The following is a 55,938-nucleotide window of genomic DNA, read 5'->3' on the forward strand; positions in this document are numbered from 1 at the left end:
CTCTCTTCAAGTTCTCACTGTTCTATCTCATGCTGATTTTCGCAGGGTTGCTCGCTGAGAACATGATTGGTCCGGTCTAACGCACAACAGGAAAGAGAAGAAAATGAGCAAGCAAAAAGCAGTTCTTTCTGAAGAGCAAATCAAGACCCGTCGCGGCCGTTCTGTGGCGCTTGCAGTCACTCTGGCTGTACTGGTTGCTATGTTTTACGTCGTCACCATCGTAAAGCTCGGCCCGGGCATCATTGATCGCCCGCTGTAAGAGACGCTGATGACTGATCAAAACTCAGAAACTGCAGAACAGGTAAAGGCGAAACGCAGCAACGCAACCGTTGCCGTGATTTGCGCTGGTGTGTTCTTCGGAATGGTTGGTCTGTCCTTCGCTGCTGTCCCGCTTTATCAGCTCTTCTGTCAGGTGACGGGCTATGGCGGAACCACCCAGCGTGCGGAAGAGGCATCCGAAACAATTCTCGATCGTGAGATCATCGTGAGCTTTGACGCTAACGTCGCTCCGGGTCTGGATTGGGACTTCAAACCGAAACAGAAGAAGGTTCGCGTGAAGCTCGGTCAGATGACTGAGATCATGTACGAAGCCAAAAGCCTTGCGCAGCAGGTTTCAACCGGAACCTCCACCTTCAATGTGGCCCCTTTTGAAGTAGGGGGCTACTTCAACAAAATTGATTGCTTCTGCTTTACCGAGCAACCGCTCCAGTCAGGAGAGTCAATCGATATGCCGGTCGTGTTTTTCATCGATCCGGAATTGGACAAGGACGAAAGCCTGAAAAACATCAAGGAAATCACCTTGTCCTACACCTTTTTTGAATTGCCGAAAGACGGCGAGGAAGAAACAGCTGCAGTGGCTTCTCCAAGCGACGCGGCCACTGACAAGCTTTAGGTCGCGAGACGGATCTGCTTTAGCAGAAGCGACCTTTTTGAAATGGGGAGAAAGATATGGCTGGTGCGAAGAACCACGATTATCACATTATCGAGCCAAGCCCATGGCCCTTTATCGGGTCTGTTGGAGCGTTGGTTATGGCAATTGGTGCCATTGCGTTTATGCGGATGGGCGAAGGCGGTATCAACTTTTCGTTAGACCTTTCCTACTGGAAAGGCTGGACTGACTTTCAGCCTATCGGTTTCACATTAAGCGGTTGGGCGCTGTTTGCCATTGGTCTGGCAATTGTTCTCTACACCATGTTTATGTGGTGGCGTGACACTGTGCGCGAGTCCCGCGAGGGTCATCACACCCGCGTTGTGTCTCTGCACCTGCGTTACGGCATGCTGCTGTTCATCCTGTCCGAAGTTATGTTCTTCGTGGCGTGGTTCTGGGCGTTCTTTGATGCATCCCTGTTCGCAGGCGAAGCAGCACAGTTTGGCCGTGTTGAGCACACTGGTGGCGTATGGCCTCCACAGGGCATCGAGACCTTCGACCCATGGCACTTGCCTCTGCTGAACACCCTGATCCTGCTGCTGTCCGGTACAACAGTGACCTGGGCGCACCACGCTCTGGTTCATGGTGATCGCGAGGGTCTCAAGTGGGGTCTGATTGCAACCGTAGTCCTCGGTGTAATTTTCACCATTTGTCAGGCCTACGAATACTCCCACGCAGCCTTCGGTTTCTCTGAGAACATCTACGGCGCAACCTTCTTCATGGCGACCGGGTTCCATGGCTTCCACGTGATCGTGGGCACCATCTTCCTCGCTGTGTGTATGTTCCGCGCTCTGGCTGGCCACTTCACCACCACCAAGCACTTCGGCTTTGAAGCTGCTGCCTGGTACTGGCACTTCGTGGATGTGGTCTGGCTGTTCCTGTTTGCAGCAGTTTACATCTGGGGCGGCTAAGCAGCCGGCATTAGCCAGGAGTAGGTCTGGATCTCAGGCCAAAAAAATCGAAAAAGATAAGGGCGGCGCAAGCCGCCTTTTCTATATGTATATGACCTAGGTGTCTGCTGTGCGTTCTCACGGGCACCCTTGGATCCGAGGCTCCACATGAGTGAGAGGAAAAAGACAAAGGCCTTTCAAGGCCTTCCCGCCAATCCATTGTCCGCCGGTCTACGCGGAAAGTGTCCACGATGCGGGGAGGGGCCATTGTTTCAGGGCCTGCTGAAACTACGGGCGTCCTGTTCCAGATGCGGTCTGACCTATGACTTTGCAGATTCTGGAGATGGACCAGCAGTCTTTGCCATTCTCATTCTGGGGTTTATTCTTGTTGGTGGTGTGCTGTTTGTCGAGTTTGCGTATCAACCACCATTATGGCTGCATATGATCATATGGGCACCCGTCACCGTGGTGTTGAGCGTAACGCTTCTGCGTGTTCTCAAGGGCCTGTTGATCGCATTGCAGTACAAGAACAATGCAGCGGAAGGAAAACTTGATGATCGCTGAGAGGGAGGTTGGCGATGTATCACCTGATGCAAAGCCTGCGCGCAAAAACGATGTCGAATGGCATGAGGAACCTGAGCCGGTTCCGGAAAACCCATCACAACACACAAAAAAAAATAAAGATAACGCCGTGACTGATGATCAATTAGAACATGACGATGAAGAGGCTGGAAATGCTGACGCGAGCAAGTCCAGACTCATACCGTTTCTGAAGCGCTACTGGATCCTGCACCTGTGCGCTGCAATCGGCCTTGCCATTCTGGCAAATCTGAGCTTGTGGCAGTTTGATAGGCTAGACCAAAAGGTCGCGTTGATCGAACGTGCTGAGGTGCGTGCAAAAGAAGCGCCTGTCGCCGCACCCGGACCAGGCTCTTGGGCAGAGCTGTCCAGCGACGAGATCGACTACATGCCAGTCGAAGTCTCAGGACAATTCATCATTGGTGAGCTGTTCTACTTCGATACATTGACTAAGCCGAAAGGCCGCTGGGAGGACAGGGGTATTTCGTCTACGCACCGTTCATCACCAATGATGGATGGACTGTGCTGGTCAATCGCGGCTTCGTCCCGATTGATCGCAAGGACTTCAGCACCCGTCTGGGCTCTGCTCCACCGCGGGGTCAGATGACCATCACAGGTCTCGCACGCCGTGCTGAAGTGGCTAGTATGTTCTCAGCTGAGCCAAACCTGAGCACCAATGAATGGTATGTTCGCGAGCCAAAGGCCATGGCAGAAGCCATGGGCATGCTGGCTGATCAGACTGCGCCATACACCATTGACCTGCAGGAGACAGTTAGCGTCGCCGGTGATCTGCCGCAGGCGGGTGAAACGCGCATGACGTTCTCCAACAACCACCTGCAATACGCGTTCACGTGGGCAGGGCTGGCTCTCACCTTGGTGGGCGTCTATTTCGCATTCCTGATCAAGGCTTGGTTCAATCAGGATAAGCCGGTTGTGAAAGACGATGATGAGGATGAAGACGACGACTACGACGCGGAAGAAGAGAAGCGAAAAGCGGATCGTTACAAGATGATCTCGGATGCTGCTCGTCGACCTCGCAGGTAGCTTTAAGTTCTTCGGAAGAGCAACAAAAAAGGGGAGCATGGCTCCCCTTAAACGTTTTTGGGCTGAGACCCTTAAAGCTGAGAGAAAATATTCTCAGCAGAAGAAATTGTTGCTTCGCCTGGAGCCTCTTCGATGTTGAGGGAAGACAGCACGCCATCCTTCACAATCATGGAGTAGCGCTTGGAGCGGATGCCCATGCCAAATGCTGATGCATCCAACTCAAGGCCGATTGCCTTTGTGAAGTCCGCACTACCATCTGCAAGGAACAGAATCTTGTCATCTGCACGAGTGTCACGTGCCCATGCGCTCATCACAAAAGCGTCGTTCACGGAAACCACAGCGATGGTCTCAACACCCTTGGCCTTAATGGCTTCTGCATTGTCGATGAAGCCTGGCAGGTGGTTCAGGTGACAGGTTGGTGTAAATGCACCCGGAACTGCAAACAGCACCACAGTTTTACCGCCAAACAGCTCTTCACTGGTGACATCAACTGGACCATCTGCACTCATGGTTTTGAAAGTTACAGCTGGCAGCTTATCGCCCACTTGAATGACCATGGAAAACTCCCCAATTTGCTCGCTTGAGGCGTACCTTTGAAAGTGCTTGGGCTTTCAGATCAGATACGCTCAGGACTCTGGATGACAACATAGCAGACCCTTCAACTTAAGGTCTGCATCTGAAAAGAAACGGGCTCTAGTTGTAGCCGCGAGCTCTTCGTTTCGCAAATACAACTAAAGCCCTTAGAAAAGCTTAGTTTGAAGCTGTGGTTTGAGGAACAGAGACATTCTGCGTTTCCTCGAAGGCTCCGTCTTTGGTCACAAGCGTCAGGCGCAGCTCAAGCTCACTCACATCTTCGGGCAGACCAATGTAAGGCAGCGTCCAATGGGCCTTGCCCTTCTTCACAGAAGTCAGCTTTGGCACACCATGGTAGGAGCCGGCAGGGCCCTCAACAAAAAGCTCTGGGGCTTTTTCTTTGGCAGGCACTTTCGCGCTGATTTCAATCTGGCGCTCTTTGCCTTCACCAACAACCTTGATCTCAGGAAACTGGCTTGGCAGATCACCTTGTGCAATTGGCACCTGCGCAAACGCATCGTTGACCAGCTTGTCGGCAACTTCATCTTTCATGGTTGCTGCTGGAAAAACGAGAGAAACCTCAGCTTGCCCAGGAATGCAGATATCCTTACAGATGCCAAAGGTCAGGTTCGCATTCAAAATGGCCGGACGTGCATCGTCCATCCGTTTGAGCAGCACAGGCAGCACTACTTTCTCTGAATAGATCAGAGATGTGGAAAATCCGTCAGAGTAAGCCTTGGGCGCCGGGAACATCAGCTCCGCGCTAGCTATATTGACTGAATTAACAAAGCTGGCTTCTGTCGGGATACCGGCTTCACCCGGGTATCTCCAGTAGGTATGCCAGCCTTCTTCAAGGCGAAATTCAATCCCGCCGCGATACAGGCCATCAGGTGTTGGCTCGCTCGCACGAATAAGACGGACAGCACCACCTTGAACAATTACCCATTCAGACACACTTGATGACAAGGCGCTTAAAACAGAGGCGGACAGCACCGCAGCAGCGATGAGGGTCGATTTGAAGAATCTAGAAATCATAGAGTCTATTTAAACGGTCCCTTTTCGAATTCCCATTAAGATTGCCTCTCAGACAATCAATGATCCGTGAACAATCCCATGTTTTTCTCACTGATCATTGATCACCGGAAAAATCCGTGAGTACCTATAATATAATTGCCTCTACACTCAAGTAAGAGGCAATCCGTTCGAAGCATGAGGAGAGCGCCCCCAACATGTCTGGTGAAAAACCGGGTTACATTGACGGACAATATCTCATTGCCATGCCCACAATGGAGGATGGCCGTTTTGCCCATTCCGTCATCTACGTGTGCGCTCACTCTGAAGAGGGTGCGATGGGGATTGTGCTCAACCAGCCGGCCCCTAACATCACATTTGGGCAACTTTTAGGTCAGTTGAACATCATTGATGAGGAAGACGATGACCAACTGGCGATCGACATTGCTGACCGCAAAGTGTACCGCGGTGGCCCGGTTGATGCTGGTCGTGGTTTTGTTCTTCATTCCGATGATTACTTCCTGGAAGAAACCAGCCTCAAGATTGAAGAGGGGGTTGTCCTGACAGCCACCGTAGAGGTGTTGCGTGCCATCGCAGCAGGTAAAGGCCCCAAGAAGTCCCTTCTGGCACTTGGCTATGCAGGCTGGGCGCCCGGTCAGCTTGAGGCAGAGTTGCAGGCCAATGGTTGGCTCACCTGCCAAACAGATCCTTCACTGATCTTTGAAGGTGAAGGCGATCAGAAGTGGCACAATGCTCTTGAAATTCTTGGTATCGATCCGGGAATGCTGTCCAGCGACATTGGTCACGCATGATCTTACGTGCCTAAACGAGATTTCGCCGTGCAACTTCTTAAAATTTCTGCTATTTCCCTGTGCGCACTTGAAACACAAATGCGACTGATTTGGGAATCTGTGTTTGGGTTCCAGCTGAAAACCTGAAGAATACCAATAGGGTACGGCACGAAACTACTCTGATTCAGGTTAAGCGAGAAGGGATGTAACGGTGAGATATGTAAGTACGCGCGGCGATGCACCAGAACTCGATTTTTCTGAGGTGCTGCTCACGGGATTGGCACGCGACGGCGGTTTGTATCTACCAAAAGAGTTCCCTCAATTATCTACTGAGGAAATTTCAGGATTTGCTGGAAAGCCTTACAGCGAGGTTGCGCTCAAGGTGATCGCGCCATTCGTTGGCGACTCCATTCCGCACGATGATCTGAAGCAGATGATTGACGAAGCCTACGCCAGCTTTGCGCATAAGGCAGTTACACCTCTCGTCCAGACAGCTCCAAACACATACGTTCTCGAACTCTTCCACGGCCCGACGCTTGCATTCAAAGACGTTGCAATGCAGCTGCTTGGTCGCCTGATGGATTATGTTCTTGCGCAGAAAGGCGCTCGCGCAACCATTGTTGGCGCAACTTCCGGCGACACCGGTGGTGCAGCGATTGAAGCATTCCGCGGCCGCGAGCGCACCGACGTCTTCATTCTTTTCCCGGAGGGCCGTGTCTCTCCTGTTCAGCAGCGTCAGATGACCACTGCGAAGGAAGACAACATCCACGCACTGGCAATCAAAGGCAACTTTGATGACTGTCAGGGCATCCTGAAGGATCTGTTCAACAACTTCTCCTTCCGCGAGCGTGTTGGCCTGTCTGGTGTAAACTCCATCAACTGGGCGCGTATCGTTGCGCAGGTGGTCTATTACTTCACCTCCGCAGTATCTCTGGGCGCACCGCACCGCAAAGTGTCCTTCACCGTTCCAACCGGCAACTTTGGTGATGTGTTCGCTGGCTACGTGGCACAGCAGATGGGTCTGCCAATTGAAAAGCTGGTGATCGCGACCAACACCAACGACATTCTGGCTCGTACGCTGGAAACCGGTCGCTATGAGACACGCGGCGTGGTGGCAACCACTGCACCTTCCATGGACATTCAGGTGTCTTCCAACTTCGAGCGCCTGCTGTTTGCGGCGAACGACAAGGACAGCGCCACTGTGAAGAGCCAGATGGACAGCCTCAAGCAGTCCGGCGGCTTCACTCTCTCCGAAAAAGCCCTAGGTTTTATCAAGGAGAAGTTTTCTGCTGGTCGTGCAAGTGAAGAAGACACTGCACAGACCATCACTGATACGCTCAAAGAAAGCGGTTACTTGCTTGACCCGCACACAGCGGTCGCAATCCATGTAGCCAAAGAGCACAATGACGGCGTAACTCCGATGATCGTGCTGTCAACAGCGCATCCGGCAAAGTTCCCGGCGGCAGTAGAAAGTGCATCAGGTATCCATCCTGACCTGCCAGCCCACCTGTCTGATCTGATGGAACGCGAAGAGAAATTCTCTGTTCTTCCGGCAGATGCTCTGGAAGTTGCGAAATTCGTTGAAGGCAGTGCACGTGCCGTGAAAGCAGGCGTTTAATGGCGGTCAAACTAACAAAACTAGAAAATGGCCTGACTGTAGTTACTGATCAAATGGAGTACCTCAAGACAACGGCTCTTGGGGTATGGGTGAAAGCTGGCTCCCGCTCAGAAGGCGAGCAGGAGAACGGCATCACACACCTGCTTGAACACATGGCATTCAAAGGCACCACCAAGCGGAATGCCCGCGAGATTGCCGAGGAAATCGAAGCCGTTGGCGGCGAGATGAATGCCTCCACAAGTGTTGAGCATACAAATTATTACGTGCGTACACTGGCCGATGATGTGCCTCTGGGGCTGGATATTCTCTCCGATATCCTGCAGGACTCCATCATCGATGCTGATGAGCTCGCCCGCGAAAAACACGTTATCCTTCAGGAGATTGGCGCCGCACAGGACACACCTGATGATCAGGTCTTTGATGTTCTGCTGGAAACCGCATGGCCAAATCAGCCGCTTGGTCGCCCGATCCTTGGAACTCCGGAAACCGTAAACGGCTTCTCCGCTGATGCCATCCGCCAGTACGTTGAACGCAAGTACACCGCGTCCGACATGGTACTCGCCGCAGCAGGTGCTGTAGAACATGAAGCGCTAGTAGATCTGGCAAGAGCCAACTTCTCCAAGCTTTCCAACTCTGCACCGGATGAAGACAATCTGGCTCAGTATGTGGGCGGGGAAGGCGCGATTGAGCGCGACCTGCAGGAATTGCAGATCATCCTCGGTTTCGAAGGCCTGCCTTACGAGCACGAAGATTATTACGCCGTTCAGGTGCTGGCTTCCATCCTTGGCGGTGGCATGTCCTCACGCCTCTTCCAGGAAGTGCGCGAAAAGCGTGGCCTTTGCTACTCTGTCTATGCCTTCCATTGGGCCTTCGCGGATACCGGCTTCTTCGGCGTGCATGCAGCAACCGGTCCGGAAGATGCGGCTGAACTGACAGAAGTGCTCGTGGATCAGCTGAAAGAGATTGCAAAAGGTGTTTCTGAGAAGGAAGTGTCTCGTGCAAAGGCACAGCTGCGTTCCGGCTTGCTGATGGCTCTGGAAAGCCCGGCAGCTCGTGCTGGACAGCTGGCGCGTCAGGTGATGATCTACGGTCATCCGGTTGCGATCGAAGAGCTGGAGAAGCGCCTTAACGCTGTTACTGCGGATCGATTACAGGTGCTGGCTGAAAAGCTGTTTGCCACTGACAATCCAACATTTGTGAAGGTTGGGCCGAAGGCACCTATGCTAAATTATGCTGAACTAAAAGAGCGTTTGGCTGGCATCAAGGCATAAGCCTGTTGCATTTCAGGCTGCGCTTTCTGCATAATGGAGCTCTAATTTAGAGGGGAGAGAAGCTGTGTCATTTTTTAAAACAAGCACATCTCCCCAGTCCCTTGCGACACTGACCACCCAACGCCTCTATCTTCGCGCACCATCTATGGCTGACTTTGCCCAATGGGCTGATCTTCGCGCACGCAGCAGAGATTTTCTGCAGCCGTGGGAACCGACATGGCCAGCGGATGACTTGACCAAGGCATCCTTTCGCAAACGCATTCGCCGCTACAATCGCAACATCCGCGAGGGTTCTCATTATCCGTTCTTCCTGTTTAATCGGGATACGGATGAGCTGCTGGGTGGCCTGAACCTCTCCAATGTCCGCCGCGGTGTCGCACAGGCAGCCTCATTGGGCTACTGGATGGGCGCCCAGTTTGCGGGCAGTGGGTACATGAAAGAGGCGGTCACACGGGTCTGCTGCTTCTGCTTCAATGATCTGCATCTGCACCGCATAGAAGCAGCCTGCTTGCCTTCCAATGAAGTCTCCAGAGCACTTTTAACAAAGGTCGGATTCTCTGAATTGGGTTACGCACCTTCCTATTTGTTCATCAACGGAATGTGGCAAGACCATATTTTGTTTGGCAAAATCCGGGATTCTGCGCCTTTACCAGCCAAAGTGCTGCCACAATCAGAGGCAGATGGGGATAAATTGCCTGTAACACATGCTTGAACCATGAAACTGGCGCCTTGACGATGTAATGATCTTGGCAAGGAATTCAGTTAATTTTTCGTTATCGTGGAGAAGCCGGTGTCAGGGACTTATTGTCAGCGCATGCAGAACGTTATTCAGGCTGTTCTGTTAAGCGCTCTCCTGCTCATTGTGGTTGCATCACAAGCTTTAGCTTTGGAGGCGATTGTCGTCCCGAAGGACGTTGATGCACTCGATCTGACCGGCTCTGTCGATATTTATCCAAACACCAGTAAAAGCATTCAGGTCTCCACCGCTCCGGATTCTGATGGCATCGTCCGCCGCATTGAGGTGCGCTCCGTTGATGATACCGCCAGCTCCTGGGCTGTGTTCGCGCTCTCCAATCCTGGTGAGGAGCAGATCGATCGCTTGCTTGTTGCGCCGTACTACAAAATGACCGGCGGTGGTGTGCTTGTGCCGGACCTTGGTCAGCGCCGCATCGTTTCCCTGACACCAAGTCAGGGCATCCCGCCAATCCGCGAGCGCAGCACCGAAGCCGACATCTACCGCATCACGCTGGATCCGGGCGCCAACGTAACTTTCATCGCTGAAGTGAACACCCCAAGCCTGCCGGAAATCCGACTTTGGAAGCCTGAGGCCTACAAGGACAACATCAACGCATACACGCTTTACCGTGGTATTGTGCTTGGTATTGCAGGCCTGTTGGCTCTGTTCCTCACCATCCTGTTTGTGGTGAAGGGAACCGTCCTGTTCCCGGCAACTGCAGCGCTTGCGTGGGCTGTTCTGGTCTACTTGTGTATCGACTTCGGCTTTTGGAACTTGGTCTTCGGGCGAACGCTGGGGGATGACCAGCTTTATCGAGCGGTCGCGGAGATCAGTCTGACAGCCGCCCTTGTGGTCTTCCTTTACGCCTATCTCGGCCTTAACCGCTGGCACATTCATTACACGCACCTCGCAATTGGCCTGTTCATCACCGTGATCAGCCTGTTTGGTCTGGCTCTTTGGGATCCAACCATCGCTGCGGGTATCTCTCGTATCCTAATGGGCGGTGTCGCGATCTCCGGCTTCGGCGTCATTCTGATGCTCACCGTTCGCGGGTTTGAGCGCGCGATTATGCTGCTGCCAACATGGTTCCTGTTCCTCGCTTGGCTGTTTGCAGCATGGATGGCAACAACTGGCATGCTGCAGAGCGATCTGGTGCAGCCAGCTCTGGCAGGGGGTCTCGTTCTCTTCGTTCTGTTGCTTGGTTTCACAGTCATGCAGCACGCCTTTGCTGGCTCCGGTCTCTCCCACTCCGTGGTGAGCGATGTTGAGCGCCGTGCTCTGGCTCTGACAGGCTCCGGCGACATCATTTGGGACTGGGATGTAGATCGCGACAAGATCCACACCAGCGGCGGCCTTGAAGAAGCTCTTGGCATCAAGCCGGGCCTTCTGGATGGGCCTGCGCGCCTTTGGCTCGAAATCCTGCACCCGCAGGATCGTGATCTGTTCCGTGGCACTCTGGATGCTGTGATCGACCACCGCCGTGGCCGCGTCAATCAAGCATTCCGCCTGCGTGGAGAAGACGGCCATTATCGCTGGTTCAAAATGCGCGCCCGTCCGGTACTCGGCTCTGATGGTGAAGTGATCCGCTGCGTTGGTACGCTGCTCGACATCACCTCGCAGAAGACCGCTGAAGAGCGCCTCATGCACGATGCCGTGCACGACAATCTCACCGGCCTGCCTAACCGCGAACTGTTCATGGATCGCCTCGTTGCTGCGCTGGCTCGCTCCAGAGCAGAAGGCAGCGGCAACCCAACTGTGATCCTGATCGATCTCGACCGCTTTAAGCAGGTCAATGACAGCATTGGCCAGACCGCGGGTGACTCCATGCTGCTCACCGCAGCGCGTCGCCTGTCTCGTCTGATCAAGCCGCAGGACTCCCTGTCTCGCATCTCCGCAGACACCTTTGCGGTGCTCATGATCTCCGAGCAGGACGCAACCCGCATTGCTTCCTTCGCAGATGAGCTGCGCAAGTCTCTGCGCACACCGGTCACCTTTGGCGATCAGGAAGTGTTCCTGACAGCCTCCATCGGCGCTTCCATCTTTGATGGTGGCCCTGAAAAGGCAACGGATCTGATGCGCGATGCTGAGATTGCTCTCAACCACGCCAAGCGCCTCGGCGGTGACCGTATCGAGATCTTCCGCCCAACGCTGAAGCCAGTAGCAAGCAATACGCTGGCTCTGGACAACGACCTGCGCTCTGCTCTTGAGAAAGACGAGATTAAGGTTGTCTTCCAGCCAATCGTGCGTCTGTCTGATAAGACCACAGCAGGCTTCGAAGCATTGGCGCGCTGGGAACACCCAAGCCGCGGCCTGATCCCGCCGTCCGAGTTTATTCCAGTTGCTGAACAAAGTGGCCTGATCAACGAGCTCGGCCTGCGCGTGATGGAAAAAGGCGCACGTCAGCTGGCACAATGGCAACGCGAGTTCAAACACGCTCTTCCGCTGTTTGTTTCCGTAAACATCTCAAGTCGCCAGCTGCTGAAACCTGATCTGATCAACGATGTGAAGGCCGTTCTGGCACGCACCGCGCTCACACCTGGCTCTCTGAAGCTGGAACTGACTGAGTCTCTGGTCATGCAGAACCCGGAATTCTCTGTGCAGGTTCTGGAGCGCCTGAAAGGTCTGGGTGCTGGTCTGTCTCTGGATGATTTCGGCACCGGCTACTCATCTCTGAGCTACCTGCAGCGCTTCCAGTTCGACACCATCAAGATCGACCAGTCCTTCGTCCGTCCAAACGGCCAGAGCGCGCGCCCTGTCATCCTGCGCACCATCGTGGCACTGGGCCATGACCTTGGCATGGAAGTGGTTGCTGAAGGCGCTGAAACTGAGTCCGATGCGCTGGAGCTCTTCCAGCTGGGCTGCGAGTACGTGCAGGGCTTCCACTTCGGTCAGCCAATGCGCGCTGCTGAAGCTGGCCGCATGCTGAAAGAGCAATTCGCTCAGCAGGACCGTAGCAATCAAAGCTAACACGCGCAGTCAAACCCAAAAGACTCCGAGTGGTTACAAGGGAAATTTGTGATCACTCGGCAACAGCAGCATTGCTGGAGAAATTTTGATCATTCACCTCTGTGTATTCTCTGAATAACTCTGGCAGTGACACACTCGAGGCAATTTTTTCACGGCATCTGGTCCGGCTCTCTTTTCCCTATCTGAGTTTAATAGCTGCATGTTTTATTTTGGTAATGCGTGTCGAAAAGTGCACGCCGCTCTGGGCCTGATCCTGATTTCATATGGTAGCCTCGCGCCCGCAAGTGCCACACCATCCTTGCTGTTGAATCTGGATACGCAGAGTGTGCTCTATGCGGAAGATGCTGGTGATCCGTGGTATCCGGCCTCAACAACCAAGCTGATGACAGCGCTTGTAACCTTCGAAGCCCTCGCCAAACGAGAAGTTGATCTCGAAACGTCTGTGGTGATGTCTCCATGGGCGATGAGGCAGGCCTCTTTGAAGTCGGGCCTGAAGGTCGGAAGCGTCATGACTTTGCAAGATGCCATTTACGCGGTTCTTGTCGGGTCAGCCAATGATGTTGCCGTTGCACTTGCAGAAAGCGTTGCCGGCAGTGAAGAGGCTTTTGTGCAGCGGATGAACGCTACAGCACGGCGCCTTGGCATGACGGCCAGCCACTTTGCCAACGCCAATGGATTGTTCGATGCCACCCAGCAAACATCTGCGCGTGATCTGGCTGTACTGGGGCGAGAAATCTACCTAGGTTACCCGCAGTACCACGACGTGTTCGCCACATCAAAAGTGACCATTGATGGCAAGGCAATCACATCCTTCAATGAGTTGCTCACAAGGCTTCCGGGAACCGTTGGTATGAAGACTGGCTTCGTCTGTTCTTCGGGCCGCAACATTGTTGCACTGACAGATCGGGGAGGGCAGCGCTACATGGCCGTCGTACTCGGAGCAACGACCGGGCGGGAACGTAGCGAACGGGCTGCCAAGCTGCTGACAGAAGCAATGACTGGAGAGTTGGGGCCAAATGGTCAGCAACTCAGGGATATTGCGAACGACCTGCAACAGCAACCTGAAGACATGCGCAAACGGCTTTGCACCAGTCAAAGCAAGGCCTACGAAGTGCAGCAGAACAAACGCTACCCAATGGGGATCGGCAAGAACAAGAGCTACCTGAACACACGCTCAGAGCACAAAAGCTACAGCGTCCGTACATGGAAGGTTGCGATCGGCTTCGGCAGTCCTCTGCCAACGCCTAAACCACAGTAACTCATCCAGCTTCGCTCACAGACGAGCAGGTTTGGACGTGAACTTGATGCCTGCTTCTTCGCAATGAAGCCAGACAATCTTGCCCGTGAACGAAAGCTTGCGGGCTGGCACCTGAATCTTCACGGTAGACCCTGAAGTCAGCTTGCCCGTGTTGACCAGCAAACGGCATCCGCCATTGCTGATATCCTCAATCACACAGGATCGGTTGAAGTTGTCTGTAAACAACACTGCAGGCCAGTGGCAGGAATGCCGTTTATGGCCTCTGTTTTCTATCTCTAAAAGTTTCGGTCGAGGCAACATCATGAGACCGCCGGCCTTTACGTCAAAAATGCAATAACTAGAATCGTTAGTTTGGAAACTTACATACGCACTATCAACTATATATTGCGTAGATGTTAACGCGTGACCAGGTAGCGTACATTGCTTAAGCTACTCATTTCACGAGCTAAATTGGAAAAGTTTCAACTCTAAAATATGTAAGGGTGACGTGCAGGTTATAACCTGCGGGAAGCACTACGTAAATTTGAGGTTGTAGCCATCAAAGGAAGCGCAGAAGGGAAAGACTGTTCTAGTTTCCGCAGATCACAGTCAGTTCACAATCGCCGACAGAAACTTCAAGCGGTGTCCCGCCAAATGGCTCCCCATCGATCTGAACAGCCGCAGCACGATAGGCCTCAATGCGAGCTGTTTTAATGGTCCGGCACTCAACATTGCGCGATTTTACCACGCTGCCAGTAAGTAAGCGGCATGCGTATTTGAAGAGCGCCCAGGCACCATCCTCTTTGAAGGTGAGCAAGTGCAACTGCTTCTCTAAAATAGAAGCCTCAGGCACCACCAAGTGTTTTCCGGCGTAGTAGCGGCCATTGATGATCAATGCCATGGCACATTGCAGCTCTTCACCATCCGCCCGCACCTTAAAGCTGCCTTTGCGGCGAGAGAACGCCAGCTGCGCAGCAATGAAGAGAGATGCAAAGCGACCATAACGACGCTTCAGGCGCAATGGCACGACATGCACCACTTCTGCATCAAAACCCGTGGACGTCGACAGAAAAAACGGTCGCCCATTGGCATAACCGTTGTGCAGTTTCTGCGTCTTACCGGCAATGATGGCCTTGGCGATCTCTTTCGGCGCGCTCGGCACGCCCAGTTCATGCGCCAGCACATTGGCTGTCCCAAAGGGAATGATCGCCAGATGCGGCTTCATTCCCCGTCCCAGCATGGCAGAAGCCGCCTCACTGACAGACGCATCACCACCAGCAATCGCCAGAATATCCGTGTTCAGGTCTGGATCAGTGCAGGTCTCGGTAATCTCACTGGCACGGTTGGTTAGCTTCAGCTCCACCTTCATCCCAGCCTCTTCCAGACACTTCACGATCTCCGTGATACGCTGAAAGCGGAAGGACGTGGCCGTTGGATTTGCAAGAATAAGCACCCGCTTGGCTTTGCGAGGCTTCTTCTCGGGTTTATCCAGCCGGGAGTGAGGAAGCGGGCTTTCCATGCGTGCGTCCGAACCTTCCCGACTTACTTGGATTTCTGAAAGGGCTTCATACCCTTCCGTGCCAGCTCATCAGCACGCTCGTTCTCTTCGTGTCCGGCATGACCTTTCACCCAGTGCCAGGAAACATCATGACGCTGTGCAGCCGAATCTAGCTGCTGCCAGAGATCTGCGTTTTTGACCGGAGAGTTGGAGGCCGTCCGCCAACCTTTACGTTTCCAGTTGTGCATCCACTGCGTGATGCCGTTCTTCACGTAAGAGCTGTCGGTATACAAATCCACCGCACAAGGCCGCTTCAGGGTTTCCAGTGCCTGAATAGCCGCCATCAGTTCCATACGGTTGTTGGTCGTGGCTGGCTCGCCGCCGCACAGCTCTTTCTCATGTTCGCCAAAGCGAAGCAGCACGCCCCAGCCTCCAGGCCCGGGGTTGCCGGAGCACGCTCCGTCCGTCCACGTCTCAACACGTTTGGTATCGCTCATTTATCCAGCCCGTATGCACTCGCATTGGATACGCCACGATGGAACCTGAGTTTGCGCAGGTATTCAAGTGGATCTTTTGGAACAACCAGCGCACCTTCCGGCACAGACAGCCAGTCATAAAGACGTGTCAGCAGGAAGCGCAGCGCAGCACCGCGGCACAGCAATGGCAGATTGTCGAACTCCAGCTCGCTGAACGGACGCACACTTCGGTAACCTTCCAACAGCGCACGCGCTTTCGTCACGTTGAACATGCCATCCGGTTCAAAGCACCACGCATTGATGCAGATCGCCACGTCATAAGCAAAGGCATCATTACAGGCAAAGTAGAAGTCGATCAGGCCAGAAAGTTCCTTGCCAGATAGAACACGTTGTCCGGGAACAGATCCGCGTGAATCACACCGCTCGGCAGATCTTTCGGCCACAGCGCCTGCAACTCATCCAGCTCAGCCGTCAACTCTTCAGCAAGGCCCGCCTTCACCTCATGTGCACGGTCGCGGCTTGCATCCAGCAAAGGCGCCCAGCCGTCAACGCTCAGGGAGTTCGGACGCTTGATCTCAAAATCAGCGCCAGCCAGATGCATCCGCGCCATGCCTTTGCCCAGCTCAGAGCAATGCACCAGCTGCGGCTTGCGTACCCACATACCATCAAGGAATGTGACCATGGCAGCAGGACGTCCTGCCAGCTCACCCAGCATCTGCCATCGCGATCAATCAGCGGGGTAGGGCAGTTGAGGCCTTTACCGGCGAGATGCTGCATCAGGCCCAGAAAAAACGGCAAATCATCAGGATTAACGCGTTTTTCGTAGAGCGTCAGGATGTAATAGCCCGTCTCCGTATGAACCAGATAGTTGGAGTTCTCAACGCCTTCGGCAATGCCCTTGTAGGAGAGCAGAGTGCCAATGTTGAAACGGTCGATGAAGGCGCCCAGCTCTTCATCGGAAACATCGGTATATACAGCCATAACTATTCTGCCGCGCTTGTTCCGCTAGGTGAAGGAGCAGCCCGTAACTCTTTCGGTAGATTGAATGAAATGTCTTCTTCAGCAGTTGTAACGGTTTCCAGTGTCACATCAAAATGCTCACGGAAGGCTTCAACAATTTCTTCAACGAGGATCTCAGGAGCAGACGCACCGGCAGTGATGCCAATGGTCTTCACGCCTTCAAAGTCACCCCAGAAAATCTCGGAGGCGCGCTGGATCAGGAATGCTTTGTCACAACCAGCTCGCTCTCCAACTTCGCGCAGACGCTTGGAGTTGGAGGAGTTCGGTGCGCCCACAACAATCATCGCATCGCATTTCGGCGCAATTTCCTTCACCGCATGCTGGCGATTGGTGGTCGCATAACAAATGTCATCCTTGTGCGGCTTTGCAATAGTCGGGAAACGCTCTTCAAGGATTTCGACGATCTCTTTCGTGTCATCAACAGAAAGTGTGGTCTGTGAAATCCAGGCCAGCTGACGATCTGTTTTTGGCTCAAATGTGCGTGCATCTTCAGCAGTCTCAATCAGAGAGACACGTCCGCGCGGCAACTGACCCATAGTGCCGACAACTTCCGGATGGCCTTTGTGGCCGATCAGAAGAATTTCACGCTCACGTCTGTCATGCAAAATTGCTTCTTTATGTACCTTGGAAACCAGCGGACAGGTCGCATCAAGGAAGAAAAGATTACGCAGGCGCGCAGCCTCGGGAACGGACTTCGGCACGCCGTGAGCAGAGAAAATTACAGGTCGGTCATCAACCGGAATCTCATCCAATTCCTCAACAAAAACAGCACCTTTGTTGCGCAGACCCTCAACAACATACTTGTTGTGAACGATCTCGTGGCGCACATAAACAGGAGCGCCGTACTTCTCCAGCGCGAGGTCCACGATCTGAATCGCGCGGTCAACACCGGCACAAAAGCCGCGTGGAGCGCAAAGTAAAATTTTGACCGGTGCCTTCGGGGAGGGCGTAACCTGCATGATGTATTCCTGAATTTTGACTTTGAGCAATTGAAGGATGTTGGCTGTCTCTGTCAAGAAAAAGAGTTTTTAATCGGGCATCAAGCGCTGATTTTCTCCAATATTCAGCCTGTCAGCTTCCTCCAATGTGTTTCAGGTGACTGATGTATCTCGCCATTTGCGTTTGCGGCTGATATAGAAACAAAAACTGCAGATAAATTTGGGATTCGTATGGTGGGCAATTTATTGGCAAAATCACTGCTCAAAAACACAGGACGGGCAATTCTTCTGGCAGCAATCGGTGCATCTCTAGCAGGCTGCGGAAGCTTCATGTCATCAGATGCTGAGCTGGAATCTTCTTCAGCAAATCCGCCTGCAACTGAGAAGACTTTTGATCTGTCCGTGCTACAGGCACCTGCCTTATGTCCCGCCTTGCAGGAACTTTCAGGAACAACCATCCTGACCAAATACCCACGCGGCAAAGAGAAGACACCTGAGAATCTCAGCTATCAGGCAATCATCACCGATTGGGCACGCACCTGTAAAAAATCCGGCCAGAACTCAGCAATGAAACTGGGTATCGCGGGTACAATTACACCCGGTCCAACGTGGAAAGGGGGCGAAGTTCTGCTTCCTGTGCGTGTAGCAGTCACACAAGATGTGGATGGCGGAGAAAAAACAATCTACTCCAAACTCTTCAGCGTTCCTGTCACTTTAGGGGCCGGATCGCCGTCTGCGACATGGGCATTTGTGGAAGAAAATATTATTCTTCCGAATGAACCGGGACAAAATGTCGTCTTTGGATTCGACGAAAAGTAAAAAATAGGTTAGTAAGGGTTCACAGCTTGGCGTCATAGTGTCGCGCCAGCCTTTCTCAGGGGCACGTTGCAGCCGCTGAGGAGGAATACATTCGCCGGTTCTGAGAGGAGGGCTGGCGAGTGCAGAGCTGTGCGGGAGAGAATAAGCCACCCATTGGGTTATCGCCGAAGGAGCAACCGCCCCGGAAACTCTCAGGCAAAAGGACCGCATAGTAAGCAACACTCTGGAAAGCAGTGCCGAGCGCGCTATCCGTATGGATCGCACGTTAAGGCTCTCACCGAAGGAGTAATCGCTCTGGTTTTTGTAGCTGCCAGTGCGGGAAATCTCTCAGGTTCTCGAGACAGAGGGGGCGTACTTGATCATTCCAAAGGGAATGGTCTTTGACGTGTACGCCACTGTCTGAGGGGACCATATGGCTGAAGCTACAGACCTGCTGAAAACACCGCTTTTCGATCTACACACCGAGCTTGGCGCTAAAATGGTGCCGTTCGCTGGCTATGATATGCCGGTACAATACCCGCTCGGCGTTATGAAAGAACACCTCTTCACCCGTGAAAGCGCAGGCCTCTTTGACGTGTCCCATATGGGGCAGGCTTGGCTCGTAGGCCCTGACCACGCAACCACTGCAGCTGCATTGGAAACGCTCGTTCCATCCAACATGAAGGAACTGAAGCCGGGTAAGCAGCGCTACACGGTTCTGCTCAACGACAACGGTTGCATCATCGATGACCTCATGGTGTCTCGCCCGCTTGCGGCTGAAGATGATGGTCGCCTGATGCTTGTTGTCAATGCAGCTTGTAAAGACAACGACTACAAAATCATCGCAGCTGCTCTGCCGGACAACGTGAAGCTTGAGATCGTTGAAGACCGCGCACTCATCGCAATTCAGGGTCCAAAAGCTGCTGAAGTGATGGCTCTGCATGCACCGGAAGCCGCTGAGATGGGCTTCATGGAAGCGCGTCCACTTGAGTTTGACGGCATCTCCGTGATCGCGTCCCGTTCCGGTTACACCGGTGAAGATGGTTACGAAATTTCCATTCCTGCTGGCGCAGCTGAAGCTGTCGCAAAGGCGCTGCTCGCTGATGAGCGTGTAGAACCAATCGGCCTTGGTGCACGCGACAGCCTGCGCCTTGAAGCTGGCCTTTGCCTCTATGGTCACGACATCGACGAAAACACCACACCTGTTGAAGGCAACATCACCTTCTGCATGCAGAAGCGCCGCAAAGAAGCAGGCGACTTCCCAGGTGGTGAGCGTGTGCTCAAGCAGTTGGCTGAAGGTACCGAAAATCTCCGCGTAGGTCTGCTGCTTGATGGCCGTGCTCCGGCACGTGAAGGAGCAGAAATCCGCGTACCGGGTTCAGAAGAAGTTATTGGCCGCGTCACATCAGGTGGTTTTGGCCCAACACTTGGCGCGCCGGTGGCAATGGGCTATGTCCCATCCAAACTGGCAGAAATTGGCACAGAAGTTGAGCTTGTGGTCCGTGGCCGCGCACTCAAAGCCAAGGTAGCTGAGATGCCGTTTGTAGCACAGCGCTACTACCGCAAACCAAAATAATTCCGGTGAGGGCAGCGGGCTGCCCCAATCACATTTCAATCGACAAACGACAGTGTAGGGAACGCTTAAATGAGCACATATTTCACAAAAGACCACGAATGGCTGAAGGTTGAGGGAGACGTAGCAACCGTCGGCATCACTGAGTTCGCACAGAGCCAGCTGGGCGATGTTGTGTTCGTCGAACTTCCAGAGAACGGCAAAACCGTTGCTCAGGATGATGAAGTAGCCGTCGTAGAATCCGTGAAAGCTGCATCCGAAGTTTACGCACCGCTGGATGGCGAGATCACAGAAGGCAACGAGCTTCTTGTTGATGAGCCTGCAAAGGTAAATGAAGACCCAGAGGGCGCTGCATGGTTCTTCAAAATGAAGCTCGGGAATGCTGCACAGCTTGAAGCCCTGATGAGCGAAGCTGATTACAAAGCATTTGTAGAAACGCTTTAAGGCAAAGCGTACTCCCGAAAAGCCCGACCGGTTTTCGGAATAAGAATACGCAATAAGCCAAAAGCCGTTCAGCCCCTGCCATGTCGGGCAACCTCATGGCAGGAAATGGCAGAAGCCCTATTTGCTTTTGCTGCAATGTGCATCAGACAATCTGATGGAGAGGGAACATGCGGTATCTTCCGCTTTCAGACAACGACCGCGCCGACATGCTGGCGCGTATCGGTGTAGACTCAATCGATGAGCTATTTGCCGATATTCCAGAGGCCGTTCGCCTTGAAGAACTGACAACCTTGCCACGTCGCAAGACCGAGATGCAGGTGGAGCGTCAGCTCTCTGCAATGGCAAACAAGAATGTCAGTGCCGGATCACTCCCGTTCTTCGTCGGGGCAGGGGCGTACAAACACCACATTCCTGCTACCGTTGATCACCTGATCCAGCGTTCCGAATTTCTGACCAGCTACACCCCGTATCAGCCAGAAATTACACAAGGTACGCTTCAGGCACTCTTTGAGTTCCAGACCCAGGTCGCAAACCTGACCGGAATGGATGTTGCTAACGCGTCCATGTATGACGGTTCCACCGGCACCGCAGAAGCAGTGTTGATGGCTCACCGCGTGACCCGCAAGAAAAAAGCGGTTCTCTCCGGCGGTCTGCACCCACAGTACCGTGAAGTGGTTGAAGGCGTTTCCGCTAAGCTTCCGGGCGCATCCGTTGTTGCGCTGCCTGCTGACCCAATGGGCACAGAAGACATTCTGGCTCAGATCGATGATGAAACCTCCTGTGTGGTGGTTCAGTCTCCATCCTTCTACGGCCAGCTGATTGATCTGAAGCCGATTGCAGAAAAAGCACATGCCCACAAAGCGCTGCTGATTGCTGTGTTCACTGAAGTTGTCTCCCTTGGCCTTCTGGAAAGCCCAGGCGCTCAGGGTGCAGACATCGTGGTTGGCGAAGGCCAGTCCATCGGTAACCCACTGACATTCGGTGGCCCTTACGTTGGTCTGTTCGCAACCCGTCAGAAGTACATCCGCAACATGCCGGGTCGTGTTTGTGGTGAGACCGTGGATGCGGAAGGCAAGCGCGGTTTCGTGCTGACCCTTTCCACGCGTGAGCAGCACATCCGCCGTGACAAAGCGACCTCCAACATCTGCACCAACTCCGGTCTGTGTTCTCTGGCATTCACCATCCACATGACCTTGCTGGGCGGTAAAGGCCTCGCACGTCTTGCACGCATCAACCACATGAGCGCAGTCGCTCTGGCAGATGCTCTTGGCGCGATCGATGGTGTTGAAGTGCTGAACTCCTCATTCTTCAACGAGTTCACCATCCGCACACCAAAGAACGCACACGAAGTGATCGAAGCACTGGCTGCAAAAGGCGTTCTGGGCGGTGTACCTGTCTGTCGTCTGGACAAGTCCGGCGGTGACATCGACAATCTGATCGTTGTTGCAAGCACTGAAGTGAACACCGATGAGGACCGTGCAGCCTATGCGCAAGCTCTGAAGGAGGTGCTGGCATGACTATGAACCATCAGGGACGCCCGACACGCGCAGGTGAAGCTGGCCCTCCAATGCCGCACCAGACCTTTACTGGTAACCGTGCACTGGACATGGAAGAGCCGCTCATCTTTGAAATCGGCCACATGGACAACTGTGGTGTGGATCTGGACGAGCCAATGGACTTCGTTCCACGCCTCGGCAACCACATGCGCAGCGAGCCTGTAGACCTTCCAGCTTTGTCCGAGCCGGAAACCATGCGCCACTATGTTCGCATGTCCCGCAACAACTATGCGATTGACTCAGGTCTGTACCCTCTGGGCTCCTGTACCATGAAGCATAACCCGCGCCTCAACGAAAAGATGGCGCGCCTGCCGGGCTTTGCAGACATCCACCCACTGCAGCCAATCTCAACCGTTCCGGGCGCTTTCGAGCTGATCTCTGAACTGGCAGACTGGCTGATGGAACTCACCGGCACCAACGCTGTGGCCATGAGCCCGAAAGCGGGTGCTCATGGTGAGCAGTGCGGTATGATGGCCATCAAGCATGCAATCGCTGCCAAAGGTGAAGAGCGCTCCATCGTTCTGGTTCCGGAAAGTGCCCACGGCACCAACCCGGCAACTGCCGCGCTCGTTGGCTACAAGGTTGTATCCATCCCGGCACGTGAAGACGGCACAGTGGCTGTTGAAGCTGTGATCGAGAAGATCGAAGCACACGCAGGTCAGGTGGCAGCTCTCATGCTCACCAACCGAACACCTGTGGTCTGTTCGAGCCAGAAGTGATTGAGATTGCAAACGCAATTCATGAAGCTGGTGGCTACTTCTACTGTGACGGTGCAAACTTCAACGCGATTGTTGGCAAGGCCAAGCCGGGTGACCTCGGCATCGACGCCATGCACATCAACCTGCACAAAACCTTCTCCACGCCACACGGTGGTGGTGGCCCAGGTTCTGGTCCGGTTGTGCTGTCTGATCGTCTGGCACCTTACGCTCCACTTCCATTCATCCGTAAGAATGGTGAGGAACTGGAAGTCGTAGAAACCAACGACCAGCTGAACGAAGGCGAACAGCCATTTGGCCGTATGACCGCTTTCTTCGGTCAGATGGGCATGTATGTACGTGCACTTTCCTACATGCAGTCTCACGGTTCTGATGGCTTGAAACAGGCATCTGAAGATGCAGTGCTGAACGCAAACTACGTGCGCGTTGGCCTGCAGGACCTGATGACCCTGCCATACGGCGTCAAACCTTGCATGCACGAAGTCCTCTTCGACGACAGCTTCCTCAAAGACACCGGCGTTTCCACGCTGGACTTTGCAAAAGCAATGATCGACGAAGGCTACCACCCAATGACCATGTACTTCCCACTGGTCGTAAGTGGTGCAATGCTCATCGAGCCAACCGAAAGCGAAAGCCGCGCGTCGCTGGACCTGTTCGTCGCAACCATGCGCGATCTGGTGATGAGTGCGAAAGCTGGCGAAAAAGACCGCTTCGAAGGTGCTCCGTTCCTGGCTCCGCGCCGCCGCCTGGATGAAACCGGCGCTGCGCGTAAACCAATCCTAAAATGGGTGGCTCCAGAACCAACCAAGGTGGAACCAGAACTCGCGTAACAACGCGTTTTCTGTAAAACTTACAGCCCGGCTCTTGCAAAAGACGCCGGGCATTTTCTTTGCCAGAATTCCAATGGCATCTCCTGGACCACATCCTCAAAAATTGATAGATCAGAATACGTGGATATTGAGCACTCCCCGGTCAGTATACGGTCTTGCATACTCCGCAAAGAATGGGTGAGGTGGGTATGCGTAAAGCACCAAAATGGCGCAGTTGGATGCCAACAAGCAGGCAGCTCAGATTCAAACTACAATCAACCCTCGCCAGAACCTTCCCCGCCATCGGCGACCGCTACAACTATTTTCCAGATAATGCCGCACCGGGGCTCCCTCCGCATAAGCACCTGCTCACCATGGATGAGCGCAGCTCTCGCGATCTACCTCAGCAAGTGCAGGCATTCTTCACGGAATATGGGGCGCTTGAACAAAGCCGCTATCCTTTACCAATCACACCATCAGGCCACACCCAGCTCCGACTGCATAAACTGACTGATACGCTAGTTCTCGGCAGCACAGGCGCTACAGTCTTGAAAAGCCAACACCGCCAGATAGAAGCCGCCGCACCCAACACAATGCGGTTTGCCCACCTCAAAGATCGAACGATCCAAAGCGCCGCGATCAACATGCTCGGCATGGCAACAGGGTATCGCCATTACTACCACTTCCTCTGTGATGTAGCGTTTCCGCTGTTGTTCCTGTTGGAGCATCTGGAACCACGCACTTTCCCGCTCAAAATCCTGCTGAGAGAAGACCTGCCGGAGTTTCAGAGAGAGTTCTACGAGTTCCTGGCTCAGGATACACCGCTCCTCACATTGGAGGAGTGCAGAGCAAACGAACGCATACACTGCAAAACCCTCTACCATTGCTCTCCCGCTATGAACTGCGAGTTCCGAGCGCCCGCAAGCGAGCAGGCGGCCTCCATGGTCGCGACGCACTATCTCGCAGCCTACGGGCTCGATATGCACAAGGTGCCCACGCAAAAGCTCTACATCGCACGCAATGACGCAAAAACACGGCGTATCCTCAACGAGACAACACTCATCGAGCAATTGGAAGCGCGTGGCTTTCAAATCGTGGTGCCCGGCAAGCTAACACACAGAGAACAGGTGAAGCTCTTCAACAGCGCCAAGATCATCGTGGGAACGCACGGGGCAGGCCTCACAAACCTGCTCTTTACGCAGGCAGGTGGCAAGCTCGTGGAGATCTTTCCAGCCGACTACATCCAAAGTGCTTATGCATGGCTCTCGCATATCAGAGGTTTGGAATACGCCCCCGTAATCGGCGAGATGAGCGGAGCCCATCAGCACTTTACCCTGCCGCAAACTGCGATCGGGCAGATTCTGCATGAAGTTGATGCCTTGGAGTTCGCTTAGCGATCTTACAGAGACTTAGACCTCACAACCGTTGCCAATGCGGCGGAACAATCAAGCTGTCATCCAGATTTGGGTTCTTGAACCACTTGAGCGGTGCAATCACATGCTTGTCTTCATTCCCATTCAGGAACGCCGCCCACCAGCTGAACGTGCTGTTTGCCGTCACGATATGATCGCATGAAGACATAACCATCAGATCTTCATGATCTTTTCCATCCTGCATCGGATCAGCAAAGTAGACGTTCTCTTGCTGAGGAACCACCTCTCGCGCCCGCTCAGGACTGTCTGAAAAAACATAAAATGTCAGCCCAGGCACGCGCTCAGTCAAAAAATCCATCGCGCCTTTGTAGTACCCGGCAGAGCACAAGCCGAAGTTCTGCAAGTTATGCGCCTGACTGTAATCACCATACCGCACATGCAGCGCAGCTGAGGGGCCGGACTTGATCCGCTGCAACAGCTTCAAGCGCTCCAGAACCATAGGCTTCTTCAGGGTGATCTCGTCGCGCAGCTGTTCCATGATCGAAAATGGAATCTCCCAGGTCTGCCAGTACCCATCTAGATAGGCACTTTGCTTCAGCACTGGTGTTTCGTTGTCTTGCAACAACTCATCCTCACGGATGTAACGCCGCTGATAGAACGGATAGAACTTGCGGCACAGCTTAACCGTCTGCCCGAAGGACTGCGCAGGCCAGAGGACCGCTGACATCTCGGATTCCGTGGCTGATAAGCCCTGCGTCTTGAACAGGTTAAGGCAATAGGAGCGATTGAAGTACTGGTCGTACTCACTGCGATCGAAGCGCAATTTCATCCCTGTTTCAAGCGCGATTTTTCGCCCAAGAGCATACTGAAAAAGCTGATTTCCAATGCCCCCACGGATACGGACAATCAATGTTGGCTTGAGCTTGCGTCGCCGCGCAGCTCCGGATCTTCGCACCTGAGAAGCAACTGACATACGTCCCCCGCTACACAAATCAGCTTGTTTACCTGTCAGCCTAGCGGAGCTTTGGCAAAGGCTCACTACTAGGTTTTTGGGAGTAAATCTCTGAGGGGTACCCGTTTACCAACCTGGCCTGCAGGGATAAGTTGCAATACCAAATCATGTCACCATCAAAACGCCACGCTTGCTGGCAACACTGCACCCGATATAACCAACTGGATTTGTTTATGAACTACGATTTGCTCATTTGGGATTGCGATGGCTGTCTGATCGACAGCGAATGGATTGGGTGTCAGGTTGAGGCAGAAGGCTTCACCAAAGCCGGATACCCCATCAGCACAGAAGACATGATCGCGCGTTTCTGCGGTGTGTCCGCCAACGAAGTTTTCAGTCAGGTAGAAGCTGAGATTGGCCGGGATATCCGAAACCATGAAGCGCTCATAAATCAGGATGCTGCTCTCAAAGCAGCCTTTGAGAAAGACCTTCAACCAATCAAAGGCATCCACGAAGCATTGCATGAGTTGGACAAACTGTTCCCGAACATGAAGATGTGCATTGCCTCAGGCAGCTCCATGGAACGACTGGAGCACACGCTCAAACTGACTAATCTTCATGAGCGTTTTGAACACAGATACTTCTCGGCAGATCTAGTTGCAAAAGGCAAACCGGCACCAGATGTGTTCCTAAAAGCAGCCAGTGAGATGGGCGTTACTCCTGCCAAGTGCCTCGTCATCGAAGACAGCCATCTGGGTCTGAAGGCAGCCAACGCCGCTGGCATGGACGCCCTCGGCTTCACCGGCGCCACCCACGGCACCCCAAATTTACACAGCCGACTAGACCAACAAAACCCTCTGGCAATCTTCAATGATATGAGAGAGTTAGCGGGTTTGATGCTAAAGCTGAATCTGCTCAAAAACACGGTCTGAGAGTACTTGCTCAGCACAATCTGCCAAAACTTTCTTGACAGCAGCGGTAGGTTGCGGTCATACACTTGGGCATGAGCAAGAACCTGACCATCATTTCTGCAGTTTATTATTATGCGACCGACATATCGGCGGCCGCGTTCCTATAAACTCATGTAAAATTGAGGTCAGAACCAAAAGCCGCCGCGTAGGCGGCTTTCGTGTTTTAGCTCTCCTGCGCGGCGTAGGAGAGAATTATGAAACACACTGTTGTCGATACCACCCGTTGCTTCCGCCCTAAATCTGAAGCTCTTCAGCTGCTGATCGATCGTGGCTTCCTGCATCAATGTACGGACCTTGAGGCGCTGGATGAAAAGCTGCAGGCAGGCCCTATCACCGCATACGCTGGATTTGATGCGACAGCAGACAGCCTGCATGTCGGTCACCTACTGCCATTGATGGCCATGCGCTGGCTGCAGAAAACCGGCCACAAACCTATCCTGCTGATTGGCGGTGGTACCACCCGCGTGGGCGATCCAAGCTTCCGCAGTGAAAGCCGTCCGCTGCTCGATGATGCGCAAATCTCCCACAACCTTGCTGGCATCCGTGCGACCGTAGAGCGTCTCTTTGATCTTTCAGAGGAGCAGGGGCAGATCGTAAACAACGCAGAATGGCTGGACGAGTTCCGCTTCCTTGAGTTCCTGCGCGACTTCGGTACCCACTTCACAGTCAACCGCATGATGACCTTCGACAGCGTGCGCTCCCGTCTTGAAGCGCAGCAGCCACTATCGGTCCTTGAGTTCTGCTACATGATGCTACAAGCGGTTGATTTCGTTGAGCTCAACCAACGCTTCGGCTGCACATTGCAGATCGGCGGCTCCGATCAATGGGGCAACATTGTCAACGGCGTAGACCTTGGTCGCCGCTCCGGCAGCCAGCTCTTCGGCTTCACATTGCCACTGCTGACAACAGCGTCGGGCAGCAAAATGGGCAAAACTGCAGAAGGGGCGGTATGGCTCAACCCATCCCGCCTATCCAGCTTCGGCTTCTGGCAATTCTGGCGCAATGTCGATGATGCGGACGTGCCACGCTTCCTGAAACTCTTCACCGATTTGCCATTGGGCGAGATTGACCGACTGTCCTCTCTCAAAGGTCAGGAATTGAATGAGGCCAAGAAGATACTGGCAACCCAAGTCACCGGCATTGTCCACGGTCTGGCCGCAGCAGAAGCCGCTCTTCAGCAAGGCGAGGCACTGTTCAACGGTCAGGAAGACCTGACCCAACCAACCCACGAGTTGCCTCTGGCTCTGCTCGCCAAACCGCTCGGCCTGCTGGACCTACTGGTAAAACTCGGCTTCGCCACCACCAACAGCGAAGCCCGCCGCCTCATCCGCGGCGGCGGCGTCCGCCTGAACACATCTATCGTGCTGGAAGAAACCCGCCAGATCTCCGAGGGAGACCTAAAGCCAGGTGAGAGGCTGACCCTAGCGGTTGGTAAGCGCCGTAAGGCTCTGGTGGAGTTTGTATAAGTACATTGGGAGCGGTCAGCCTTGAGCTGGCCGCTGTGCCAAGGCCTACAGCTCTTCTCCATTCACCATCGACCAATGATGAGGTTGCAGTTCTCGCAGACTCTTGAAGATCAACTGATTGTCCGTGTTGGAAATGGCTGCGAGAACGTCTCCACCCCAATGGACAAGCCGTTCCTGACAAATCCCGCAAGGTGTCAAAACAACAAAGGGGTTATTCTCGTCTTCGCGGTAGATGCAAAGAGAATGAGTAACGGTCTCATTCAGCTTATGAGCCTCCAAAATAGCGCCAACTTCCATACAAAGAGACAGCCCGTCGTTTTTGGTGTCCGGCGCTATACTGGTGAGGATCTTTCCACTGTCAGTCCTGACAGATGCCGCTCCACCCCAACCAGTAGGATAACGCCGCTCAATCAGCAGCCTGGCTTCATCAAATAATGATTGCTCAATGGTCATTTGTAAGATTTTTGGCAGGTTAGAAGTTCAGAGAGGCTACAAAGTATATGTGACATAGGGAGTGCTTGAGACCATAATTCGTAGACTGATATAATCTTGATTCTCAAATGATTTTTTATTGGGGCTCCTGTGAGTAAATTTTTAACTTTTCTTCCCCTTGCTGAACCAGTTCATTTATCTGAAGCCAAACTTTTTAGTGGTGCGACTGGGACCTACTTAGGTCAGCCATTTCTTCTTGAAAGTGTTTCTTCTGATGACCCGAACAAAGAGGCCCGACTTGTGAAAGTAAATGGCTTCATGTTCGTCATCATGAATATGGGTTTTCCGCTCCCTTTTGAATCTTACGAGGAAGCTGTTCAAATTGATAACCTTTGGCCAGAAGCAAAGACGATAATTGACACCAACAAATCACATATAATCCTGAGTGTTTTTGAGAAACCTACATCACCTAGTGACTTGTTAAATGCAGCTAAAGCAATGGCTCTCTTCGCAGCATATTTGTGCGATCTTCTTCCAATTCAAGCCAAATTAACCGCAGATGCCAAAACCGTTGCTTCACCTAAGCAGGTAAGATTAGAAGCCGAGTACCTAGGTCAGGATAATCTGCCGATTTCTTGGACATCCTTTCAATATTTCAATGGAGGTTTGTCACATAAGGGGGATCAAAAGATTGTAACTGTTTCGAACGGTCTGAAGCCCTTTATTGGAAGAGAACTCGAAACTCCAGCAATGGAAGGTGTTACGGAGAAAACATCTGCGTTTCTATTTGACCTTGCCATTTACTTAATCAAAAACGGTTTGGTTGTTAAGCACGGTGATACAGTTGGCCAAACAGAAGGGCAGATGATTAAGGTATTTCATAAGCCTTCTGGGTTACGAGAAGATACTCCAATTCTTCTTGTGGAGTTTTCTTCAACGGAAGAAGAGGCCTTTAAGACTGTAGCAGCACAAGAACAAGCGCAACCAGCGCCACTTGTACGTAGACCTCGAAGACCATTTGGTAAACGTAACAGATAGCTCAAAAAAAGCCCCCGCCGGTGAGGGCAGGGGCCAAGTCATATGGATATGAAGCAGGATCAATGATGAACCCTGTAAAACAGCCAGACCGTTTGCCTGACTGAAAGAGCTGCAGCGTTAGCGAGGCATCTGAGAACGAACCACCTGACGCAGAGCGTCCACTGGTTCAAGAGCCTTACCACGCTTGACGTGCCAGAATGTCCAGCCATTACAGGCTTGCTGGCCTTGGACGAGCGCACCCACTTTGTGGATCGATCCTGAATGCTCGCCACAAATCAAAGAACCATCAGCGCGAACTGTGGCTTTGAAACGTCCCCGGGCATCAGTCAGTTCCGCGCCCGGTGTCAACAATCCGGTTTCCAACAGGTTGCCAAACGGAACTCGTGGAAGAGAACGTTTGCCTTGTGTCATCGCCAGAAAATCGTCGTTGGCTGGTGTTACCCGGTCAATCCGCTCAGAAGCTGCCTTGATATAGGCATCTTCACGCTCGCAGCCCACAAAGTGGCGGCCAAGCTTTTTGGCAACAGCACCGGTGGTGCCGGTTCCAAAGAACGGATCAAGGATCACATCACCCTGATTGGAAGTGGAAAGCAGCACACGGTAGAGCAGGCTTTCCGGCTTCTGTGTTGGATGCACTTTGTCGCCGTTGTCGTCCTTCAAACGCTCATGACCGGTGCAGATAGGTAGCACCCAGTCAGACCGCATCTGAAGGTCGTCATTAAACGTCTTCATTGCATCATAGTTAAAGGTCGGCTTGCTCTCCTGTGAAGGGCAGGCCCAGATGAGCGTCTCATGAGCATTCGTAAAACGCTTGCCACGGAAGTTCGGCATCGGGTTTGTTTTCAGCCAAACCACATCATTGTTGATCCAGAACCCAAGGTCCTGCATCACCGCACCAACGCGGAAAATGTTGTGATAGGAACCGATAACCCAGATGGACCCGTTTGGCTTCAGCACGCGGCGAACCGCAGTGAGCCATGCACGAGTGAACTCATCGTAAGCTTTAAAGCTGGAGAACTGATCCCAATGATCATCGCAGGCATCTACCTTTGAATGATCAGGTCTGTGCAGGTCTCCGCCCAGCTGTAGGTTGTAAGGGGGATCGGCAAAAACCACATCCACGCTGTTGTCTGGAAGCTTGTTCAAAGCCTCGACACAGTCACCCTTAATAATCGTATCAAGCCACTCTGGCTTGGTGGAAGTATGGGGTGTCATCAGGGACACCCCTTCTTTACGCTTTACTCTCATTGCGACGCAGCACCTCACGCAATTTCTGAGTGCTATGGTTACCGGATATGGTAAACCACTGGTTAACGGTGGATATCTTTTATTCTTTTAGAATCAACGCTTTATTTACAGATTCGAATATTCGTCTCGAAGTTAACTCCCATTAATATTCGGTCGCGGATTCCCTTGGGGTAGAGGTTTATGAGGAGTTAAAATGGCGAAAATGGAGAGCTAAAATATTTTTTTGAGAGTCAAGCTTTTTTGCTGGCTAAAACGAACAAGGTAAACGCACTGCGGGGACAGCGGGCAAATCGGTTAATCAGTGTGGCAAAGCTCCCGTAACGGACAGCGCAAAAAGAAAGCGCGCCATAATAGACGCGCTTCCCAAATTGCAAATCAGTGCGAGGAGAGGAGCTTACTCAATCCCCATACAGTTGGCATAGAAGGTAACTGTTGCTGGCCAGTCAGAGAACACGCCGCTCACCTTTACATCCTGCGCCAAAACATCCAGCAGCTCGTAAACGCTGCCTTCGCTGGTGATCGCATCATTGATGCTGCGGTAGTACCAGCCACCTTTGTTATGGGAGATGAGGCCAGAGCGCTCCAGCGTCCAGGCGAAGATCTTGATACCAGCCTCGTTGGCAGCCTTCGCATAAGCAGAAGGAACGATCTTGCTGTCTTCCAGCGTGACGAGCATCCACAGAGGAGGGGAGATGTAGTTGACGCCCATCTCCTTCAGCTCAGCCATGGATGGCTTGAAGCTGGTCGGATCGGACGTATCAAAGCCCTGCATGCGGAAGCGCCCATCAAGGAACACAGCCTGCTTGCCAAACTCTGGCTCATTCTTGATCCAGTAAAGCACATCATCAAGGAAGAACGACTGCGGATAAACATCAGAAGCCGGAACACCAGCGGCTTTGTACTCATCAATCAGCTTCTGGGCGTAATCTTCCTGACTAAACCCATCAAATGGCATCTCGACACTTGGACGCTTCAACTCTGGTGTAAACTTGGCACCTTGAGCCTTGAACAGCTCGATGGACTGAGCATGGGTCATCAAAGTCCCGCCAGCACCAGCAGCCGCATAAAGTTCAGTACGCCAATCGGCTGTGCCTTTCAGGAAGTCCTCAACTGTTGTAGCCGTTGGATCAGAAGCATCCATCTTACCCTTCAGGCCTTCAAACTCAGCCAGAGTGATCTCGGAGGTCCTGCACTCAGCAGTCGCTTTCTCTCCACCCGCAGCTGCGGTGAATGGCGTCACACAAGTATTAGCCAAATCTGTTGCTAGAATATTTGTGGTGGTTGCCAGATCGTTCTGGGAGTGACGGCACACCAGCTGCTTGTCTTTGGTGAAGGTGACATCACATTCCTGCACACCAGCGCCCATCACTGCAGCTGCTTGATAAGATTCTAAAGTATGCTCAGGAAACTGCAGCGGCGCACCGCGGTGCCCAATGGAGAAACTGGAGGTGGTGGCTGGGTTGCCAATGCAAGCCCGCAGCTTTTCCTTCAGCGGGCTCTCTTGCATCTGCTCAACGAGAAAAGCAGGGCGAGGGCCCAGCTGTGCAGCCTGTGCGCTTGCAGTAAGACAAGCGCCTGCCATCAGCCCAAGCGCGGCGGTTCGAACAAAGTGCATAAAAAAGATCCCTCCCGATCATTGAATGCTTTTGCGGTGTGGTGCTGAAAAGAGCGTTGCACCCTTCCTCTGAAATCACACCTTTTAATTGGGATGTAGTTTTACAGAATAAACTGAAGGGGATAAGGGTAAATATGTAGTCAGATATCGCAATTCTGTGCGCAGAACTGGATCTGACGCTGCGTGAAAATATCCTCACTCACTAAAAAATAAATCATATTTGTCTGCGGATTGTCTTGACCCTGTCGTAAACATCCCTCAGATATATAGTGACACGAAAGAGGAGAAACCGAACGTGTCGACTATATCCGATAGCGACGTTGTGATGGAAACCCGTTCCATCCGCACGCCTGAAACAATTCCCCTACGATCCTTTAAAGATGCCGCTGAAGCTGTTGAGCACCTGATCTTCCTGTTTGATCGGGCAACGGACTTTTTGCGCGAGAATTTTAAGTCTGCCGCTCAGGGCAGCATGCCAACAAACCGGGTCAGAGCATTTTATCCGGAACTTCGTTTTGAAATGTCCAGCCACATCCGCGTGGACACCCGCCTGTCCTATGGATTTGTAGCAAGACCTGGCAAATACAAAACCACAATCACCCGGCCTGATCTGTTTAGACATTATCTGGAACACCAGATCGATCTGCTGATCAAGAACCACGGCCTCGAAGTTGAGATCGCTGAGAGTGATCAGCCGATTCCGCTGCACTTCGCATTCTATGATGGTGCGCACGTTGAAGGCGCATTGCCAGACAGCGCAGAACGCACACTGCGTGATGTGTTTGATGTGCCGGATCTGGCGGTTATGGATGATGCCATTTCCAACGGCACCTACCGTGCCAAGGATGGCTTTGAGCCTCTGGCCCCATTCACCGCACCGCGCGTAGATTACTCCCTGCATCGTTTGCAGCACTACACCGCAACGGCACCGCGCTACTTCCAGAACTTCGTGCTCTTCACAAACTATCAGTTCTACATTGATGGCTTTGCGCAGATGGCGAAGGAACTGATCAACGATCCGAACAGCGGATATGTTGCCTTTGTCGAGCCGGGCAATCTCATCACCTACGCTGGCGATAAAGAACCACGCGAAGGTGTTGCACCGCCGCGTCTGCCACAGATGCCAGCCTATCATCTGCTGCGGGAGGACAACTCCGGTATCACCATGGTGAACATCGGCGTTGGTCCGTCCAACGCGAAAACCATCACCGACCACATTGCAGTGCTTCGCCCACATGCCTGGTTGATGCTGGGTCACTGCGCTGGACTGAGAAGCAGCCAGCAGCTCGGTGATTACGTGCTGGCACATGGTTATGTCCGCGAAGACAAGGTGCTCGACGCTGATCTGCCAACATGGGTTCCGATCCCACCACTGGCAGAAGTGCAGGTCGCACTGGAAGATGCAGTTGAGAAAACCACCGGCTACAGCGGATATGACCTGAAGCGCGTCATGCGCACTGGCACTGTGGCTCCATTGACAACCGCAACTGGGAATTGCGCGACCACCGCGAGCCGGTACAGCGCTTCTCCCAGTCCCGCGCCATCGCGTTGGACATGGAGTCCGCAACCATCGCCGCCAACGGCTTCCGCTTCCGTGTTCCTTATGGAACCTTGCTCTGCGTCTCAGACAAGCCGCTGCATGGTGAGCTGAAACTGCCGGGCATGGCGACGGACTTCTACCGCAAGCAGGTGGATCAGCATCTGGAAATCGGCGTGAAGACCATGGAGATCCTGAGAGAGATGCCATTGGAGCGCCTCCACTCTCGAAAACTCCGCAGCTTCATGGAAACCGCTTTCCAATAAGCACCATTAGGCAGTGACAAGAACAAGAAAAGCCGGGCATCGACCCGGCTTTTTGCTGTAAAGAAGCGTTTGCTGCCCCCGAGGCCGTTTCTCTACAACAACTAATCTGATTGCTGACTTGGCCTCATATGTCCAGGCGCGATAACCTACACCGATTTTCCCAATCCAATTTTCAGTAGATTTTAGTTCGTCCTATCAAAGAGTGAGACTTATTATGCCATTTAACAAGATCCACGTACCCAAAGCTCTGCCTACCCAAATGTGTCGCTCAATCAGCGAGCAGCTGCATGAAAGTCTGGTCGCTACATGCGGCGTTAATCCCAGCGATGATTTCACTTTGGTTTCTCGATACGAACCAGAAGATATGATGTTTCACCCGACTTTCCTCGGGAACAGAGACCCCAAAGCAACTATCGTGATTGAGATCGCATTGCTAGGCGGGCGTTCTGATGAGCAGAAGGAACACCTTTACAAAGACATGCGCCAACGCCTCTCGAACATCGGCTTTGAGCCCAACAACTCCATCATGTTCTTGATCGAAAACAACTCGATCGATTGGTCTTTCAGTGGAGCTGGTTCCGTAAAAACAGTGCTGGGACTGTAAGGCCAATTAGCTGTACGTTCGGGCTTCCCTGTTTTGGTCAATGATTTTCTAAATCACCCCACCCGCCTTCAGCGCTTTCTTCATCACCGTTGGCAGAGCTTCCCCTTCAAGCTCATCGGGAGCGGACCACCAGTAGCCCTCTGGCTCGGCGTAGTTCGCTGGAGCCTCCGCCTGCCAGACACTCATTTCTAGATGGAAGTGGGTAAAGGTGTGCTTCACGTCCTTGGCTGTCCGCACCCACTCCGCCTGAATGGGGGCGGCTGTTAGATCTTCCAGCGCTGCGTCATCGGACCAGTGTGTGGTGATTGGCTCACTCATTCCGGCAAGCAGGCCTTTATCCTCTCGCTTACGGAGCAGAATGCGTCCCTTGTTATCACTCAGAAGGAAAGCCATGCCCCGCCGTGTCGGCTTCACCTTCTTCGGCGCTTTGCGCGGCAGCGTGTCTGCAATGCCTTGCTTGCGGCCTTCGCACACCTCCATCCATGGACAGATGCCACAGGCTGGTGACTTAGGCGTGCAGATGGTGGCGCCCAGATCCATCATGGCCTGCGCAAAGTCGCCGGGGCGGTCATGGGGCGTCACCTCAGCCATTAGAGGCTTCACCTCAGCCTTGAGGGCAGGGAGCTCTGTCAGCAACGCATGGCGGCGCGAAAGCACCCGTTCCACGTTGCCATCGACCACGGCTGCATGCCGTCCAAACGCAATGGTGGAGATCGCCGCAGCGGTGTAAGGACCCACGCCAGGCAGCTTCAAAAGCCGCTCTTCCTCCTCGGGAAAACGTCCATTGTGATGCAATTGGACATATTTTGCACACTTATACAGATTTCTTGCACGGGAATAATAACCAAGCCCAGCCCATGCTTTCAGGATATCTTCCTCCTCCGCATTGGCCATATCTGCAAGTGTTGGCCATGTCTTTATGAAGAGTTCGAAGTAACTTTTTACCGCCGCGACAGTAGTCTGCTGAAGCATGATTTCGGAGAGCCAGACGTGGTAAGGGTCTGGTTTTACACCGGAAAGTATATCAGCAGGGGCTGTTCGCCATGGCAGTTGGCGAGAATTTCTGTCATACCAGTAAAGAAGAACTAGATTATCTTGCATGGTTTTGTGGGTTAACCTTGGTTTTGATCCCTAAATAATTGGGGTTCCCTTGGTAATTCATGGTACCGCGAAAAACGGGACTAAATTAAAACTAATATAAAGCAATGGTCATATATGTGCCTTAATCTAATGGCGTGATGAAGACGATGAAAGCAACTGCGCAAAATCGGGTTCCCAAAAGATCGAGCATCAGCTAAACGAGCTGATCGGTAAGACGATGCACCCTGTCGCGCGCAAACGCGGATTTGCCAGTGCTGATCTTCTCGCCGCTTGGCCCGAACTTGTCGGCAAGCAGTATCACGGAAAGGTACAGCCCGGTAGGCTTGTCTGGCCAAGAACCAAAAGCTCCGATGGAGAGCCGGTCGCCGAACCTGCAACCCTTCTTGTTCATGCTGATGGTCCCACTGCTTTGTTCTTCACCCATGAAGCGCCGCAACTGCGTGATCGTATAAATGCCTTTTTGGGCTGGAATGCGGTTGGCCGCATCAAGGTTGTGCAGCGCCCGGCCCTCAGAACCAAGAAGATCACGCCCAAGCCACTGCGCAAGCTCTCCGAGATTGAAAACCGCCGCATTGAGCAAAAGGTGGCGCATGTTTCCGATGAGCGTTTGAAGAACGCATTAGAGAAGCTCGGCAAGAACCTCATTGCCCGCACACCTGCAGGTAACTCCTGATCCCTCAGCACGTCTTCTATACGTTTGAAAGTGATTACTGGCTCACAACCAGATCATGACCCTTGGCTGTGTAACCCAGCAGCAGGTCAGGGCGTTCCATCAAAAGATAGGCCGTGGTGGTTTCCTGCGCATTACGCAGCTCAATGGTATCCCCATTCACCGCCCAAGCTGTCACACTGCTCAATTCTTCATTAGAACAACCGCTTGTCGCCGCCAGTCCTGAAGGCAGGCCATGGGCTGCCGCAGAAGGGGACGCCACAGCGCCCGCAGCGGACTTGCTAAACTGCACACGGCACGGTGCAACACTGTTTCCGTTGCCTTCGCTCACCACCCAGTTCGTAGAGGTAAGCGCGCCCAGATCTGCTGTGCCCGTATAGATAATGTTTTGTGTTGCAGGTATAGCTGTTGTTTCAATCGTCGTTTCTTGAGTAGTTGTAGGTATAGCTTCGACGAAATCTTCAGATACAGAGGCTTGGCAGGCTATCAGTGGAGTGCTGAGAAGCATTAAGGTAGTCAAGCGCTTCATGGTGTATCCGTATATCTTGTTAGTGAGTTTGGTAAATCTTTAATAACTCATTAATGAGGCAAAAACAAAACAACGCGAAAAATTATTGTTGTTTTCCATGCATAAATTCTGTGGGTATGTATTAGCAGTGCAAATTTAATCATGGCAGATATCTGGAAGCAGATTTCGCCAGTTTGCCGCGAAACAGCGGAAGTCCTTTGTTTTAAACGAAGAAAATCGATTTCTCCCCTGACGCATACGTCAAACTGGCCGCCTTACCAAAAATTAATATGACTACTCAGGATATTCAGTAGCTTCTGACAAGTATTTGCCATAGTTTCCTGAAAACCAATTGTTGCTAAAAAGCGAGTTGTGGGCAGGTGCCGCAAACGGCAGGTGTTCACCAGCTTGTGATCAGAGGTCTAAGGGCAGGAGAGGTTATACTCGCACCCGGCCTCTGGCTACCACTGCGATAAAACGTGGTGGGTTAGTAGACAGGGCAACACATAGATAACTTGGGATAGGAAAACGTGACACTCTCTCGCCGTAAGTTTCTTGAGCGCACCAGCGCTCTGACAGCAGCTTCTCTCGCATTTGCCGCTATGCCAACTGTTGCCTCTGCACAGAGCTACTCTGAATCAGACCTGAACCAGGTTGGCCCACTGGGCGAGAAAGTTATTGGCAGCCCGGACGCGCCAGTCACCATCATCGAATACGCTTCTCTGACCTGTGGCCACTGTGCGAACTTCCACAACACCACATATAAAGAGCTGAAGAAGAAATACATCGACACCGGCAAGGTGCGTTTCATCTTCCGTGAATTCCCGCTGGATACAGTCGCTGCAGCTGGCTTTATGCTTGCGCGCTGTGCACCGGAAGACAAATACTTCGACATTATGACCCTGATGTTCGAACAGCAGCGCAATTGGGCATTCACCAATGATCCGTACTCCGCCCTGTTGAATATGGGTAAGCAGATCGGTTTCACTGAAGATGCTGTAAAGGCTTGCTTGACGAATCAGGAAATACTAGACGGAGTAACCAAGGTTCGTGACTACGGTTCAGAAAAGCTGGGCGTAGATTCAACACCGACCTTCTTTATCAACGGTGAGAAAGTAAGCGGAGCACTCTCTATTGAGGAGTTCAGCAAGTACGTGGATAAGAATCTGTAAGCAAAGCGGGCAGCCCTCAGGGCTGAACAACCTGCTCGCAGATCTATGCGCGTATGATCGCTTACACCCTGTTGTAAGAGTAGGGGGCGCTCTGTGAAGTTCCAGCGCCTCCGCGTCCTTGGGTTCAAATCCTTTGTCGAGCCCATGGAGTTTGTCATTGAAGACGGCCTGACAGGCATTGTCGGGCCCAATGGCTGCGGTAAATCCAATCTCGTTGAAGCGCTGCGCTGGGTTATGGGAGAAAACTCCTATAAAAACATGCGCGCCTCCGGCATGGATGACGTGATCTTCTCCGGCTCCCTCAATCGCCCGGCACGAAACACCGCAGAAGTCACCCTGTTCCTCGACAATTCTGATCGAACAGCCCCTTCCGGCTATAATGACAGCGACACGCTGGAAGTCACCCGTCGTATCGAGCGTGAAGCGGGCTCAGTCTACAAAATCAACGGCAAGGACGCCCGCGCCCGCGATGTGCAGCTGCTCTTTGCAGATGCTTCCACCGGCGCACGCTCCCCGGCCATGGTCCGGCAGGGGCAGATCGGCGAGCTGATCTCATCCAAGCCAACCTCTCGCCGCAAGATCCTCGAAGAAGCCGCTGGCATCTCCGGCCTGCACAGCCGCCGCAAAGAAGCAGAGATCCGTCTGCGCGCTGCTGAAACCAACCTGGAACGTCTGGAAGATGTGGTCGTACAGATCGAAGGTCAGCTCGACGGCCTGAAGCGTCAGGCCCGGCAGGCCACTCGTTACCGCAATCTGTCCTCCGAGATCCGCAAAGCTGAAGCGACCATCCTGTATCTGCGCTGGCATGAAGCTACAGCTGCGCTGGATGCTGCCCGCAAGCAGTATGCTGAAGCCGAAATCGGCATGCGCGATATTGCTGGCCTGCAAGCCTCCACCGCCAAAGAACAGGCACTGGCCGCCCACGAAATCCCCAAGCTGCGTGAAGCCGCAGGTGGCGCTGCCGCCGCGCTCCAGCATCTCATCATCGCCAAGAACGATCTGGAATCCGAAGACCGCCGCATCAAAGAAAAGCTGGTCGACCTTCAGGCCCGCCTTGCTCAGATGGAACAGGACATCGAACGCGAAGCCCAGCTCGCCAGCGAAAATGCCAGCCATCTGGAAGAGCTGGAAGAAGAAAAGCAGGAGCTGCTTGAAGCTGCTGAGACTATGGATGAGCGTGCTGCGGAAGCAGAAGAGCTGGTCCTGATCGCGGAAGACAACCTCGATGCCAGCGAGATGAAGCACTCGCGCATCACGCAGGACCACGCCAGTCTCCTCGCCAAGCACACGCAGCTGGAAAACCAGATCTCCGGCATCCGTCAGAAAACCGCACGCTTCAAAGAAGAGGCGGACCGCTTCAAAGGTCAGTTGGAAGCAGTTGAGGCAGATATCAAAGCGGCCAGCGGGCCAAGCGACAAACGCGAAGAGCTGGAAATGGCTCTGGAAGAGCTGGCCGAAGCGGAAGAAAGCGCTGTTGAAGCGGAAGAGCTTCTGGCAACAGCCCGTGAGACAGAGAACAACTGCCGTAATCCATTAAATGAAGCGCATTCAGCTCTCTCCAGATATGAGACGGAAGCCAAAACCCTTCAGGCGGTCCTGTCCGCCGGTCAAAGTGGCGACTGGACACCTGCCGTAGATAAGATGAGCGTCAGCCCAGGCTGGGAAACTGCGCTGGGGGCTGCGTTGGGTGAAGACCTTGATGCGGCAATGGAAGATGCCGCACCGGTTCACTGGAGCCTGAACGCACAACAGGACAGCGACCCGAGCCTACCTGCTGGCGCCGAGCCACTCTCCGCTTATGTGGAAGCCCCGCAGGAACTGTCTCGCCGATTGGCTCAGGTCGGTCTCGTCGATGCTGAACACGGCTCAGCTTTGATGAAGCAGCTCAAAGTCGGTCAACGACTGGTGAGTAAGCAGGGTGACCTTTGGCGCTGGGATGGCTTGATCGTCGCAGCAGACGCGCCAACCCCAGCCGCACAACGCCTTGCCCAAAGAAACCGCCTTGCCGAACTGGAAGATCTGGTGGAGCAGACACGGGATCTGGTGGAAGAGAAAAAGGCGGCTCTGGAAGAAGCAACCGAACAACGCCGTCGGGCTGAAGTCGCCGAGCAGGACATGCGCCAGAAACTGCGCCTGGAGCAATCCCGCATTGTGGCTCTGCGTGAAGAACTCGCCGCAGCTGAGCGCGCTCTGACAGAACTCTCCGTGCGCAAAACAACGCTGGAAGAGCAGCTGCGCCGCGCCAACGAAGATTACGAAGAGACTGCTGCTTCCCTCGAAGAGGCCGAAAGCGCTCTGGATGAGCTGCAAGACATCGAAGGCATAACCGCCGAGCTGGAAAATGCTGCCAAAGACGTCTCCAACTGCCGCAGTAAACTGGCTGAAGCCAAAGGTGCAACCGATGCCCTGAAGCGGGAAGGGGAGCTGCGCGCCAAGCGTCTGGAAACCATCGAGCGCGACCGCCAGAACTGGGTCCAGCGAGCTCAGAACGCGGACAAGCAAATCTCCGTTCTCCGTCAACGCCGCGATGATGCCGCCGAAGAGCGCCTCATCCTGCTGGAAAGCCCGGAAGAGATCGAACTCAAGCGTCAGGATCTGCTGAGCAATCTGGCAACAGCAGACGATGCTCGCAAGGCTGCCGACGACAAATTGGCGGAAGGTGAAAAGCGCCAGCTGATCGCGGATCAAAAAGCCCGTGAAGCCATGGAAGGCCTCTCTGGTGCCCGCGAACGCAAAATCCGTGCGGAGGAACGCCTCGAAGCGGCCAAAGAACGCCGCAGTGAAATTGAGCGCCGCGTGGATGAAGCGCTGGAAGTGAACGTCTCGCGCCTGCATGAGATGGCAGGTCTGTCTCCGGAAGCACCTCTACCAGACGCGGAAGCTGCTGAACGCAAACTCGATCGCCTGAAAGCGGAGCGTGAACGACTGGGGGGTGTAAACCTGCGTGCCGATGAGGAAATGCAGGAAATCACGGAGCAAAGAGACACTCTGATCACCGAAAGAGACGACCTGATCGAGGCAATCAGGAAGTTGCGCACAGGAATCATGAATCTCAACAAGGAAGCGCGCGAGCGACTCCTGAGCTCATTTGATCAGGTCAACGACCACTTCAAGCGTTTATTCACACACTTGTTTGGTGGCGGCACCGCAGAGCTGAAACTGGTGGATGCGGAAGACCCGCTGGACGCTGGTCTGGAGATCTTCGCCCGCCCACCAGGCAAGAAGCCGCAGACCATGACCCTTCTCTCAGGTGGGGAGCAGGCACTCACTGCCATGGCGCTTATATTCGCAGTTTTCCTTACGAATCCGGCCCCAATTTGCGTTCTGGACGAGGTTGACGCTCCGTTGGATGATGCCAACGTGGAGCGATATTGCGCTTTGCTGGAGAACATGGCGCAGAACACAGAGACCCGATTCACAGTCATCACACACAACCCGATCACCATGGCGCGCATGTCCAGATTGTTCGGTGTAACCATGGCTGAAAGAGGGGTTTCTCAGCTCGTATCAGTAGATCTTGAGACGGCTGAACGATTCACAGAAGAGGCCTAAAATAGGGTACAATACGGGCTTGAAAGTATCCTTTATACGTATTCTCTGTTAGAAACTCTGAAAAATACTTAAATATCAGTTATTTAGCTTAAGTAGCTCTAACCTTGACAGTGCAGATCACGAGCATTATGGTGCCCCCGACTTTCAGGGGCGTCCGTGTCTTTGAGCTATCTGCTGCTATGAAGGAAGAATGTTGATGTCTCCTGAAGAGAATAAGCAGAAGAAAAAAGACATGAAAGAAACTGATCGTCACCTGTCTGAGCGGCTAGAAAAGCTTGGCAAAACGCTGGATACACACTTGGACGAAGCCTCTGCTAAAGAGGAACCGAACAAGACCGGCGCGATGGCGGGCCTATCACAGGCTTGGAAGATGTCTTCCGAGTTTATTGCTGCGATCTTTGTCGGGGGGGCACTCGGCTGGATGGCGGATAGCTGGCTCGGGACCAAGCCGTGGGGGATGATTATTCTCCTGATGCTTGGCTTCGCAGCGGGAATATTAAACGTCCTTCGGGAGGCGGGCAAAGTCGCTCCACCTGAAAGACGGATGAATTCCGGCAAGAAGCAGGACTAACTAATTCATCGCGCTCTTGCGCTCGTAAATTGGCACTTCAGGGGTACTACCTGTGGCTGGAAATTCAGGCAACGCGATCGATCCGATCCACCAGTTTCATATCTCCAAGATCTTTCCTGTGGAGATTGGCGGTGTTGATTTCTCCTTTACCAACGCTTCCTTGTTCATGGTTGTCACCGTCGCTGTAGCGACCTTGTTCCTCGTTCTGTCTACCAACAGACGTGGTCTGGTCCCTAGCCGCGCTCAACTCATGGCGGAAATGTCCTACGAGTTTGTTGCTGCCACATTGCGAGGATCAGCAGGCAATGACGGAATGCGGTTCTTCCCGCTCGTCTTCTCCCTGTTCATGTTCGTCTTCGTTGCAAACATGCTCGGGATGTTCCCATACTTCTTCACCGTTACAAGTCAGATCATCGTGACATTTGCACTCGCAATGCTCGTGATTGGCACTGTAACGATCTACGGTTTCTTCAAGCACGGTGTTGGCTTCCTTAAGCTGTTCGTCCCAAGCGGCGTTCCAGCAGGGGTTGTTCCTCTCGTCTCCGCGATTGAAGTAATCTCTTTCCTTTCCCGTCCAGTTAGCTTGTCCGTTCGTCTGTTCGCAAACATGCTTGCTGGTCACATCACTCTGAAGGTTTTCGCAGGCTTCGTGGTAATGCTCACTGGTGCAGGTGCTGTTGGCATCGCATCCGCGGTCTTGCCTCTGGCTCTCACAGTTGCCATCACGGCTCTTGAGTTCCTTGTGGCCTTCCTTCAGGCCTACGTCTTTACCGTTCTTACCTGCATGTATCTTGCAGACGCGCTTCATCCGAGCCACTAAGTAACGTGTAGAATCCGGGTATCAAACCCAAAACAAAGTCATAGACGAATTTGCTAGTTTAGGAGCACTTGTCATGGAAGCAGAAGCAGCAAAATACATTGGTGCCGGTATCGCCTGCCTTGGTATGGGTGGTGCAGCTCTCGGTCTTGGTAACATCTTCGGCAACTTCCTTGCCGGCGCACTGCGCAACCCATCTGCTGCAGATGGACAGTTCGGCCGCCTCATCCTCGGCTTTGCTGTGACCGAAGCTCTCGGCATCTTCTCCCTTCTCGTCGCACTTCTGCTGCTGTTCGCAGTATAATCGACAGAAAGATTAGAGCGTTTTATGCGTGACGGTTCTTAAGCCTTAAGAACCGTCTCCAAACCATAAAACGTTACGAAGAGCGTTCACGGAGAAGTTGATGTCGAATACTCAAGGCAACCTGAATACAACTGCCGAAGTTGGCATTGTAGAGGATGGCGGTAGCTTTCCTCCGTTCGACAGCACGACTTTCCCGTCTCAGCTGTTGTGGTTGGTTCTTTCCTTCGGCGTTTTCTACTGGGTAATGTCGAAAGTGGTCCTGCCACGCATCGGCGGTATCCTCGAAGATCGTCGCGATCGCATCGCAGGTGACATGGCTGAAGCATCCCGTCTCAAGCAAGAGACAGATGAAGCCATCGCATCCTACGAAAGTGCTCTTGCCGACGCGCGCAAAAAAGCCACCACCATGGCTCATGATGCACGCTCAAAGGTAAAAGCAGAAACAGAAGGCGCCCGCGCAGCAGCTGAAGAGCAGCTGGCAGCTAAGCTTTCCGAATCTGAACAGAGCATCTCCAAGATCAAAGCTGAAAGCCTGTCACATGTTGGCGAAATCGCCGCTGAGACAACAGGCGAGCTTGTGAAGGCACTTATCGGTGGCCGCGCTCCAGCAAAAGCTGAAGTTGCCAAAGCCGTTGATGCTGCACTTAAGTAAGGGGTGACAGAATGTTCGATGCAAGCCTTTGGGCACTCGTTGGTCTCATCCTCTTCTTTGTCCTGCTATGGTACCTGAAAGTACCTGGCAAGATTGGTGCAATGCTTGACCAGCAAGCGGACAACATCAAGCAAGAGCTTGAAGGCGCCCGTAAGCTGCGTGAAGAAGCTCAGGCTCTGATGGCCGAGTACCAGCGCAAGCGCAAAGAGGCTGAAGCCGAAGCCGAGCAGATCGTTGCTGACGCAAAAGTCGAAGCTGATCGTCTGGCTGATGAAGCAAGGCAGCTCTCGAAGAGATGATTGCACGTCGCACCAAAGCAGCTGAAGCGAAAATCGCTCAGGCTGAAGCAAATGCGATTGCAGAAGTTCGCTCCCGCGCTGCAGATGTTGCAGTTCAGGCAGCTGAAACCATTGTCGCTTCCAGCGCTGCAAAAGCAGAAGTTCAGGATAAGGTGCTCAAGCAGAGCATCAAACAGGTTTCTGATAGCCTGAACTAATCCTCAGAACTTCTGAAAAGAACACCAAAAAGGCTTCCGATCTTCGGGAGCCTTTTCTTTTTGTCTGGGCACTGGGCCATCTCAGTGTGTCACACCAACGCCCTTAGACGTGCCATTCGGCCAGCCCCAATCGTTCAGAAGTGTCCACCTTAATTGGCAGCGGGCTATCATCAGGTTGGTGCATCAAGACAACATCCGCTTCTGTACAATGCGTCAGCATCGCGATGATGTTGCCGGTGCTGAAAGCATCCGCATGAATGGTATTGCCCGGAACCAGAATGCCGCTGCCATGCGGTACAAGGAAGTTGGTCATGGCGAACTGATTTTCTTCAAGCTGCTTCCCGATTGTGATGACAATCTCGCTCTGCTCTGACGCTGGCATGAACACATGCGGAAAATCATGTGTCTCAATAAAGAAACCATTGGCCACATCCAGTCTGTACTGCGGATAGGCTTTCCCAAACTCGTACTCGACGGCATTTAGGTTTCCATCAAACTTCAGCGGAATGGTCTGTCCTTCATCGAAGATCCTCACGCCAAATGCTGCTGCAATATCATCACGGTTTGGGCTTGCTGGTGTGACGAGAGGAATCTCCAGGCTCGTCTCAGCAGATGCGAAGAGACCGCTCGCACCAAAGACATTTCCGGGTGCCGGTACTTGGACCGTGGACGCATCTACCACCGCCCTTCGGTCTTCAGATAAGAACTGTCAGGAAGGGATTTGATGGCATCAGCACTCGAAGTAATGGACTTATGCGTCTCAGCCGTTTCCTGAGCTGGACTAGCGTTTGAGAGAAACGGGGCACGCGCTGAGAGCACAGCATCTTTGCCGCTTTCAACGACACTGTGCAGAGCGTGTGTGGTCATGCCGAGCTTGTCACCCACCGTGCGATGAACAGAGACAGCAGCCAGACTTGAATCCACCTGATGCTCAGGGATCGCTGGGTTGTACTTGACCGTGATACCCAGATCCCCAAGATGACGCTCCTTATAGCTCTCTTGAAGATCAGCGGGCCTGTTCGTTTGCTGAACGGCTTGAGGCTGTATTGGAACGTTTACCTGAGGGGCCGCACTCGTGATAGTAGGCATATCGCTCTCCTTAACTTAGAGTTGTAACTCCGTCAGAATGCGAGCTGCGACTAAAACCCGATGTGCTGAAATGAACATCAAAACGGGAAAGTGACCCAAGGGCATTCAACTCTGCGTTATTGGAGGGGAGTGCTGGCTTCCTACAGCGTCGCCAGATAGTCGGTGAACTCCTTGCCCCGCTCAAAGGCAAATGAGTCTTCCTGAGCAGCAACATCGCTCATCAGATCCACCCGGAAGTTTCGGAAGTCCCCGCGCATCTCGCACCAGCCTGTCAGCAGCCAGGAGCTTTCAAAGGCAGTGAGGCCGAGAGGCCGGATGCAGCGCTGTGACGTGTCTCCGGAAAGCGAGGTGTATGTGAACCCGACGAAGGTCCGATCATGGATAGCTGAGCGCAGCACAGTTATCTGATCGCCGGATCTGGTATCAGCCTTCGCCTTCACTGCAAGAAGTGGCCTGTCGAGGCTCTCAGGGCTTTCCTGATGCGCACCGCTGATCTTGCCCAGCACACGCTCTGCTGCGAGCCTGAGCGGCGTATCACCCGTGCCGTGACCATCCGCAGGCCGAGCACCACAGCATCCATCTCATCCCGATCAAAAGCGAGGGGAGGGAGGAAGTAGCCATCCTCCACCTGATAGCCCAGCCCGCCTTCACCGCGGATCGGGGCACCTATGGACTGCAGCGTTGCAATATCCCGATAGATCGTGCGCACAGACGTGCCGAACCGTTCTGCGATCACCTCAGCAGAGACGGGCCGTGTCCGACCACGCATGAAATCCAGAATTTGAAACAGCCTGACACTGCGCATGAATGCCCCTGACAGAAAATGTCACTGGCCTATCTTAGTGTGCGGCTCGCATTAAAGAAACACGGGCACTTACAAAAATGCTTTTAAAACAAAACTCCACCGCATCCGTCATGGGCTTCGCGCGGTACTCCAGGAAACCGGAGATCGAGCCTGCCGAACTGGTCGCCGCAGCACGCAACTGGCAGAAATCCTATCTGGCCAAACAGGACGGCATTCTCATGCACGCTTTTGTCGGCAATCTGGCCGGAGAGTTCGCAGACGTGATCCTGGCCAGCGATGCAGCAGCTTTTGCTAACATGTCTCAAAACTTCAGCAATGACGAAAGCTCCAGAACCTTTCACAGCATGCTGGATGAAAGAACCATCAAGCTCACCCAGATCCGGTTGCTCGACAACGCCTTTCAGGTTCCAACCGGCTTTTCCTCCATCGAGATCGGCAAACTTGCGTTAAGGGGCGTTGATGGAGAAGAGGAAATGCTGGCCTCTGCGGCTCAGCTCAAGAGCAACTACCTCTCCCGCTTCCCGGAGGCGAAAGCCCATGTGATGGGACACATCAACGGCGATAACTATGCCGAGGTTGCTTTTGCCGAGAACATTGGTGCGGGCAGAGAGATTTGCTACGGATATCTGCAGGATGAAAGCGGCCAGAACTTCCTCAAGCACTTCGATCAAACCAGTTTCGATCTTGATTTCTGGTTCGTGCTTGCGTGATCTCTTCACCGCAGGAAGGCTCCCTCACCAGAGGGAGCTTTCACTTTGAGGCGATCACTCCTCGTAAATCATCTTCCGGGTCATGCCGCCGTCAATGGTCAGCGTCTGACCTGTCATGAACCCGGCCTCACTCAGATAAAGCACTGCCTCTGCAATGTCTGCGGGGCGACCAACCCGTCCAACCGGATGCTGCGCATGATCCCGTTCACTCAGATCAGCTCCATCGGAGATCCATCCCGGCGCAATCGCATTCACCCGCACCTTGGGACCAAGCGACATCGCCAACGCCTGCGTCAGTGAAAGGATACCGCCCTTTGCAGCCGCATAGATGAAATCACCGGGCTCAGACATGAAAGCGCGGGTAGACGCCATGTTCACGATGCTCGACCCTTCTGGCATCAGCGGCAAAGCCCGGCGGCTCATCAGAAAAGTCGCTGTCAAATAGCTGTCCAGCGTTGAACGCCAGTCATCCATAGTCGCTTCCTTCAGCCCCAACTGCAGACTGGTAGCATGACCGCCATTGTTGACCAGCAAGTCCAGCTGCGGCCATCCCAGAGAGCTGAACGCCTCATCAACTGCGCTCTCATCGCTGATATCACAGAGTACATCCATCGCACCGGAGCTGCCCTCATTGAGATCAAAACTCGCTACTTCCCAACCCTTCTTGAGAAGCGCTGCGCAGATACCAGTCCCAATCAACCCCGCGCCACCGGTAACAATTGCTCGTTTCATAACGATGACCCCTTATCTCAACTCACTCAGCATACGCGCCAAGCTCTAAAGCGAAAGCCTGAAGCTGTGGAGTGATGAAAAATACTTATCGATAAAAATAGACTTACTGTTCTATTTATAATTTTAGGAATCTGATTTGGCTTCAAAGCGGTACAAACCTGCAATCGTTCATGAGCCTGAAAATACCAATGGAGAGTGCCTTGTCCGGCTTCACCTGCAACACCTTATTGTCGCGCAAGCTCAGCACCTTCATCACCACGTTCATAGTCGCCGCCTTCGTCTGGACTGCACCGGCGCTCGCCATGCAGATCTTCGTCAAGACGCTGACGGGAAAGACTATCACGCTGGATGTGGAGCCATCTGACTCCATTGAGAACGTAAAGGCGAAGATCAGGGACAAGGAAGGTATTCCAGAGAACGAACAACGCCTCATCTTTGCGGGCAAAATGCTGGAAGACGGCAGAACACTCTCCGATTACAACATCCAGAAAGAATCCACGCTCCATCTGGTGCTGAGGGAAACAAACAGCGACACAGACCAAAGCGCAGCAATGGCTGCCGCTGAACTCTCCGTCGCCCGCACTTCACTCATCCTTGGCAACCAGCCATCCTTCTCGCCAATGCTGGACCGCCGCTCAACAACTCTAGCAACACGGCTAGGTGATCTGGCCGTCAACGCCACGCAAGATGAGCAGGATCTGTTCTTCATGACCAGCCTCAACCGGGTGAAAGCAGGCACTCAGCCATCATCTCTTCTGGCGTTGTCGCAGATAGCAGGCAAAGACGAAACAACCCCAGCCCATAAGCAGCTCATGGCCTATGCTCCCTCAGCTGAGAAACAAGCACAGCCTGAGCCAGAACCTTTCACAGCTGTTCCGTTTGAGGCGAACTACGATGTCTGGCTCCGCGTCTCTGGCAACCGGGGCAAAAACGGTTCCAGCCACTCCAGCTTCTGGATTGGTCACGTCGGCGCCCATGCGTTCGTGACGCCCAACCTCATCGTGGGTGGTCTCATTCAGTTGGACTGGTCCAGCACCAGCGACAGCTCCATCGGTCAGGATGGCCGCGGCGGGGGCTGGATGATTGGTCCTTATGCAGCAGCCCGGTTCCTCAACGAGCAGCTCTATCTGGAAGTCAACGCAGCGTGGGGCAGGGGCAGCAATGAAATCAGCCCGATTGGAACCAACAACACCAGCAGCTTTGACAGCTATCGCTGGCTGATCAACTCCAAACTCTCCGGTCCGATTGACTACGGCAACTGGCGCTTCACTCCGGAAGTGGGCGTCAGCTACTTCCGCGAACAGGCTGACGGCTTTACGGATCCGGACGACAACAGCGTCCCGTCCCAAACCAGCGCACAGGGCGAAGTGCTGTTTGGACCAGCCATCTCCTACAGCTACCAGCTGGACGAAACCACATGGCTCCAGCCAAACCTGCGCGTAACTGGCCGCTGGAACTTCGCAGTCGAGAACCCGGAAAGCATCGCCAATCCAGTTCTGGAAACTGGCGATTTCCGCGCCAGAGTTGATGCAGGCATCACCGGCGTCTTTGCCAAAGGCATTGCTCTGGAACTCAACGGCTACTACGACGGCATCGGCACCTCCAACTTCTATAACTATGGTGGTGACTTCCGCCTGAACGTTCCGTTCTAAGCCTCCGTTCCATTCAGGAAATTCAGCAGTCGCACAAGAGAGTTTGCGCGTGCGCCAGAAGAAACTGCCGGGCTGCCGAACATCCCGGAAGTTTCTGCCGACTCCAGCACGAATCCGCTATCAGAGGTCTTGTTTTTCTGCGGGTTCTGATGGCATGTAACTTGCATCTTTGATCACTAATTATTGCTTGCTCAATGAGTTTCAGATCAAATGATGAACCCAATTAATTCTGCTGCACCTGCTCCAACACTGATGAACACGGCCCGGCAAAGTCAGGAAGCTAAACAGCCTGAAAAGCCAATGCCGGAAATCACGATGGACTTCAGCGAAACTCGCATCCTGAAGCACTTCTTCGCGCCGCGAACCCTGAAGGAAGAAGCAGCCCACGCCGAAGTCAAAAGCGCCATTCTGGAACTTCAGGAATACGAGCGTTACCTGAAAGATTTCGAAAAAATCGTCGACCCGGAAACCAAACGCGCCTTCAAGGACGACCCTGCCGGAGCCGTCTCCGAAATAGTCTCCGACAGCCCGGGTACCGGCGGTTCCTACAAACAATACGGCGACCTGCAACTGCGCGTAGAGCTGACGATTTAACCGGCTGACGAACACCCTCTATCGGAGTCTGGTCAAATGATAGATCCCGCCAGTTTCCCGCTTACCAAGGCTTTGAGTTCACCGAATGCAAGTCAACAGGTTGTTGCTAAGGCGCAACCGGCTGATGCTAGTGAAACACGCAGTTTCATTGAGCTGGCGAATACAGAGATGGAGAGGTTTTACACGAAAGGTGCGCCCATCAAGCTATCTGAGAGCTCTGCATCAGTTGAGATGATCGACGTTCAGCGACTACTCCTGCAAACCCAGGAAATTTGGCAAAAGCATTTCAGATAGACAGCTGTAAGCAGATAACAATCTAACCGTCACGGATGTTCTTTGCGTGGCTTTAATCTCATGGCCTTGTAGAAGAACCAGATCACTTGCGCTCCCAGCAGAAATGCAAAAACTTTCATGAGCGCAAACGGGTACAGAGACAGCGCAAGCAAGTCTGCAAAAAAGTTTCGGTGGTTCAACATTTTCAGGCCTGTTTCACTCGCTGCCTGAAGAGAATAACCAAAGCCGTCAAACTGGAAGAAGACACCCAGATGTTCCAGTTTACTCGCGGATGTTGGACGGTGATGACCGCTGCACGCATCGGCAACGTCAGCTGATTGAGTTCGGCCCAATGGTTTTCCGTTAAATGTGTAATGCAAGTAACCGGTATCTGTTGGCCAGTTGGAGCCGCAATCGACAAGTCGTTGATTTGGAAAGACCTTAAAAGCCCCGGTGGTTCTTTGATATTCCAAAAAGAAGCCGGAGATGAAACCACGCTCGCGATGATAGATCTGCACACGATTCCACATTGGCACGCGGGTCACGATGAAATCACCATCAACAGACAGCTTGCTATCCGAAATGAGCGGCAGTTCAATATGGGTCAGTTTACTCCCACCATGAAACCAGGAAATGCCAGCAATGAGCATGGCGAGCATGACAGAAAGAATAGAGTAGACAATGAAGAAGCGCGTGAGCTTGTTTGAGAGCAACTGATTTAGATCGCCGGATGTCATCATATCACTCTGCAAGCCGCACCTGTTTTCAGGCTGACCTGACTACCCCTCAATCATCTCCCGGATTGGCCGGAAAGAGCAGCGGTGGAGAGGGGTGACGCCATGGGCGGCGAGGGCTTCCTGATGCTGTTTGGTTCCGTAGCCTTTGTGCTTGGCAAAGCCGTACTCCGGGAAGTACTTGTCCATCTTCACCATCAGCCGATCTCTGGTCACCTTGGCAACGATGGAGGCGGCGGAAATGGCGAGACAGCGGCCATCACCTTTGATCATCGCTTGCCCTTCCTGTGGCAGATGATGCGGAACATCCTTGCCATCAATAAAGAACCGTTTGACCGGAACGGAAAGAGAGCGCGCGCAGGTGCGCATACCTTGCAGCGTTGCCTCACGAATGTTCAGGCGATCAATGGTCTGCGCACTTTGCACGCACACACTCACATCTGCCACCTCAAGAATCTGCTCAAAAAGCTCTTCGCGCTTGGCTTCTGTCAGCTTTTTGGAGTCGTTCAGCCCCTCTGGCAGGTTGTCGTAATTGAGGCTGGCGGCAGCCACCACCACAGGGCCAGCCCATGGTCCGCGTCCGGCCTCATCAATGCCAGCAAAGCGCCCTTGCAGGTCTTGCTCAACAGAGCGTTCAAAACGCAGGTCCGGAGCATCAGGAAAGGCGATATCAAAGAGGGAATTTGCAAAATACGACATGCCCCTCTTTGCCATGCAGACCGGCCGCTTTCAACCGCAACAACAAGCCTCATCTACAGCAATGAGAGCTGCACACCACCACAGGTCGGTTTGATGAAGTGATCGCAGGAGAGCTTGAGGGATCGGGAAGATAACCCCTTGCTCTTGCAGGCCAGCTGAAACCGCTTCGCCAACTGATCCGCATAAGGCCCTTTGCCCTTGAAACGCTGCGTCCACTGCGCATCGTAGTCCTTCCCCCCGCGCATGGACCGCAGCAGGCTGAGCACACGGCGATAGCTGCCCGGAGCTTCCCGCAAAAGCCATTCCTTGAACAACTCAGAAACCTCGCGCGGCAGGCGCAGCAAAATGTAGCTGGCCTCCGTTGCGCCATGTTCCTTGCAGATCTCCAGAATGCCCTCCAGCTCATGATCCGTCAGGCCGGGAATAATCGGTGCTGCCAACACAGCAGTCGGAATACCTGCATCAGACAGCGCTTTGATCGCTTGCAGGCGCCGCGTTGGCGTAGATGCACGCGGCTCAAGACTGCGGGCAATCTTCCGGTCCAGTGTCGTCACTGAAATTGCCACCTTGGCCAGATTGCGCTCGGCCATCTCCGCAAGGATATCGATATCTCGCATCACCAGAGCAGACTTGGTGACGATGGTCACCGGATGCCCGGTCTTGTTCAGCACTTCCAGAATACCGCGCATGATTTTCTGTGTGCGCTCAATTGGTTGATAGGGATCTGTGTTGGTGCCAATAGCGATTGGCTTAGGCTGATAGGAAGGTGCACCCAGCTCTCGCTCCAACACCTGCGCCGCATTCGGCTTGGCAAACAGCCGGCTTTCAAAATCTAGTCCCGGCGAAAGTCCCATGTAAGCATGAGTTGGCCGCGCAAAGCAGTAGATGCAGCCATGCTCGCAGCCCCGATAAGGATTGATGGAACGGTCAAAAGGCAGGTCCGGCGACGTATTCTTGGTGATCACATGCCGCGCAGCTTCTGTCTGAACCTCGGTCTTGATCGGCGGAAGTTCATCAATTGTTCCCCAACCATCATCCATCAGTTCCCGGCTTTCCGCCTCAAACCGCCCAGCCTTGTTGGAATGCGCAGCCCGTCCACGGCCTGTCATGTTGACTGGCAAAGCAGAACCCAGCGGATCTGTCGCGTCTGCCTCGACCCTGTGATTTTGTGCAGTTGACATGGGGCGTGCACTTTCATCTTCTTATGAGAACATAAGTGGAACATTGCTCAAAATATCTGGATTTGCAAGCCTTTACTTTCCCATACTCTGGCAAATCACTGTAAGCTGTTGGAATGATTAGCGCACTTATTCTCAGCAAGAACAGCGAGCACCAACTGGTGCACACCTTGTCCGCTCTGGTCCCGGCCTCAGCAGAAGGCATCCTGAAAGAAGTCGTCATCGCAGACGAAGGCTCCACCGACGGAACCGAGGTCGTTGCTGATGCCTCCGGCGCGCACTTCATCGATGCCAGCGCTGATCCCGCATCCGCTCTGGCAGAAGGGGCAAAGAAATGCGCAAGGTCCGACTGGGTGCTGCTCATCCGCCCCGGCGCAATCCTGCAAACCGGCTGGCAAACAGAAGCAGCTGCCTTCATCGAGCGAGCAGAATGTGTCCGCACCGGGGATAACTTGATCGCGGTGTTCCCAAGCCGGACAGAGGAGTTCGGCACTGCTGCACAAATCAGGCAGAAGCTGATCAATGCCAAGCATCGTGCACTCAAGTCGTCTGCACACGATCTGCCCATGCTCCTGCACAAAGAGCACCTGCATAAAGTGCTAAAGGGGAGCTCCGCCACAACCCGGCAACAGCAGATCCAAAAAATCTTGAGGGCTAGCCGGGTCCATTGGTTGAACGGTACAGTGGTCTTTCAAAACAGCACGAGGTAACCCGGTACCAGCTCGGAGGTCTCATGGATTGGAACCAGCATCTGAACCAATACTGCGAAAGAACCTCCGCTGCCTTCTGGTCTGAACCACTCAATGCCATCAGCAATGTTGCATTTATCATTGCCGCTCTGTTTGCCTTTCAAATCTGGCTCAAAGCACGCAGCAACGCAAAAAATACGCAAGTAACGCAAACCAACGCACAAGATAACGCAGCGCTGGTTCTCATCGCTCTGCTCGCCATCATCGGCATCGGATCGTTCCTGTTCCACACCTTCGCAACCCTCTGGTCTATGCTCGCTGATGTGATCCCGATCGCGATCTTCATGCTGGTGTATTTTTATCTGGCCACGCGACGCTATATGGGTGCCAACCTATTGATATCACTGGGTGCAACACTGCTCTTCTTTGGGGCAATGGCATTCGGCCCAAGATTGGTGGAAGGCATCATCGGCCCCACTGCCGGTTACTTCCCAGCCCTCGTTGCCATCCTACTTTTTGCAGGCCTCACCCGCAGCAAAAACCGGCAGACATCCAACGCGCTGCTGCTGGCAGGCATCGTCTTTGCAATATCGATGGGATTCCGGATTCTGGACGAGCTAATCTGCTCAATTTTGCCAGTTGGGACACATTCCTTGTGGCATATTTTGAATGCTACCGTTTTGTTTATTCTAATTCGCGCATTTATACGCTTTAAGACGTACTTAGACGGTGCAGAATCCTAGGCAATGGTCTAGGTTTTGCCAAACTGCGACATCTGAACCGGAAGTCATAATGATTCCCGGTGGCGAGCCGCTCATTCACTAGGTCAGGCAAGAATAGACGATGACGGACAAAAAACGCCCTACCTCCGGCGAACTCGATGAACAAGCGCTCTTTTACCACGAGTATCCGCGCGCGGGTAAATTGGAAATTCAGGCAACTAAGCCATTGGGCAACCAGCGAGATTTGGCGCTTGCCTACTCTCCGGGCGTAGCTGCTCCGTGTTTGGAAATCCATAAGGACGAGTCAAAAGCAGCCGACTACACCGCACGTCAAAACCTCGTTGGCGTGATCTCAAACGGGACTGCGGTCCTGGGTCTGGGCTCGATTGGTCCTCTGGCATCCAAGCCGGTAATGGAAGGTAAAGCCGTCCTCTTCAAAAAGTTCGCAGGCATCGATGTATTCGACATCGAGGTTGATGAAACCAACGTTGATAAGTTCGTAGATGCAGTTGGTGTTCTGGAGCCAACCTTCGGCGGTATCAACCTAGAAGACATCAAGGCGCCAGAGTGTTTCCAGATCGAGAAACGCCTGCGCGAAAAGATGAATATCCCGGTTTTCCATGATGACCAGCACGGCACAGCTATCATCGTTGCAGCGGCTGTTCGCAACGGCATGGAGCTGGCTGGCAAGAAACTGGAAGAGATCAAGGTCGTCGCCTCTGGCGCAGGCGCAGCAGCGCTGGCCTGTCTCAACCTGCTCGTATCTTCTGGTGTAAAGCGCGAGAACATCTGGGTTTCCGACATCGAAGGCGTTGTTTATGAGGGCCGCGAAGCCCTTATGGATGAATGGAAATCCGTCTTCGCGCAGAAAACTGACAAGCGCACACTCGATGATATCATCGAAGATGCCGACGTCTTCATCGGCCTGTCCGCAGCTGGTGTTCTGAAGCCTGAGATGGTTGCCAAGATGGCGAAGCGTCCTCTGGTGATGGGTCTTGCCAACCCGAACCCGGAAATCATGCCGGAAGATGCGCTGGCTGTTCGTGACGATGTTGTCATGTGCACAGGCCGCTCCGACTACCCGAACCAGGTGAATAACGTTCTCTGCTTCCCTTACATCTTCCGTGGCGCGCTCGATGTTGGTGCAACAGCCATCAACGAAGAAATGAAGCTGGCCGCAGTGGAAGCAATTGCAGGTCTGGCACGGGAAGAACCAACCGATGTGGTCGCCAAAGCATACGGC

General features: G+C 53.3%; 56 protein-coding genes, 4 pseudogenes and 1 riboswitch (2 of these 61 only partly in view). Of the genes and pseudogenes, 39 read left to right on the forward strand and 21 right to left on the reverse strand.

Going from position 1 to position 55,938, the window contains the following annotated elements; all coding sequences use genetic code 11:
* The 7 genes from JCM12308_RS16150 to JCM12308_RS32385 form a co-directional block, all read left to right on the forward strand.
* Positions 1–80 carry the end of a heme o synthase gene (locus JCM12308_RS16150; RefSeq protein WP_054784441.1) on the forward strand. Its footprint begins 853 nt before the window's first position, so 80 of the gene's 933 nt are visible here — the last part of the coding sequence; its start codon lies beyond the left edge, outside the window; its stop codon occupies positions 78–80.
* 23 nt (positions 81–103) lie between these two features.
* Positions 104–259 carry a cytochrome c oxidase system small membrane protein gene (locus tag JCM12308_RS28355; protein ID WP_008549643.1) on the forward strand — a complete coding sequence of 52 codons (156 nt, stop codon included), beginning with the start codon at positions 104–106 and terminating at the stop codon, positions 257–259.
* A gap of 9 nt (positions 260–268) precedes the next feature.
* Complete coding sequence (locus JCM12308_RS16155) at positions 269–892, forward strand: cytochrome c oxidase assembly protein (protein ID WP_054784442.1); 624 nt, start codon at positions 269–271, stop codon at positions 890–892.
* 56 nt (positions 893–948) lie between these two features.
* On the forward strand, positions 949–1,839 hold the full coding sequence (locus tag JCM12308_RS16160; RefSeq protein WP_014284313.1) for a cytochrome c oxidase subunit 3: 891 nt from the start codon (positions 949–951) through the stop codon (positions 1,837–1,839).
* Between the two features lie 147 nt (positions 1,840–1,986).
* Positions 1,987–2,382 (forward strand): DUF983 domain-containing protein, encoded by a 396-nt coding sequence (locus JCM12308_RS16165; RefSeq protein WP_208609047.1) that lies wholly within the window; start codon positions 1,987–1,989, stop codon positions 2,380–2,382.
* Positions 2,372–3,004, forward strand: coding sequence for an SURF1 family cytochrome oxidase biogenesis protein (locus tag JCM12308_RS32380; RefSeq protein ID WP_208978644.1), 633 nt, complete (start codon positions 2,372–2,374; stop codon positions 3,002–3,004). Before JCM12308_RS16165 ends, JCM12308_RS32380 begins: the two co-directional genes overlap by 11 nt.
* On the forward strand, positions 2,920–3,441 hold the full coding sequence (locus JCM12308_RS32385) for an SURF1 family protein (RefSeq protein WP_280138391.1): 522 nt from the start codon (positions 2,920–2,922) through the stop codon (positions 3,439–3,441). The genes JCM12308_RS32380 and JCM12308_RS32385 overlap by 85 nt, the downstream gene beginning before the upstream one ends.
* Positions 3,442–3,512: 71 nt before the next feature.
* Here the strand turns inward: JCM12308_RS32385 and JCM12308_RS16175 are convergent, their stop codons facing one another.
* Both JCM12308_RS16175 and JCM12308_RS16180 read right to left on the reverse strand, forming a co-directional pair.
* Positions 3,513–3,998 (reverse strand): peroxiredoxin, encoded by a 486-nt coding sequence (locus JCM12308_RS16175; protein WP_054784444.1) that lies wholly within the window; start codon positions 3,996–3,998, stop codon positions 3,513–3,515.
* Between the two features lie 193 nt (positions 3,999–4,191).
* A complete protein-coding gene (locus JCM12308_RS16180; RefSeq protein WP_208609048.1) occupies positions 4,192–5,049 on the reverse strand; it encodes a protein-disulfide reductase DsbD domain-containing protein in 858 nt (285 codons plus the stop codon).
* Positions 5,050–5,243: 194 nt separating this feature from the next.
* Between JCM12308_RS16180 and JCM12308_RS16185 the strand changes: the two genes are divergently transcribed.
* The 6 genes from JCM12308_RS16185 (at position 5,244) to JCM12308_RS16210 (ending at position 13,666) form a co-directional block, all read left to right on the forward strand.
* Complete coding sequence (locus tag JCM12308_RS16185) at positions 5,244–5,837, forward strand: YqgE/AlgH family protein (protein WP_008549821.1); 594 nt, start codon at positions 5,244–5,246, stop codon at positions 5,835–5,837.
* A gap of 190 nt (positions 5,838–6,027) precedes the next feature.
* On the forward strand, positions 6,028–7,434 hold the full coding sequence (gene thrC, locus JCM12308_RS16190; RefSeq protein WP_054784445.1) for a threonine synthase: 1,407 nt from the start codon (positions 6,028–6,030) through the stop codon (positions 7,432–7,434).
* The gene (locus JCM12308_RS16195; protein ID WP_054784446.1) at positions 7,434–8,705 is read left to right on the forward strand and encodes a M16 family metallopeptidase; all 1,272 of its coding nucleotides are present in this window, start codon (positions 7,434–7,436) and stop codon (positions 8,703–8,705) included. Before thrC ends, JCM12308_RS16195 begins: the two co-directional genes overlap by 1 nt.
* 64 nt (positions 8,706–8,769) lie before the next feature.
* Positions 8,770–9,417, forward strand: coding sequence for a GNAT family N-acetyltransferase (locus tag JCM12308_RS16200; RefSeq protein ID WP_054784447.1), 648 nt, complete (start codon positions 8,770–8,772; stop codon positions 9,415–9,417).
* Positions 9,418–9,519: 102 nt separating this feature from the next.
* On the forward strand, positions 9,520–12,408 hold the full coding sequence (locus JCM12308_RS16205; RefSeq protein WP_054784448.1) for an EAL domain-containing protein: 2,889 nt from the start codon (positions 9,520–9,522) through the stop codon (positions 12,406–12,408).
* 199 nt (positions 12,409–12,607) lie between these two features.
* On the forward strand, positions 12,608–13,666 hold the full coding sequence (locus JCM12308_RS16210; RefSeq protein ID WP_054784449.1) for a D-alanyl-D-alanine carboxypeptidase family protein: 1,059 nt from the start codon (positions 12,608–12,610) through the stop codon (positions 13,664–13,666).
* Between the two features lie 15 nt (positions 13,667–13,681).
* Here JCM12308_RS16210 and JCM12308_RS16215 read toward each other — a convergent pair whose 3' ends face one another.
* The 5 genes and pseudogenes from JCM12308_RS16215 to ispH all read right to left on the reverse strand — a co-directional run bounded on the left by JCM12308_RS16215 (position 13,682) and on the right by ispH (position 17,655).
* Positions 13,682–13,969: a PilZ domain-containing protein gene (locus JCM12308_RS16215; protein ID WP_208609051.1), complete on the reverse strand. Its 288-nt coding sequence runs from the start codon at positions 13,967–13,969 to the stop codon at positions 13,682–13,684.
* 265 nt (positions 13,970–14,234) lie between these two features.
* On the reverse strand, positions 14,235–15,164 hold the full coding sequence (locus tag JCM12308_RS16220) for a diacylglycerol/lipid kinase family protein (RefSeq protein WP_054784450.1): 930 nt from the start codon (positions 15,162–15,164) through the stop codon (positions 14,235–14,237).
* Positions 15,165–15,187: 23 nt separating this feature from the next.
* A complete protein-coding gene (gene rnhA, locus JCM12308_RS16225; protein WP_041768129.1) occupies positions 15,188–15,640 on the reverse strand; it encodes a ribonuclease HI in 453 nt (150 codons plus the stop codon).
* Positions 15,637–16,600: pseudogene (locus JCM12308_RS16230) on the reverse strand (homoserine kinase). The gene rnhA and the pseudogene JCM12308_RS16230 overlap by 4 nt, the downstream one beginning before the upstream one ends.
* Before the next feature lie 2 nt (positions 16,601–16,602).
* Positions 16,603–17,655, reverse strand: coding sequence for a 4-hydroxy-3-methylbut-2-enyl diphosphate reductase (ispH, locus tag JCM12308_RS16235; RefSeq protein ID WP_054784451.1), 1,053 nt, complete (start codon positions 17,653–17,655; stop codon positions 16,603–16,605).
* 153 nt (positions 17,656–17,808) lie between these two features.
* Between ispH and JCM12308_RS16240 the strand changes: the two genes are divergently transcribed.
* The 6 genes and pseudogenes from JCM12308_RS16240 to JCM12308_RS16265 all read left to right on the forward strand — a co-directional run bounded on the left by JCM12308_RS16240 (position 17,809) and on the right by JCM12308_RS16265 (position 24,867).
* Positions 17,809–18,396, forward strand: coding sequence for a hypothetical protein (locus tag JCM12308_RS16240; RefSeq protein WP_008549995.1), 588 nt, complete (start codon positions 17,809–17,811; stop codon positions 18,394–18,396).
* Positions 18,397–18,518: 122 nt separating this feature from the next.
* A riboswitch (glycine riboswitch) is annotated at positions 18,519–18,613 on the forward strand.
* Between the two features lie 195 nt (positions 18,614–18,808).
* Positions 18,809–19,951: a glycine cleavage system aminomethyltransferase GcvT gene (gene gcvT, locus JCM12308_RS16245; RefSeq protein ID WP_008550050.1), complete on the forward strand. Its 1,143-nt coding sequence runs from the start codon at positions 18,809–18,811 to the stop codon at positions 19,949–19,951.
* 69 nt (positions 19,952–20,020) lie between these two features.
* Positions 20,021–20,392, forward strand: coding sequence for a glycine cleavage system protein GcvH (gcvH, locus tag JCM12308_RS16250; protein ID WP_008549930.1), 372 nt, complete (start codon positions 20,021–20,023; stop codon positions 20,390–20,392).
* Positions 20,393–20,559: 167 nt separating this feature from the next.
* Entirely contained in the window at positions 20,560–21,909 is a 1,350-nt protein-coding gene (gene gcvPA, locus JCM12308_RS16255; RefSeq protein WP_008549942.1) for an aminomethyl-transferring glycine dehydrogenase subunit GcvPA, read from the forward strand.
* Positions 21,906–23,494 (forward strand): annotated as a pseudogene (gene gcvPB, locus JCM12308_RS16260) (aminomethyl-transferring glycine dehydrogenase subunit GcvPB). Before gcvPA ends, gcvPB begins: the two are co-directional and overlap by 4 nt.
* A gap of 188 nt (positions 23,495–23,682) precedes the next feature.
* Positions 23,683–24,867 carry a glycosyltransferase family 61 protein gene (locus JCM12308_RS16265; protein WP_208609053.1) on the forward strand — a complete coding sequence of 395 codons (1,185 nt, stop codon included), beginning with the start codon at positions 23,683–23,685 and terminating at the stop codon, positions 24,865–24,867.
* 22 nt (positions 24,868–24,889) lie between these two features.
* Here JCM12308_RS16265 and JCM12308_RS16270 read toward each other — a convergent pair whose 3' ends face one another.
* The gene (locus JCM12308_RS16270) at positions 24,890–25,819 is read right to left on the reverse strand and encodes an alpha-1,2-fucosyltransferase (RefSeq protein ID WP_054784453.1); all 930 of its coding nucleotides are present in this window, start codon (positions 25,817–25,819) and stop codon (positions 24,890–24,892) included.
* A gap of 212 nt (positions 25,820–26,031) precedes the next feature.
* Between JCM12308_RS16270 and JCM12308_RS16275 the strand changes: the two genes are divergently transcribed.
* Positions 26,032–26,730, forward strand: a complete 699-nt coding sequence (locus JCM12308_RS16275) for an HAD family hydrolase (RefSeq protein WP_054784454.1) — start codon at positions 26,032–26,034, stop codon at positions 26,728–26,730.
* 233 nt (positions 26,731–26,963) lie between these two features.
* On the forward strand, positions 26,964–28,235 hold the full coding sequence (gene tyrS, locus JCM12308_RS16280; RefSeq protein ID WP_054784455.1) for a tyrosine--tRNA ligase: 1,272 nt from the start codon (positions 26,964–26,966) through the stop codon (positions 28,233–28,235).
* 45 nt (positions 28,236–28,280) lie between these two features.
* Here the strand turns inward: tyrS and JCM12308_RS16285 are convergent, their stop codons facing one another.
* On the reverse strand, positions 28,281–28,688 hold the full coding sequence (locus tag JCM12308_RS16285; RefSeq protein WP_054784456.1) for a cytidine deaminase: 408 nt from the start codon (positions 28,686–28,688) through the stop codon (positions 28,281–28,283).
* 129 nt (positions 28,689–28,817) lie between these two features.
* Between JCM12308_RS16285 and JCM12308_RS16290 the strand changes: the two genes are divergently transcribed.
* The gene (locus tag JCM12308_RS16290; protein WP_128647426.1) at positions 28,818–29,705 is read left to right on the forward strand and encodes a DUF4261 domain-containing protein; all 888 of its coding nucleotides are present in this window, start codon (positions 28,818–28,820) and stop codon (positions 29,703–29,705) included.
* 117 nt (positions 29,706–29,822) lie between these two features.
* On the opposite strand, the gene JCM12308_RS16295 is transcribed toward JCM12308_RS16290, so the two are convergent.
* The gene (locus JCM12308_RS16295) at positions 29,823–30,920 is read right to left on the reverse strand and encodes a site-specific DNA-methyltransferase (RefSeq protein WP_054784502.1); all 1,098 of its coding nucleotides are present in this window, start codon (positions 30,918–30,920) and stop codon (positions 29,823–29,825) included.
* Between the two features lie 427 nt (positions 30,921–31,347).
* Complete coding sequence (locus JCM12308_RS16300) at positions 31,348–32,568, reverse strand: glycerophosphodiester phosphodiesterase family protein (protein ID WP_054784458.1); 1,221 nt, start codon at positions 32,566–32,568, stop codon at positions 31,348–31,350.
* Between the two features lie 325 nt (positions 32,569–32,893).
* On the opposite strand from JCM12308_RS16300, the pseudogene JCM12308_RS16305 reads away from it, so the two are divergent.
* Positions 32,894–34,371 (forward strand): annotated as a pseudogene (locus JCM12308_RS16305) (AMP nucleosidase).
* Between the two features lie 214 nt (positions 34,372–34,585).
* Complete coding sequence (locus JCM12308_RS16310; RefSeq protein WP_054784459.1) at positions 34,586–34,975, forward strand: tautomerase family protein; 390 nt, start codon at positions 34,586–34,588, stop codon at positions 34,973–34,975.
* A 48-nt stretch (positions 34,976–35,023) separates the two neighbouring features.
* On the opposite strand, the gene mutY is transcribed toward JCM12308_RS16310, so the two are convergent.
* The gene (mutY, locus tag JCM12308_RS16315) at positions 35,024–36,076 is read right to left on the reverse strand and encodes an A/G-specific adenine glycosylase (protein ID WP_054784460.1); all 1,053 of its coding nucleotides are present in this window, start codon (positions 36,074–36,076) and stop codon (positions 35,024–35,026) included.
* A gap of 217 nt (positions 36,077–36,293) precedes the next feature.
* On the opposite strand from mutY, the gene JCM12308_RS16320 reads away from it, so the two are divergent.
* Positions 36,294–36,749 carry a DUF721 domain-containing protein gene (locus JCM12308_RS16320; RefSeq protein WP_008549729.1) on the forward strand — a complete coding sequence of 152 codons (456 nt, stop codon included), beginning with the start codon at positions 36,294–36,296 and terminating at the stop codon, positions 36,747–36,749.
* Between the two features lie 34 nt (positions 36,750–36,783).
* On the opposite strand, the gene JCM12308_RS16325 is transcribed toward JCM12308_RS16320, so the two are convergent.
* Complete coding sequence (locus JCM12308_RS16325) at positions 36,784–37,275, reverse strand: hypothetical protein (protein ID WP_128647427.1); 492 nt, start codon at positions 37,273–37,275, stop codon at positions 36,784–36,786.
* A 509-nt stretch (positions 37,276–37,784) separates the two neighbouring features.
* On the opposite strand from JCM12308_RS16325, the gene JCM12308_RS16330 reads away from it, so the two are divergent.
* The 7 genes and pseudogenes from JCM12308_RS16330 (at position 37,785) to JCM12308_RS16360 (ending at position 44,818) form a co-directional block, all read left to right on the forward strand.
* Entirely contained in the window at positions 37,785–38,426 is a 642-nt protein-coding gene (locus JCM12308_RS16330) for a DsbA family protein (protein ID WP_008550064.1), read from the forward strand.
* A 93-nt stretch (positions 38,427–38,519) separates the two neighbouring features.
* Positions 38,520–41,978, forward strand: coding sequence for a chromosome segregation protein SMC (smc, locus tag JCM12308_RS16335; protein WP_054784462.1), 3,459 nt, complete (start codon positions 38,520–38,522; stop codon positions 41,976–41,978).
* 196 nt (positions 41,979–42,174) lie between these two features.
* Positions 42,175–42,549: an AtpZ/AtpI family protein gene (locus tag JCM12308_RS16340; RefSeq protein WP_008549670.1), complete on the forward strand. Its 375-nt coding sequence runs from the start codon at positions 42,175–42,177 to the stop codon at positions 42,547–42,549.
* A gap of 52 nt (positions 42,550–42,601) precedes the next feature.
* Positions 42,602–43,369, forward strand: a complete 768-nt coding sequence (locus JCM12308_RS16345) for a F0F1 ATP synthase subunit A (RefSeq protein ID WP_008549614.1) — start codon at positions 42,602–42,604, stop codon at positions 43,367–43,369.
* 73 nt (positions 43,370–43,442) lie between these two features.
* Positions 43,443–43,670, forward strand: a complete 228-nt coding sequence (locus JCM12308_RS16350) for a F0F1 ATP synthase subunit C (protein ID WP_008549639.1) — start codon at positions 43,443–43,445, stop codon at positions 43,668–43,670.
* Between the two features lie 100 nt (positions 43,671–43,770).
* The gene (locus tag JCM12308_RS16355) at positions 43,771–44,322 is read left to right on the forward strand and encodes a F0F1 ATP synthase subunit B (protein WP_014284344.1); all 552 of its coding nucleotides are present in this window, start codon (positions 43,771–43,773) and stop codon (positions 44,320–44,322) included.
* Between the two features lie 11 nt (positions 44,323–44,333).
* A pseudogene (locus tag JCM12308_RS16360) lies at positions 44,334–44,818 on the forward strand (F0F1 ATP synthase subunit B family protein).
* 103 nt (positions 44,819–44,921) lie between these two features.
* Here the strand turns inward: JCM12308_RS16360 and JCM12308_RS30170 are convergent.
* The 4 genes from JCM12308_RS30170 to JCM12308_RS31615 form a co-directional block, all read right to left on the reverse strand.
* Complete coding sequence (locus tag JCM12308_RS30170; RefSeq protein ID WP_208978646.1) at positions 44,922–45,500, reverse strand: hypothetical protein; 579 nt, start codon at positions 45,498–45,500, stop codon at positions 44,922–44,924.
* A complete protein-coding gene (locus tag JCM12308_RS30175) occupies positions 45,494–45,907 on the reverse strand; it encodes a hypothetical protein (RefSeq protein WP_208978647.1) in 414 nt (137 codons plus the stop codon). Before JCM12308_RS30175 ends, JCM12308_RS30170 begins: the two co-directional genes overlap by 7 nt.
* A gap of 140 nt (positions 45,908–46,047) precedes the next feature.
* Entirely contained in the window at positions 46,048–46,347 is a 300-nt protein-coding gene (locus tag JCM12308_RS31610) for a helix-turn-helix transcriptional regulator (protein ID WP_244271923.1), read from the reverse strand.
* Positions 46,344–46,676, reverse strand: coding sequence for a helix-turn-helix transcriptional regulator (locus JCM12308_RS31615; RefSeq protein WP_244271924.1), 333 nt, complete (start codon positions 46,674–46,676; stop codon positions 46,344–46,346). The genes JCM12308_RS31610 and JCM12308_RS31615 overlap by 4 nt, the downstream gene beginning before the upstream one ends.
* Before the next feature lie 113 nt (positions 46,677–46,789).
* Between JCM12308_RS31615 and JCM12308_RS16375 the strand changes: the two genes are divergently transcribed.
* Entirely contained in the window at positions 46,790–47,422 is a 633-nt protein-coding gene (locus JCM12308_RS16375) for a hypothetical protein (RefSeq protein WP_054784463.1), read from the forward strand.
* Between the two features lie 54 nt (positions 47,423–47,476).
* Here the strand turns inward: JCM12308_RS16375 and JCM12308_RS16380 are convergent, their stop codons facing one another.
* Positions 47,477–48,154 (reverse strand): SDR family oxidoreductase, encoded by a 678-nt coding sequence (locus JCM12308_RS16380; RefSeq protein ID WP_054784464.1) that lies wholly within the window; start codon positions 48,152–48,154, stop codon positions 47,477–47,479.
* A 170-nt stretch (positions 48,155–48,324) separates the two neighbouring features.
* Here JCM12308_RS16380 and JCM12308_RS28360 point away from each other — a divergent pair, with 170 nt between their 5' ends.
* The 3 genes from JCM12308_RS28360 to JCM12308_RS16395 all read left to right on the forward strand — a co-directional run bounded on the left by JCM12308_RS28360 (position 48,325) and on the right by JCM12308_RS16395 (position 50,694).
* Positions 48,325–49,806 carry a ubiquitin-like protein gene (locus tag JCM12308_RS28360; protein ID WP_164845330.1) on the forward strand — a complete coding sequence of 494 codons (1,482 nt, stop codon included), beginning with the start codon at positions 48,325–48,327 and terminating at the stop codon, positions 49,804–49,806.
* A 213-nt stretch (positions 49,807–50,019) separates the two neighbouring features.
* Complete coding sequence (locus JCM12308_RS16390) at positions 50,020–50,400, forward strand: hypothetical protein (protein WP_208978648.1); 381 nt, start codon at positions 50,020–50,022, stop codon at positions 50,398–50,400.
* Positions 50,401–50,436: 36 nt separating this feature from the next.
* Positions 50,437–50,694: a hypothetical protein gene (locus tag JCM12308_RS16395; protein ID WP_054784466.1), complete on the forward strand. Its 258-nt coding sequence runs from the start codon at positions 50,437–50,439 to the stop codon at positions 50,692–50,694.
* A gap of 29 nt (positions 50,695–50,723) precedes the next feature.
* Here JCM12308_RS16395 and JCM12308_RS16400 read toward each other — a convergent pair whose 3' ends face one another.
* The 3 genes from JCM12308_RS16400 to JCM12308_RS16410 are packed head-to-tail and all read right to left on the reverse strand — an operon-like array spanning position 50,724 to position 53,287.
* On the reverse strand, positions 50,724–51,413 hold the full coding sequence (locus JCM12308_RS16400) for a hypothetical protein (protein WP_054784467.1): 690 nt from the start codon (positions 51,411–51,413) through the stop codon (positions 50,724–50,726).
* Positions 51,414–51,452: 39 nt separating this feature from the next.
* Positions 51,453–52,106 carry a ribonuclease HII gene (gene rnhB, locus JCM12308_RS16405; RefSeq protein ID WP_054784468.1) on the reverse strand — a complete coding sequence of 218 codons (654 nt, stop codon included), beginning with the start codon at positions 52,104–52,106 and terminating at the stop codon, positions 51,453–51,455.
* Between the two features lie 53 nt (positions 52,107–52,159).
* Positions 52,160–53,287, reverse strand: a complete 1,128-nt coding sequence (locus JCM12308_RS16410; protein WP_054784469.1) for a PA0069 family radical SAM protein — start codon at positions 53,285–53,287, stop codon at positions 52,160–52,162.
* Between the two features lie 113 nt (positions 53,288–53,400).
* Between JCM12308_RS16410 and JCM12308_RS16415 the strand changes: the two genes are divergently transcribed.
* The 3 genes from JCM12308_RS16415 to JCM12308_RS16425 form a co-directional block, all read left to right on the forward strand.
* Positions 53,401–53,994, forward strand: coding sequence for a glycosyltransferase (locus JCM12308_RS16415; protein ID WP_054784470.1), 594 nt, complete (start codon positions 53,401–53,403; stop codon positions 53,992–53,994).
* Positions 53,995–54,017: 23 nt separating this feature from the next.
* On the forward strand, positions 54,018–54,716 hold the full coding sequence (locus tag JCM12308_RS16420) for a ceramidase domain-containing protein (protein WP_054784471.1): 699 nt from the start codon (positions 54,018–54,020) through the stop codon (positions 54,714–54,716).
* A 100-nt stretch (positions 54,717–54,816) separates the two neighbouring features.
* Positions 54,817–55,938: the start of an NADP-dependent malic enzyme gene (locus JCM12308_RS16425; protein WP_054784472.1), read on the forward strand. 1,203 nt of this gene lie beyond the right edge of the window; the window shows 1,122 of its 2,325 coding nt (coding positions 1–1,122); the start codon lies at positions 54,817–54,819; the stop codon falls past the right edge of the window.

The sequence above is a fragment of the Pseudovibrio denitrificans JCM 12308 genome (assembly GCF_001310815.1).
Taxonomy (GTDB): Bacteria; Pseudomonadota; Alphaproteobacteria; order Rhizobiales; family Stappiaceae; genus Pseudovibrio; species Pseudovibrio denitrificans.

What these genes read in the sequence shown, in the direction of transcription:
- rnhB (WP_054784468.1), bottom strand. Translation starts at nt 52,106, where the DNA reads ATGTCGTATTTTGCAAATTCCCTCTTTGATATCGCCTTTCCTGATGCT.
- JCM12308_RS16380 (WP_054784464.1), bottom strand. Translation starts at nt 48,154, where the DNA reads ATGAAACGAGCAATTGTTACCGGTGGCGCGGGGTTGATTGGGACTGGT.
- gcvT (WP_008550050.1), top strand. Translation starts at nt 18,809, where the DNA reads ATGGCTGAAGCTACAGACCTGCTGAAAACACCGCTTTTCGATCTACAC.
- JCM12308_RS16205 (WP_054784448.1), top strand. Translation starts at nt 9,520, where the DNA reads ATGCAGAACGTTATTCAGGCTGTTCTGTTAAGCGCTCTCCTGCTCATT.
- JCM12308_RS16400 (WP_054784467.1), bottom strand. Translation starts at nt 51,413, where the DNA reads ATGATGACATCCGGCGATCTAAATCAGTTGCTCTCAAACAAGCTCACG.
- JCM12308_RS16350 (WP_008549639.1), top strand. Translation starts at nt 43,443, where the DNA reads ATGGAAGCAGAAGCAGCAAAATACATTGGTGCCGGTATCGCCTGCCTT.
- JCM12308_RS16285 (WP_054784456.1), bottom strand. Translation starts at nt 28,688, where the DNA reads ATGACCATTGAGCAATCATTATTTGATGAAGCCAGGCTGCTGATTGAG.
- JCM12308_RS16410 (WP_054784469.1), bottom strand. Translation starts at nt 53,287, where the DNA reads ATGTCAACTGCACAAAATCACAGGGTCGAGGCAGACGCGACAGATCCG.
- JCM12308_RS16155 (WP_054784442.1), top strand. Translation starts at nt 269, where the DNA reads ATGACTGATCAAAACTCAGAAACTGCAGAACAGGTAAAGGCGAAACGC.
- JCM12308_RS16220 (WP_054784450.1), bottom strand. Translation starts at nt 15,164, where the DNA reads ATGGAAAGCCCGCTTCCTCACTCCCGGCTGGATAAACCCGAGAAGAAG.
- JCM12308_RS16165 (WP_208609047.1), top strand. Translation starts at nt 1,987, where the DNA reads ATGAGTGAGAGGAAAAAGACAAAGGCCTTTCAAGGCCTTCCCGCCAAT.
- JCM12308_RS16185 (WP_008549821.1), top strand. Translation starts at nt 5,244, where the DNA reads ATGTCTGGTGAAAAACCGGGTTACATTGACGGACAATATCTCATTGCC.
- tyrS (WP_054784455.1), top strand. Translation starts at nt 26,964, where the DNA reads ATGAAACACACTGTTGTCGATACCACCCGTTGCTTCCGCCCTAAATCT.
- JCM12308_RS16320 (WP_008549729.1), top strand. Translation starts at nt 36,294, where the DNA reads ATGCACCCTGTCGCGCGCAAACGCGGATTTGCCAGTGCTGATCTTCTC.
- JCM12308_RS16175 (WP_054784444.1), bottom strand. Translation starts at nt 3,998, where the DNA reads ATGGTCATTCAAGTGGGCGATAAGCTGCCAGCTGTAACTTTCAAAACC.
- JCM12308_RS16195 (WP_054784446.1), top strand. Translation starts at nt 7,434, where the DNA reads ATGGCGGTCAAACTAACAAAACTAGAAAATGGCCTGACTGTAGTTACT.
- JCM12308_RS16295 (WP_054784502.1), bottom strand. Translation starts at nt 30,920, where the DNA reads ATGACACCCCATACTTCCACCAAGCCAGAGTGGCTTGATACGATTATT.
- JCM12308_RS16180 (WP_208609048.1), bottom strand. Translation starts at nt 5,049, where the DNA reads ATGATTTCTAGATTCTTCAAATCGACCCTCATCGCTGCTGCGGTGCTG.
- JCM12308_RS16240 (WP_008549995.1), top strand. Translation starts at nt 17,809, where the DNA reads ATGGTGGGCAATTTATTGGCAAAATCACTGCTCAAAAACACAGGACGG.
- JCM12308_RS28360 (WP_164845330.1), top strand. Translation starts at nt 48,325, where the DNA reads ATGAGCCTGAAAATACCAATGGAGAGTGCCTTGTCCGGCTTCACCTGC.
- JCM12308_RS16420 (WP_054784471.1), top strand. Translation starts at nt 54,018, where the DNA reads ATGGATTGGAACCAGCATCTGAACCAATACTGCGAAAGAACCTCCGCT.
- JCM12308_RS30175 (WP_208978647.1), bottom strand. Translation starts at nt 45,907, where the DNA reads ATGCCTACTATCACGAGTGCGGCCCCTCAGGTAAACGTTCCAATACAG.
- JCM12308_RS16340 (WP_008549670.1), top strand. Translation starts at nt 42,175, where the DNA reads ATGTCTCCTGAAGAGAATAAGCAGAAGAAAAAAGACATGAAAGAAACT.
- gcvH (WP_008549930.1), top strand. Translation starts at nt 20,021, where the DNA reads ATGAGCACATATTTCACAAAAGACCACGAATGGCTGAAGGTTGAGGGA.
- JCM12308_RS16215 (WP_208609051.1), bottom strand. Translation starts at nt 13,969, where the DNA reads ATGATGTTGCCTCGACCGAAACTTTTAGAGATAGAAAACAGAGGCCAT.
- JCM12308_RS16265 (WP_208609053.1), top strand. Translation starts at nt 23,683, where the DNA reads ATGCGTAAAGCACCAAAATGGCGCAGTTGGATGCCAACAAGCAGGCAG.
- JCM12308_RS16210 (WP_054784449.1), top strand. Translation starts at nt 12,608, where the DNA reads ATGTTTTATTTTGGTAATGCGTGTCGAAAAGTGCACGCCGCTCTGGGC.
- JCM12308_RS16275 (WP_054784454.1), top strand. Translation starts at nt 26,032, where the DNA reads ATGAACTACGATTTGCTCATTTGGGATTGCGATGGCTGTCTGATCGAC.
- JCM12308_RS16300 (WP_054784458.1), bottom strand. Translation starts at nt 32,568, where the DNA reads ATGCACTTTGTTCGAACCGCCGCGCTTGGGCTGATGGCAGGCGCTTGT.
- JCM12308_RS16390 (WP_208978648.1), top strand. Translation starts at nt 50,020, where the DNA reads ATGAACCCAATTAATTCTGCTGCACCTGCTCCAACACTGATGAACACG.
- JCM12308_RS16310 (WP_054784459.1), top strand. Translation starts at nt 34,586, where the DNA reads ATGCCATTTAACAAGATCCACGTACCCAAAGCTCTGCCTACCCAAATG.
- mutY (WP_054784460.1), bottom strand. Translation starts at nt 36,076, where the DNA reads ATGCAAGATAATCTAGTTCTTCTTTACTGGTATGACAGAAATTCTCGC.
- JCM12308_RS16325 (WP_128647427.1), bottom strand. Translation starts at nt 37,275, where the DNA reads ATGAAGCGCTTGACTACCTTAATGCTTCTCAGCACTCCACTGATAGCC.
- JCM12308_RS16270 (WP_054784453.1), bottom strand. Translation starts at nt 25,819, where the DNA reads ATGTCAGTTGCTTCTCAGGTGCGAAGATCCGGAGCTGCGCGGCGACGC.
- JCM12308_RS28355 (WP_008549643.1), top strand. Translation starts at nt 104, where the DNA reads ATGAGCAAGCAAAAAGCAGTTCTTTCTGAAGAGCAAATCAAGACCCGT.
- JCM12308_RS32380 (WP_208978644.1), top strand. Translation starts at nt 2,372, where the DNA reads ATGATCGCTGAGAGGGAGGTTGGCGATGTATCACCTGATGCAAAGCCT.
- gcvPA (WP_008549942.1), top strand. Translation starts at nt 20,560, where the DNA reads ATGCGGTATCTTCCGCTTTCAGACAACGACCGCGCCGACATGCTGGCG.
- JCM12308_RS31615 (WP_244271924.1), bottom strand. Translation starts at nt 46,676, where the DNA reads ATGCGTGGTCGGACACGGCCCGTCTCTGCTGAGGTGATCGCAGAACGG.
- rnhA (WP_041768129.1), bottom strand. Translation starts at nt 15,640, where the DNA reads ATGAGCGATACCAAACGTGTTGAGACGTGGACGGACGGAGCGTGCTCC.
- JCM12308_RS16375 (WP_054784463.1), top strand. Translation starts at nt 46,790, where the DNA reads ATGCTTTTAAAACAAAACTCCACCGCATCCGTCATGGGCTTCGCGCGG.
- JCM12308_RS16415 (WP_054784470.1), top strand. Translation starts at nt 53,401, where the DNA reads ATGATTAGCGCACTTATTCTCAGCAAGAACAGCGAGCACCAACTGGTG.
- JCM12308_RS16395 (WP_054784466.1), top strand. Translation starts at nt 50,437, where the DNA reads ATGATAGATCCCGCCAGTTTCCCGCTTACCAAGGCTTTGAGTTCACCG.
- JCM12308_RS16160 (WP_014284313.1), top strand. Translation starts at nt 949, where the DNA reads ATGGCTGGTGCGAAGAACCACGATTATCACATTATCGAGCCAAGCCCA.
- JCM12308_RS16355 (WP_014284344.1), top strand. Translation starts at nt 43,771, where the DNA reads ATGTCGAATACTCAAGGCAACCTGAATACAACTGCCGAAGTTGGCATT.